General features: G+C 40.1%; 51 protein-coding genes (1 of these 51 cut by a window edge). 9 read left to right on the forward strand and 42 right to left on the reverse strand.

Going from position 1 to position 57041, the window contains the following annotated elements; translation table 11 throughout:
• The 24 genes from F0249_RS12020 to F0249_RS12135 all read right to left on the reverse strand — a co-directional run.
• On the reverse strand, window positions 1-1183 hold the 5' portion of the coding sequence (locus F0249_RS12020) for an asparagine synthase-related protein (protein ID WP_171756825.1). Its footprint begins 641 nt before the window's first position; 1183 of the gene's 1824 nt are visible here — the first part of the coding sequence; its start codon is at window positions 1181-1183; its stop codon lies beyond the left edge, outside the window.
• Window positions 1184-1185: 2 nt separating this feature from the next.
• Window positions 1186-2604 carry an MOP flippase family protein gene (locus F0249_RS12025; protein WP_171756826.1) on the reverse strand — a complete coding sequence of 473 codons (1419 nt, stop codon included), beginning with the start codon at window positions 2602-2604 and terminating at the stop codon, window positions 1186-1188.
• Window positions 2601-3785, reverse strand: coding sequence for a TDP-N-acetylfucosamine:lipid II N-acetylfucosaminyltransferase (locus tag F0249_RS20415; RefSeq protein WP_171756827.1), 1185 nt, complete (start codon window positions 3783-3785; stop codon window positions 2601-2603). Before F0249_RS20415 ends, F0249_RS12025 begins: the two co-directional genes overlap by 4 nt.
• Window positions 3782-4870: a DegT/DnrJ/EryC1/StrS family aminotransferase gene (locus tag F0249_RS12035; RefSeq protein ID WP_171756828.1), complete on the reverse strand. Its 1089-nt coding sequence runs from the start codon at window positions 4868-4870 to the stop codon at window positions 3782-3784. Before F0249_RS12035 ends, F0249_RS20415 begins: the two co-directional genes overlap by 4 nt.
• Before the next feature lie 148 nt (window positions 4871-5018).
• On the reverse strand, window positions 5019-6443 hold the full coding sequence (locus tag F0249_RS12040; protein WP_171756829.1) for a hypothetical protein: 1425 nt from the start codon (window positions 6441-6443) through the stop codon (window positions 5019-5021).
• Window positions 6444-6714: 271 nt separating this feature from the next.
• Complete coding sequence (locus tag F0249_RS12045) at window positions 6715-8754, reverse strand: secretin N-terminal domain-containing protein (protein ID WP_171756830.1); 2040 nt, start codon at window positions 8752-8754, stop codon at window positions 6715-6717.
• A 9-nt stretch (window positions 8755-8763) separates the two neighbouring features.
• The gene (locus F0249_RS12050; RefSeq protein WP_171756831.1) at window positions 8764-9336 is read right to left on the reverse strand and encodes a hypothetical protein; all 573 of its coding nucleotides are present in this window, start codon (window positions 9334-9336) and stop codon (window positions 8764-8766) included.
• 1 nt (window position 9337) lies between these two features.
• Window positions 9338-9892, reverse strand: coding sequence for a hypothetical protein (locus F0249_RS12055; RefSeq protein ID WP_171756832.1), 555 nt, complete (start codon window positions 9890-9892; stop codon window positions 9338-9340).
• A gap of 10 nt (window positions 9893-9902) precedes the next feature.
• The gene (locus F0249_RS12060; protein ID WP_171756833.1) at window positions 9903-11024 is read right to left on the reverse strand and encodes a hypothetical protein; all 1122 of its coding nucleotides are present in this window, start codon (window positions 11022-11024) and stop codon (window positions 9903-9905) included.
• Window positions 11025-11027: 3 nt separating this feature from the next.
• The gene (locus F0249_RS12065; protein WP_171756834.1) at window positions 11028-11921 is read right to left on the reverse strand and encodes a general secretion pathway protein GspK; all 894 of its coding nucleotides are present in this window, start codon (window positions 11919-11921) and stop codon (window positions 11028-11030) included.
• Window positions 11911-12597, reverse strand: coding sequence for a prepilin-type N-terminal cleavage/methylation domain-containing protein (locus tag F0249_RS12070; RefSeq protein WP_171756835.1), 687 nt, complete (start codon window positions 12595-12597; stop codon window positions 11911-11913). The genes F0249_RS12065 and F0249_RS12070 overlap by 11 nt, the downstream gene beginning before the upstream one ends.
• Before the next feature lie 2 nt (window positions 12598-12599).
• Complete coding sequence (locus F0249_RS12075) at window positions 12600-13052, reverse strand: PilW family protein (RefSeq protein WP_171756836.1); 453 nt, start codon at window positions 13050-13052, stop codon at window positions 12600-12602.
• The gene (locus F0249_RS12080) at window positions 13042-13506 is read right to left on the reverse strand and encodes a prepilin-type N-terminal cleavage/methylation domain-containing protein (RefSeq protein WP_171756837.1); all 465 of its coding nucleotides are present in this window, start codon (window positions 13504-13506) and stop codon (window positions 13042-13044) included. Before F0249_RS12080 ends, F0249_RS12075 begins: the two co-directional genes overlap by 11 nt.
• Window positions 13490-14692: a type II secretion system F family protein gene (locus F0249_RS12085; protein ID WP_171756838.1), complete on the reverse strand. Its 1203-nt coding sequence runs from the start codon at window positions 14690-14692 to the stop codon at window positions 13490-13492. The genes F0249_RS12080 and F0249_RS12085 overlap by 17 nt, the downstream gene beginning before the upstream one ends.
• Window positions 14692-16344: a GspE/PulE family protein gene (locus F0249_RS12090; RefSeq protein WP_171756839.1), complete on the reverse strand. Its 1653-nt coding sequence runs from the start codon at window positions 16342-16344 to the stop codon at window positions 14692-14694. The genes F0249_RS12085 and F0249_RS12090 overlap by 1 nt, the downstream gene beginning before the upstream one ends.
• Window positions 16341-16751 (reverse strand): type II secretion system major pseudopilin GspG, encoded by a 411-nt coding sequence (gene gspG / locus F0249_RS12095; protein ID WP_171756840.1) that lies wholly within the window; start codon window positions 16749-16751, stop codon window positions 16341-16343. Before gspG ends, F0249_RS12090 begins: the two co-directional genes overlap by 4 nt.
• A gap of 31 nt (window positions 16752-16782) precedes the next feature.
• Window positions 16783-17541 carry a glycosyltransferase gene (locus F0249_RS12100; protein ID WP_171756841.1) on the reverse strand — a complete coding sequence of 253 codons (759 nt, stop codon included), beginning with the start codon at window positions 17539-17541 and terminating at the stop codon, window positions 16783-16785.
• A gap of 21 nt (window positions 17542-17562) precedes the next feature.
• On the reverse strand, window positions 17563-18327 hold the full coding sequence (locus F0249_RS12105; protein ID WP_171756842.1) for a glycosyltransferase family 2 protein: 765 nt from the start codon (window positions 18325-18327) through the stop codon (window positions 17563-17565).
• A 7-nt stretch (window positions 18328-18334) separates the two neighbouring features.
• Window positions 18335-19204 (reverse strand): glycosyltransferase family 2 protein, encoded by an 870-nt coding sequence (locus F0249_RS12110; RefSeq protein ID WP_171756843.1) that lies wholly within the window; start codon window positions 19202-19204, stop codon window positions 18335-18337.
• Window positions 19201-20094 carry a glycosyltransferase gene (locus tag F0249_RS12115; RefSeq protein WP_171756844.1) on the reverse strand — a complete coding sequence of 298 codons (894 nt, stop codon included), beginning with the start codon at window positions 20092-20094 and terminating at the stop codon, window positions 19201-19203. The genes F0249_RS12110 and F0249_RS12115 overlap by 4 nt, the downstream gene beginning before the upstream one ends.
• Window positions 20091-21158 carry an EpsG family protein gene (locus tag F0249_RS12120; protein ID WP_171756845.1) on the reverse strand — a complete coding sequence of 356 codons (1068 nt, stop codon included), beginning with the start codon at window positions 21156-21158 and terminating at the stop codon, window positions 20091-20093. Before F0249_RS12120 ends, F0249_RS12115 begins: the two co-directional genes overlap by 4 nt.
• Window positions 21159-21160: 2 nt before the next feature.
• Complete coding sequence (locus F0249_RS12125) at window positions 21161-22081, reverse strand: Wzz/FepE/Etk N-terminal domain-containing protein (protein WP_171756846.1); 921 nt, start codon at window positions 22079-22081, stop codon at window positions 21161-21163.
• A 14-nt stretch (window positions 22082-22095) separates the two neighbouring features.
• A complete protein-coding gene (locus tag F0249_RS12130) occupies window positions 22096-24918 on the reverse strand; it encodes an SLBB domain-containing protein (RefSeq protein ID WP_171756847.1) in 2823 nt (940 codons plus the stop codon).
• Between the two features lie 47 nt (window positions 24919-24965).
• Window positions 24966-26270 carry a hypothetical protein gene (locus F0249_RS12135; RefSeq protein ID WP_171756848.1) on the reverse strand — a complete coding sequence of 435 codons (1305 nt, stop codon included), beginning with the start codon at window positions 26268-26270 and terminating at the stop codon, window positions 24966-24968.
• A 317-nt stretch (window positions 26271-26587) separates the two neighbouring features.
• Here F0249_RS12135 and F0249_RS12140 point away from each other — a divergent pair, with 317 nt between their 5' ends.
• From F0249_RS12140 to F0249_RS12180, 9 genes are all read left to right on the forward strand, one after another.
• Window positions 26588-26812, forward strand: coding sequence for a hypothetical protein (locus F0249_RS12140; RefSeq protein ID WP_171756849.1), 225 nt, complete (start codon window positions 26588-26590; stop codon window positions 26810-26812).
• 358 nt (window positions 26813-27170) lie between these two features.
• Window positions 27171-27782: a YjbF family lipoprotein gene (locus F0249_RS12145; protein ID WP_367613438.1), complete on the forward strand. Its 612-nt coding sequence runs from the start codon at window positions 27171-27173 to the stop codon at window positions 27780-27782.
• A gap of 2 nt (window positions 27783-27784) precedes the next feature.
• Complete coding sequence (locus F0249_RS12150) at window positions 27785-28756, forward strand: capsule biosynthesis GfcC family protein (protein ID WP_171756850.1); 972 nt, start codon at window positions 27785-27787, stop codon at window positions 28754-28756.
• Entirely contained in the window at window positions 28756-31125 is a 2370-nt protein-coding gene (locus F0249_RS12155) for a YjbH domain-containing protein (RefSeq protein ID WP_171756851.1), read from the forward strand. The genes F0249_RS12150 and F0249_RS12155 overlap by 1 nt, the downstream gene beginning before the upstream one ends.
• A gap of 263 nt (window positions 31126-31388) precedes the next feature.
• Window positions 31389-32333 (forward strand): ADP-glyceromanno-heptose 6-epimerase, encoded by a 945-nt coding sequence (gene rfaD, locus F0249_RS12160; RefSeq protein ID WP_171756852.1) that lies wholly within the window; start codon window positions 31389-31391, stop codon window positions 32331-32333.
• A 51-nt stretch (window positions 32334-32384) separates the two neighbouring features.
• Window positions 32385-33386 carry a lipid A biosynthesis (KDO)2-(lauroyl)-lipid IVA acyltransferase gene (locus F0249_RS12165; RefSeq protein ID WP_171756853.1) on the forward strand — a complete coding sequence of 334 codons (1002 nt, stop codon included), beginning with the start codon at window positions 32385-32387 and terminating at the stop codon, window positions 33384-33386.
• 12 nt (window positions 33387-33398) lie between these two features.
• On the forward strand, window positions 33399-34487 hold the full coding sequence (gene waaF, locus F0249_RS12170; protein ID WP_171756854.1) for a lipopolysaccharide heptosyltransferase II: 1089 nt from the start codon (window positions 33399-33401) through the stop codon (window positions 34485-34487).
• The gene (locus F0249_RS12175) at window positions 34484-35854 is read left to right on the forward strand and encodes a 3-deoxy-D-manno-octulosonic acid transferase (RefSeq protein ID WP_171756855.1); all 1371 of its coding nucleotides are present in this window, start codon (window positions 34484-34486) and stop codon (window positions 35852-35854) included. Before waaF ends, F0249_RS12175 begins: the two co-directional genes overlap by 4 nt.
• Before the next feature lie 4 nt (window positions 35855-35858).
• A complete protein-coding gene (locus tag F0249_RS12180) occupies window positions 35859-36827 on the forward strand; it encodes a glycosyltransferase 52 family protein (protein WP_171756856.1) in 969 nt (322 codons plus the stop codon).
• A 58-nt stretch (window positions 36828-36885) separates the two neighbouring features.
• Here the strand turns inward: F0249_RS12180 and F0249_RS12185 are convergent, their stop codons facing one another.
• The 18 genes from F0249_RS12185 to rffA all read right to left on the reverse strand — a co-directional run bounded on the left by F0249_RS12185 (window position 36886) and on the right by rffA (window position 56800).
• Window positions 36886-37437: a DapH/DapD/GlmU-related protein gene (locus F0249_RS12185; RefSeq protein WP_171756857.1), complete on the reverse strand. Its 552-nt coding sequence runs from the start codon at window positions 37435-37437 to the stop codon at window positions 36886-36888.
• A complete protein-coding gene (locus F0249_RS12190) occupies window positions 37437-38567 on the reverse strand; it encodes an N-acetyl sugar amidotransferase (RefSeq protein ID WP_171756858.1) in 1131 nt (376 codons plus the stop codon). Before F0249_RS12190 ends, F0249_RS12185 begins: the two co-directional genes overlap by 1 nt.
• Before the next feature lie 3 nt (window positions 38568-38570).
• A complete protein-coding gene (locus F0249_RS12195; RefSeq protein ID WP_171756859.1) occupies window positions 38571-39842 on the reverse strand; it encodes an N-acetyl sugar amidotransferase in 1272 nt (423 codons plus the stop codon).
• Between the two features lie 11 nt (window positions 39843-39853).
• Complete coding sequence (locus tag F0249_RS12200) at window positions 39854-40663, reverse strand: HisA/HisF-related TIM barrel protein (RefSeq protein WP_171756860.1); 810 nt, start codon at window positions 40661-40663, stop codon at window positions 39854-39856.
• Window positions 40656-41300, reverse strand: coding sequence for an imidazole glycerol phosphate synthase subunit HisH (gene hisH / locus F0249_RS12205; protein WP_171756861.1), 645 nt, complete (start codon window positions 41298-41300; stop codon window positions 40656-40658). The genes F0249_RS12200 and hisH overlap by 8 nt, the downstream gene beginning before the upstream one ends.
• A gap of 23 nt (window positions 41301-41323) precedes the next feature.
• Window positions 41324-42094, reverse strand: a complete 771-nt coding sequence (locus tag F0249_RS12210) for an oxidoreductase (RefSeq protein ID WP_171756862.1) — start codon at window positions 42092-42094, stop codon at window positions 41324-41326.
• On the reverse strand, window positions 42091-42783 hold the full coding sequence (locus tag F0249_RS12215; protein WP_171756863.1) for an acylneuraminate cytidylyltransferase family protein: 693 nt from the start codon (window positions 42781-42783) through the stop codon (window positions 42091-42093). Before F0249_RS12215 ends, F0249_RS12210 begins: the two co-directional genes overlap by 4 nt.
• 9 nt (window positions 42784-42792) lie before the next feature.
• Window positions 42793-43776 (reverse strand): Gfo/Idh/MocA family protein, encoded by a 984-nt coding sequence (locus tag F0249_RS12220; protein WP_253825315.1) that lies wholly within the window; start codon window positions 43774-43776, stop codon window positions 42793-42795.
• Between the two features lie 5 nt (window positions 43777-43781).
• Entirely contained in the window at window positions 43782-44840 is a 1059-nt protein-coding gene (locus F0249_RS12225; RefSeq protein WP_171756864.1) for a nucleotidyltransferase family protein, read from the reverse strand.
• Window positions 44841-44901: 61 nt separating this feature from the next.
• Complete coding sequence (locus F0249_RS12230) at window positions 44902-45555, reverse strand: acetyltransferase (protein ID WP_171756865.1); 654 nt, start codon at window positions 45553-45555, stop codon at window positions 44902-44904.
• The gene (gene neuB, locus F0249_RS12235; RefSeq protein WP_171756866.1) at window positions 45548-46621 is read right to left on the reverse strand and encodes an N-acetylneuraminate synthase; all 1074 of its coding nucleotides are present in this window, start codon (window positions 46619-46621) and stop codon (window positions 45548-45550) included. Before neuB ends, F0249_RS12230 begins: the two co-directional genes overlap by 8 nt.
• A 7-nt stretch (window positions 46622-46628) precedes the next feature.
• Window positions 46629-47813 (reverse strand): UDP-N-acetylglucosamine 2-epimerase, encoded by a 1185-nt coding sequence (gene neuC / locus F0249_RS12240; protein ID WP_171756867.1) that lies wholly within the window; start codon window positions 47811-47813, stop codon window positions 46629-46631.
• Window positions 47814-47848: 35 nt separating this feature from the next.
• Window positions 47849-48994, reverse strand: coding sequence for a LegC family aminotransferase (locus F0249_RS12245; RefSeq protein ID WP_171756868.1), 1146 nt, complete (start codon window positions 48992-48994; stop codon window positions 47849-47851).
• Window positions 48995-49055: 61 nt separating this feature from the next.
• The gene (locus tag F0249_RS12250; protein ID WP_171756869.1) at window positions 49056-50246 is read right to left on the reverse strand and encodes a UDP-N-acetylglucosamine 4,6-dehydratase; all 1191 of its coding nucleotides are present in this window, start codon (window positions 50244-50246) and stop codon (window positions 49056-49058) included.
• Window positions 50247-50420: 174 nt separating this feature from the next.
• Window positions 50421-52394, reverse strand: coding sequence for an acyltransferase family protein (locus F0249_RS12255; protein ID WP_171756870.1), 1974 nt, complete (start codon window positions 52392-52394; stop codon window positions 50421-50423).
• 88 nt (window positions 52395-52482) lie between these two features.
• Window positions 52483-54444 carry an acyltransferase family protein gene (locus F0249_RS12260; RefSeq protein ID WP_171756871.1) on the reverse strand — a complete coding sequence of 654 codons (1962 nt, stop codon included), beginning with the start codon at window positions 54442-54444 and terminating at the stop codon, window positions 52483-52485.
• 101 nt (window positions 54445-54545) lie between these two features.
• Entirely contained in the window at window positions 54546-55667 is a 1122-nt protein-coding gene (locus F0249_RS12265; protein ID WP_171756872.1) for a hypothetical protein, read from the reverse strand.
• Entirely contained in the window at window positions 55667-56800 is a 1134-nt protein-coding gene (gene rffA, locus F0249_RS12270) for a dTDP-4-amino-4,6-dideoxygalactose transaminase (protein WP_171756873.1), read from the reverse strand. Before rffA ends, F0249_RS12265 begins: the two co-directional genes overlap by 1 nt.
• Window positions 56801-57041 lie beyond the last annotated feature (241 nt).

Raw genomic sequence — 57041 nt, forward strand, 5'->3', positions numbered from 1 at the left:
CTGTACACTCGCAGTCGTAATATGGGTTGGCTAAATCAATGTATTTTGCAAACTCGCCATATTTTTGTTCAAGGGTTTCCTGAGTCGGTTTTTGATTAAGTGCATTGCCAAGCAAGTAACTTCCACCAATCACCGCATCGCCACAGTATCCATTTAATAGGAAAGATGAGAAATCACTTATTTTCTGAACGGAGGCCAAGGTATGCATATGCACAATGTTAAACATCCCTTCAGATGTCCAAACACCATTATCGCGACCTGCAAACCAGTTATCTTCATCTATCGCTCGAAAATGGTTAGTCACACCAGCAATATTACTGACTTGCTGAGCGATCACACTGTCTTCACATCCTTCAACGCCAAAAGTGAACGTTTCAATGTTCCCAGAAAACTGCTTTACGGCTTCTGCCAGTAACACGCGAGAGTCTAGTCCGCCACTCAAGGTGATCGCCAACGTTGAATTAGGAACCGAACTTAAACAGCGTTCCATTGCCTGTACATAAAGCTCATACAGTTTATCCGTTGCATCATCAAAACTTAGTGCATCGGCTTTATTTGCAGCTACCGAACCCACTTTATTAACTTTTGCCCACGTCCAGTAATGACTAAGTTCATAACTATTATCATCACAATCAACCGTTAATAGGCATGATGGACCTAAACGTTCTGCATTTTCAAACCAAGTTTGGTTCTCTAACATTTGACCCAATCCAGTGAAAGCATCAATGGCACCCTCATCTGGTGTCAAATCAAAACTAGGGTGGATCGCCAATGATTTTAGCTCATTAGCAACCGCGCAGACTCTCTCCGCTTGCTTCCAAAAATAAACTGGCTTCATTCCATATCTATCGGTTGCAAAATAGGCTTTATTTAACACTTTGTCGTAAAGCATCAATGAAAAATAACCGTTAGCTTTTGCTAGCTCTTGCAATAGCGTCCCTTCCTGATGCGATGCAATCAAAGCCATCAACGGATCAGAATGATTAAGACCACTAAAAATATCACCATGGAGGTAAGCACATAACGACTCTGTCTCATAATAGCGATAACCCACACTCTCTCGAATAGCGTTTAACTGCCCAACAACACCATCATGAGAAAAGGAATGTACTTTTTGTCCTTGTAAGTGTTGATTACACGCTTGAGCATGAGGTTGCTTGATATAACAGGAGAAACCCGGCATAACTACCCTTGTTTGATTTGTCTTATGATGGATTTTGCGAATGGCAAAAATAGTAAAATATATACGCTAGCGAGTAACAGGACTTGCGTCCACTCTGACCATTCGCCGAAGATGTACGTTGCTAACCATACCACGCTATAAGCAATGCTAAATATAACCAATGGCAGCATTATCGCAGAGCAGTACCGACGAAATGAGAGCTGACAAGCTGGCTTTAACAAAATAAAGACATGAGCAACCCATAATATCATTTGTTGTATAAAGAGCGCTTTAGCCAAATAGACTAAACCATAATGAAAGCTCAGCAACACCACAACAGGGCGCACCACTGTAACTAATACATTCCACCAAAATGCTCGCTTCACCAACCCAGTAGCACGAAGTAAAGCACCAATAGGATTGACCAGAGAGATAAGTAGCATATACAACGAAAGCCAACGCAACACTTCCCAATGCTCAACCCACGACTCACCAAAGGCTAAGTTCAAGGCCCAACCTGGGTATAACGCAAGCCCTAAATAGAGCGGAACATTCACAATACTCAAAAATTGAATGATACGTTGATACATATCTGCTAGGCCGTGGGTATCTTTGTACTTTGTCATCAAAGGAAACGTGACTCTGTGTACAATAGGGTTGATCAACTGCATTGCCGGACGAAATACTAACGCCTTCACGTAAGAGTAAACACCAAGAACCTCGGCACCCAGCAATTTACCTAATAACAGTTGGTCAAACTGCGAACTCAAATAATTAATTAAGGCTTCACCTGATTGATATAAACCATAAATAAAGGGCTGCTTATTCTCTTTCCAACCAATAGAAAGAGAGCTAGGCAACGGACAATCAATAGCGCGCCTTAGAAGTAGCACTAAAATGCAGGCATTCACTAACTGAGAGGCAACAACTGCATAAAGTTTATACCCAAGTAGCAAACCAGCAATTAATATGATAAACCCAACGACTGCCGATAGTGTCTCTGCTTTCGAGAGCGCCTGAAAATTAAGCTCTTTTTGTAACAACGCATTGGGCTGTTGACTAAAACTACGAATAAAGAAGATCGGGCATAGCATCAACAACAAACTCGTCAAATCTGGCGTATTAAAAAATGAGGCAACTGGATAAGCCGTCGTCCCGACCAAAACCGCAATAAAAGCCCCAAATGAAATATTAACTAAATAAAGCTGCTTTAACCTTTTCCCACTCAGATCCTTATGATAAATAATGGCATTAGAAAGTCCAGCATCTGCAAATATCTGAGCTAACCCCACCACTATATTGACTAATGCCAAAACGCCCAATTCAGCAGGTTGCAAAAAGCGCACAAGAATAACCAACTGAGCAATTTGAAGAGATGCACGAATAACAGTAGCAAGAGCAGTCCAAGAGACCCCTTTGACAACTAACTTTGCAATGGTCATTCTTTGTGCCCACCGCGACTATTAATGGTAACCTGCTTGAAAAAATCGCCCCATTTTGGCCCTAAGGCTTGCTCCGTAAAGCTTTGGTTCAATATTGACTGATTCGCTAACCGAACCTCGTCTTTAAAAGTCGATAAGTTCTGATATGACTGGTTCGCGAGTTGTTCCAAGGTTTCAACTGCAAAACCATAATGAGCAAAATTGTCGTAGGTACTGGTACTGGCTTTTAAAAATAACTTTTTACCATGAAGCATCATATAGTAAGCCACATACAGCCCTTGCTGACGATCATGAGCAAACACGGCCCCATCAACAGAAGCCAACAATTTATCGTATTGATCTTTCGTCAACATCTCAGTTATAGGATGAAAAGCAGAGCCTAACTGTTGTTTTCCATAACTGATGACCTTTGCGGTGTGCTCTTCACTCCCTGCGTAATTAAGCGGCATATAAGCCATCACACGGCTATCTGCTAACCCCGCAACGGCATCGATCAACTCAAAATGATTATTACTTGGTGCTGCTGAATTTCCGAGTAGTAGTGACACGGATTCTCCTCCAAACGGAGAAAGCCAATCTGGCAGTCCAACCCCAACTAATGGGTAAGGCAATACATCAACAGTCTTACGCCCCAACACAGATGTGAGTAATGCTGCATCTCCTGGATTTAAACATTTTACAGACATCATACGACGAGATGCGATGCTCTGAATCCATTTAGCTAGCTTTTGTTTCAATCTATCTTTTTGCTTAACGATCGCTTTTTGTTTAAAGGTCGATTTTTCATTAGTTTTTTGTTGCCCCTGAACAGGGTTCAACACATGCTGATATAGATCGGCCCCCCAACTCACCCAGTGCGAACGAGCCGTCACCGAAGAAAAGAGTAAACTCAGCCACAACCAACGAGAGAGTAAACTATGGAATATAAACTGAGAACCGGCTTTCTCACGACTCAGTAAGGTAAGCAACTCTTTATGACTGGAGTATAATGTGACTTGGCTCACTCCTGTTTTATTTAACTGCTGACTATTTTCACTGTCTTTCGCCGTGTCTCCAGAAGCTTGAATATAGACTTTATGCTGATTAATTGGAGGAAAAGCTCCACCACTACCATGATTGGCATAAAACTGAATAAAGTTATGATAATGGTGGGGAATATTTTCAAAAATATGAACAATCACGATATTAATGCCACTTTGAGAGCGTTAGTAATGTAACGAATATCATCTTCAGTTAACCCATAATAGAGTGGTAAGCAGAGTATGCGTGTGCTGATTTGATTGGCAATTGGAGTATCACCATCCATCCCGTAACATGGCACCTGAGACAAGCTTGGGTAAAAATAGCGGCGGGTTTGAATCCCTTTTTCCAGCAGTCGTCTCATCACCTGTAACACTTGTTGTTCCGACTCTAGCAACACTGGCATATAAGCACCATTGTTATTTGAGTCATCAACCCAAGTTTGAAATTCAACCACTGAGCGCAATTCCGATTGATAGCAAGCAACCGAATTTATCCGTTGTTGCTGAATATCATCGATATTATCCAGTAGAGCTAAACCCATTGCGGCATGAATTTCACTCATTTTACTATTAATACCAACCAGGCTAGGAAACTGGTTATTATCAAAACCAAAATTAATCAACTGCTTAGCGGTTAATAAGTCTTGTTCATTTCGGAAGATAATCGCACCACCTTCCACGGTATGGAAAATCTTTGTTGCATGCAGGCTAAGGGTGCTCGCATCTCCCCAATTCAGTAGAGATTGATCTTTATATCGACAGCCAAAAGCATGAGCCGCATCGTAGATCACTTTGGTATTCGTTTGTATGGCTTTTTTCTCAATATCTTCAACTGCACAGGGGTTACCGAATACATGGGTGGCTACCACACCGTCAGCTTGTTGCCACTGCTGATTGGAAATTAAAGCGGGGTCTATATTGAGAGATGTGGGTTGAACATCCACAAACTGGCATTGATGATTTTGCCAAGCTAAAGAGCTGGCCGTAGCTGCGAAAGAGAACGGGGTGGTCAATACACGCTCACCTAAGCCAAGCGCCTTATAAGCAACCTGTAGTGCTAACGTACCATTGCTGACTAGCATCAAGTTTTTTACTTTGAGGTATTCAGCTAAACGCAACTCTAATTCTTGATGTAATGGACCACCATTGGTTAACCATACACGCTTGAACACAGAATCAATATGATGTTGGTATTGCAGTAATTCGGGTAATACAGGGCGGACAATCGGAAAACGAATACTCATGGGGTTTCATTAATGGGTAGTCAAACAAGGGCAAAGTATACCAGAAAAGAGTTCCGTGGGTGAAAACCGTAATAGCGCAAGCGTAATGAAAAATAGACATAAAAAAAGCAGACCGAAGCCTGCTTTTTATTACAAATAATAACTAAAATTAGTTACGTGTGTGAGTCTCAACTACAGCACGGTCGCCGTTGTTGTAGTATAGAGCTGATACAGCAATTTCATCAGCTGGAGCATTAACGATTACGTCAAATGCTACGTCACCATCAATACCTTGAGCTTGAAGCTCACCAGTAATGTTAGTCATCGCTTCAGCTTTAGCTGGAGTAGTTAGCATGTAAGATACTGGCTCAGCCCACTCTGCATCATTCTTAGCGTAAACTAATACTTCAATGTCACCTTTTTGGCTTGAAGTGTTAGAAACTGTAACTACTGGAGAGTAACCAGCACGGAATGGCATGAATGGTACGTGTACGATTGCACCATTTAGAGTCCACTCACCAGCATCACCAGCAACAAGTACGTTCGCTACTTGATTAGTTTTCTCATCAAGGTAAGAATCGTATTTAACATCGATGTTAGCTGTAAACTCTTGAGTGCTTAGTTGAGAGTCAGCGTAACCAGCGTCAACACCAGAGATATCAACAGTGATAGTGTTTGTAGTAAGAGCATTGTGCTCTACAACAATCTTATCAGCGTAAACCTTTGGAACACCGAACGTTGCTGCTACATTGCTTGTAGGGATAAGACCAGTAGTTTCATTTGCTTCACCAAGGAATGAGAAGTCACCATTAACTGTCATCACTTGAGCAAGAGCCTCTGCAGGTAGAGAGTATTGTGCTGCAATGTTGTTACCGTAAGTGTAAGCAACTTCTTCAGCAGTTAACTCTACGCTATCTACACTTGTGCTGTGAGCCGAACCAGTTTGGTCCAAACTATCAAAACGTAAACGCTGTTCATTTACATCGATTACAGCGTCAAATTTATGGTCAACATCACCAGCGAATTGATCTTTAACATCGAAAATTGTCGTTGCATTTGTCACTTCTTGGTCTAAAACAAAATCATTTGATGTTTTAGCCGAGTAAGTAACCATACCTTTACCAGACACTAGAAGTGAAGCAACTTCAAATTGTAGGCCTTCAAGTTCAATTGTACCATTGAACGTTGTGTTTTCTGGTTTTTCTTGAGTGTAATCAAGAGAAGTTACACGATAAACAAGTTGATTTGCTGTTGATGTTAGTAGACCTAACGTCATCGTACCAAAAGGAAGAGACGTATCAGGGTCATTAGCAAGCGTTACTTTCGTGATTAGGCTTGATGCTGCAAGATCAATATCTACACCGGTGAAATCAAACGTAATTAAATCGTCAATTTTGTATTCTGCGTTTAGAGTTACAATAACATCTTCGATGTTAGCAGTAACAGGAGTTACATCTTGGCCAATAGTTACGTTGTCGTTACCTTGAGCGCCTTGCTTAGATAAAACTGAGTATTGAGTCGTAGTAATGTCTGCAGCCATTGCTGAACCAGCAACTGATGCGATAGCTAACGCAACTAGCGTTTTTTTAAGCATTGTATTTTCCTTAAGTTTCATGAAACAAGAAGATAGAATATCCAACCTTCAAATTAGTGTTCCGATTAAGCCATTAACTTAGGCCGTCGCCTAAAATTATATAGACGACCTAATCAGGGTGAATTTTCAGTGTTCTGTCAGTTTTTGTCAACTAGAAATCAATTTTTAACCAGAACAATTTGGGATACTTATCAAACTTTAGTTGATTTCAACTTATATACCAACAAACAGGCATTCAAGATCACTAATAATGAATAACGCCAATCAAGGACTATTGCTGGCTATGATTTACGTCTAACTGGGTCATCTGTTCAGAAAAAGAGGCCTTGATATCACGCCACTCCTCAGAAGATTCAATAATTCGAGGGGTTACTATCACCACGAGTTCGGTTTTGGTTGATTTATCTACATTTGCTCGGAACAGTCCGCCAATCCATGGTAAATCCCCCAAAAATGGAACCTTTGTTTCCACTTTGTTGGTATTATTACTGATCAAGCCACCTAAAATGACCGCCTGTCCACTTTCGGCCACCACTTCTGTTTTGATGCTGCGCTCAAAAATTGAAGGTGAAATAGCAGATGTTGTGCCAGCATCCGCTTCGTTACTGCTTACCTGACTGATCTCCATGATCACCACCCCTTGGCTGTTCACTGTTGGAGTAACCATTAGCTGCACACCTGTTTTTCGATACTGAATACTGGTGGTTTGACGATCACCATCAGGGTCCGAAGTGGTTTCACCAACAACGGGAATATCGGTACCGACATTCATATCGGCACTTACACCATCTCGTACCACCACACTAGGTCGCGATAAGATATTGGTATGGGTATTTGATTCAAAAAAGTTAGCAATTAACTCCCCATCCACGCCTTTTAACCCAAAGGAGAAACCACCAAACTTGCTAACACCTAATGCGCCTTTTGTGCCAATACTTAATTCGCCACTGTTAAAAGCAAATTCAATCCCCTGTTTGAACTCATCAACAAGGGTAACTTCCGCAATCATCACTTCTAGCATCACCTGTTTTGGCATCACATCCATACGTTTAATTAAAGGCAATAGACGCTGATACTCTTCGCCCGTGGTTTGCACGATTAACGAATTAGAACGGGGGTCAACAACTAACTTGACTTTATCATTTCCCGAAGCACTGCTCTTATTGGGAGAACCAATAGTTTTAGCTGATGTTTTATCTTTTGTGCTGGCCGCCTTGACACCCGCCCCCGAAAGCAGTGGTGATAAGCTCTCTTCAATATCACTTGCGCGTGCATATTTAGGTACATAAGTAAAGTATTGCACCTCTTCCACCATCGATGGTTGATCCAGTTTCTTTAACCAAAAACCTGCACGTTTTAATAGCTGAAAATCATTAGCAAACAGAATCACTGAAGAGATACGTTCTATTGGTAAAATCGTCACCGCATTCTGTTTCGGCTGGTCACCTTTTACCGTAATACCTTCATTATTGAGTATTGCTGTCAAGTTTTCAGCTAATTCATCGGCAGGGATAAAGGTTGATTTATACATCGTCACTTGGCGGTTTTGAAATGCGGGCGCATCCACCAAATGAATAAATTCCAATGCTTTAATGACCTCACTTCGGCGCCCTTTTATAATGAAACTGTTTTGATCATAATCAACCGTCGCTTTTACTTTAGCTAACTGTTGCAACGTTAAATGCATGCCTGATTTCACAGGGAAATTCAGTGGCACAATTTGGTTAATATCTACCGACGTTCGCGGCACATCTTTAATATTTCTACCATAACCTATAACCACGTTACCGGCATTGTCTTCTGATGCTTTGTTAATATAGAAAATGTCATCTTTAAAGGTTAGTTGGTAACCACCTTGAATCAGCACATCTTCCACTAAGGTATAGAGTTTACGCTTTGAGACAGGTTTTTGAATATTTAATGTAATACCACTATTATCATTTTTAGCACTGTTATCCAGAATATAGCTGACCTGAAGCACTTCTCCCATGACATAGTGTAAGAATTGATTCAGTGGCAGTGAATCTGCAGCAATAGTCACTACATCTACAGCGCTAAACTGTTTCGTGAGATCCAACTCATCACCACCCGCATCACGATTAACGCTGAATGTAGGTATTTTAGTATAAGTAATACTTGGTTTTTTCTTCTCAGAAGGTCCAGTTTGTACTTGAAATGGCGGTGTAGCCTTAAGCGGTGCTTCAGACCCTTCTAAATACGAAGGCGCGATTTTTACCGGTTCTGTCGGTAAGGTGCTGCATGCAGTAAGGACTAAAAGTGCCGGTAGAGTCAGAATAAATTGTTTACGCATTACTGCTTCCTAATGATTACGTTGATACATCATCAACTCTATCGTTTTATCTTTACGAGCTAATGTTATGGATGTGTGGTTAAGAGAGACCAGCATAAAACCATCAAATGAGTCACCTTCATTTAGCTTCAATAGCGTTACTTCACCGCTGTTATGATCTCTCTTTTGCAATAAGGCAAATCGACCTTTTTGAGTGATCACCGCTTTTAAATTCAATAATGCACTATCGGTATAGAGCGCTAATAGCTCCCCTTGTTGCTGATCAATATTTGGTAATATTACTGTTTTTTCTTCTTTATTTTTTGGTTGATTTTTTAGTAACTGTTTGTCTTTTTCGACTTGTGCCTTTCTACCAGCCGCATCGTAAGGCTTATATTGTTCAACCAAACGTTTAACCATTACGCTGTCAACCAATGGCAGTTGATTACTGATCTCGTCAACTTGTTCATGATTCACGTTATTCTCCTCAGTATCTGGCAGTAGAATACGTTGGCTATAATCATTTAGGAAAATAACCGCAACGGAACACACAGTTAATAATGTATATTTACTAAAGAGCGAAGAGAGAGGGAGCATTGTCATCTTATTGTCCTCTCAGCATATAAAAATTCAGCGTTAATTGGCCGTTAGATTCACCCAATTTAGTGGCTGTTTGACGACGAAAGGCATAGGTGAAATCAGCAATCTCTATCCATTTTTTCTGATTTTCCACTTCTGCCATTAGGGTTGGAAAACGGATACCATCACCTGCGAACCTGACCTGCAATTGGTATAAATCCATGTTGTATTGTTCAACATTTTTGATCGCCAACCAACCGATATTGGTCACTTTCAAACCAAACCCTGTAATGAGTGTTTCTATGTTTTTTTGCTGTGCTAGTTTAAATTTATTTTCTGCTTGCTGTGGAAATAACCTCTGTTTATTTTTGGTTACTTTTTCATCTAAACTAGCTAGCAGTGGGGAAAGAATATGTTGATTACTGATCGCCTTTTCTGCTCTTTGTACTCGCTTGGATTCCAATAACAGATCTGCTCGTTTTTCATTTTGCCACTCAATGACCGGCATTCCGACAAAGCGAGCTAATACTAGCCCTAATAGTAAAACCACTAAATAAGGTTTTTGTTGAAAGATTTCCATTACTTAAACCTTATTCTAATGAGCTAGAGGGTTGAACTAAAACAAAACTAATAATGAACACTTCTTTTTTCCTACTTTTTCGGACTCCGGTATCAAATTTCGCATCCGTAACAAAAGGCGAATCATTCAGTATATCGAGTAAGTCTGTCGCTCTATTTGTTTCGCCATTAATGACAAATCGGCCATTTCTATAACGTAACGTACGGAATTTGGCTTGCTTAAACAGCGGAGCGACCACTTCCCAAAAAGGCGTTTTTAGTGATTGGGTAGCGATAAACTCACGTTGCTGCTTTAACTCTTTGGTTAAACGGGTAAAGTCATTCTGAACACTGATCGCTTGGTTCACGGATGAACGATTATTTTCAACAGCTTGATCAAATTTTTGTTCTTGCCATAGTAGATAGCCACTACTGACGCCTAAGTATATGGCCGAGGCTACCAAACTGCTCAACAATATTGGCACCACATTTTTTTCTAGGCCGCCACTCTGAGAGCTGTCTTTATAGATGAAATGATGCGCCTCTTTCAAAAGAAAAGGCAGAATTTGAGCCCCTATAACATCAGCATGTTCCTTCGCCGTCACCTCAACCGGTGGCAAGGTATTACTGAGCACGACACCAGAAGCCATCGCAAAACTGTTGATGTCCGCGATTAATCCACCTTGAACCGAGGATACGACACCTGTTGGTGTTTTTGTATAATAGCTTCGACGCTGTCCATGATAAGAGGTGATCGCCTGATAAGACTCACAACCACTAGTCAGCAGGTAGCTTTCAGGAATAATACACATTGCCTTGGGTACAGAGTGATCAAAGACCCACTGGTTGACCGAGGTTTTTCCATTATCTGATGGGTAGATAACAAAGGAAGATATAAGCGCCTGATCCTGCTCGACCTGGTCTAGAAGTACTAAGTTTTTCACTTCCTTCTTGCTTTCAACTGGATATGCTACCTGCTCTTCTTGGTAGTGTTCTCTCGCAACAATGAGGCAACGAGGTACAGTCTCTCCTGATGATTCATGCCAAGATAACTCTCCTGCATTGTTGACTTTTAGTGTATACAATTTCTGATTGAAGTAGCCAACACCAACAGTGGACAGTAGTTTCAATAATACAATATTTAATTTATTCATTATTTACCAAATGGAATCTATATCATCAACAACAGGCTTTGTACTCGAAGCGTATGGATCGAATTTGATTCGGCGCTGCTTTTCTATACGTACATCATTGTACTCTATGGTTATGTTTAATAGGTAGAATTTAGAGTTTGAAAAAATCAACCCTTCCTTTTCATACTCTCCTGTTAATTGTGAGAATTCAGAACGTGTTAACTTGTTCGCCGCTCTCAACTCTAAAATATCGCTAACATCGCGGTTTAGATAAGCTTTTAAGATTGGCTCAGGCGAAACCATCGGGTTGAAATATTTAGTCCTCACGGAACTTAATAATGGAGTCAGTTTATCCCACAGCTCAGAGGTAAATCCCTTAACTAACTTTAACTCACTGTAACTGCTGATTAGACGATTTCTCGGCCCTAGCTCATAATCACCACGCTCTGCCCCATTTAATCGACTTAAGCTGTCGCTATCTTGCCAATCTAATAAACTATCGACAACAATGGCGGCCTGATTACCATCAAAACCTAGATTTTTAATCGTATTACTCAGTAAGGTTTCATCCGGGTAATGAATATCGATCAAACCGGAGACATCTTGTAGGCTCACCTTGGCGTATTTTCCAACTTTGAAAGGGGTATTATAGAAATTATACCCATCAGGTAGTGCGAGCTCTTGATTATCAGTACTCTCTTCTCTTGTTAATAAATTAAAGAGTACTTCTGATTCCGTACTACGCAAATGTAGCTCTGCCGTTGCTTTATCCGCAGCGAGTTGCGCGACACTAATTTGCTGCTGAGCCGTAAGAGTTAGATACAGAGCCAAAACGGTAATAATTGCACTAATCAACAACACTTGAAGTAAGGCAATCCCTTTTGAACTATGGATTCCTCGCTTGTTATCACCCATCATTGAGCCCTATTTCCGAATTTGTGCTCAATACGGCAGATATTTGTAATGTTTGAGCTTTTTTTTGTTTGGTATTAAAAGTAATGGTTAATTTTACTTTTTCTGGAAACAACCCCGCCTTCAGAGCATTAAACGTAGAGTGCCATTTCCTATCAGTGGTGATCTGGTTTGCTTGCCGTTGATTTTTTTGGTTAATATCTTTCCAACCGTAGTATTGAAATTGAATATTTGTCACATCATCAAGCAATACTTTTCTAAATTTGAACGCTATCTCTTGGTCGTAGCTATCAAGCAATACGCTCTCCATGGCTGCTTCTTGATATACAAGTTTGCCTTTGCCATCTTTGCTCTTCTCAATCTTGATTTGATAGGCGACTTCACCATCAAGAAACATGCTACTACGACTCGCAGAGCGTAATGAGCTTGGCTTACCATCCCAATAGAGTGCATGTTTACCTTGTTCATTCGATACAATCAATGGGTAACTACTATTGACAACTTTTCTTAAAATGCCCACATCGCGTGTTAAATTAGTGGTTTGTCGATAGTGACCACGCTCCTTGTTCCAATTGGTCGCAAACAAACTGTAGGCCATACTCGATGAGAGCAACAGCATACTTAATAGAACACTGGCTATTAACAACTCTATGAGAGTAAAACCTTGATTATTCTGTTTCATACTCATCTTGGGTTTATATTCCAACTCAGCTCTACATAGCGGTACTCGCGTTTATACCCTTTGTATTCGGCTTTTATTTCCACTTGCCATAATTTATATCTATTATTTTGCTCTTCCGTCATTCCGGCTTCAGCAATAAGCAGAGGTGGTGCAGAACGGTACTCAAAAACTTTTGCTGTCCATTGGTATGTCAGCTCTCCCATCTCTTGATTCGCATTAAGGCTACTGATATCGCCTTGGCCTTCTTCTCGTATTTGCAACTGGATTTCATCAATAAGTAGTGGAAGCATGCCATTGATGTAAATACTACGTTCGGCTTTATGACTGGATAAGGCAGCCCCTCGATAGATCAAGGTTGTAAATGAGATCACAAGAAATAAAATGACGCTGGCCACAAGCACTTCGATCAGTGTAAAACCTCTTTGTTTCTGAGCAAATGGCGATCTAATTTTCATTTCTTTGATACACAATATCTAAAACATTTAAGGTAATGAGTTCATCATTCAATTGATACGTTAATTTTTCTTGTTGAGGAAAGCCGTTTTTATTAAATTCTATCTGCTGAGGTTGAAAAAATAGTGAATCAAAATCAATTCTGTCAATCACAGTTTTTTCATTCTGCTCATCATCGGCCACATTCACCTGCTTTTTAGGCAACACATACACACTTACACTTTTCCCATCAAAAGACGCGATAGTAGATAAACCTTTGTAATAAGAGCTAAAACTGATTTTATTGATCCAGTTATTTAACTGCGCTATTTCAGTTCGAACTTTAGCTTTATCTACATTTTTAACCGCTAACGGTGCAACAAGACTAAGCATGGTACCTAAAATAACCATTACAACCATGAGCTCTATTAAGGTAAAGCCACGGTGACTGTTGTGTTGATTAGAAACCAACATCATTAACTGCAACCATACTCATTAGCATCACAACAACGACACCACCGACAATACCACCCATTAACAAAATAAGTAGAGGTTCGATTAAGGTCGTCATTTTTTCTGTCCAAGTTTCAAATTCTTGTCGGCTTCGCTTGGCAATTTCATCAAACACTCTGGCTAAGTTACCAGACTCTTCCCCGACTTCTAATAGCGACACGTAAAAACTCGGATACAATGAGGTTTGTTTTAGTGCTGGCGAAATGCTGTTTCCCTGCTTGACTTTATTCTGAACAATCTCTATTTCACGCTGTAGGATCTGATTTTTTAAGTTACCTTTCGCTAAGCTTAGTGCTTTGTCGATTGGCAAGCCCGCTTCTAACATCATAGCTAACGCACTGTTGAATCGAATTCGCTCAGTGGTGATCACGGAGTCGCGCAAGCCTGGAACTTTAAGTAAAAAGGCTTGCCATGATTTAAGGAATTTAGGTTGCTGAAATAGTGTAATAATACCGAAAACCGCGGCAATCATCCCTACCCCTAAAAACAGTTGATACTGTTGCATCCAGTTACTAACACCCAATAATGCTTGAGTATATCCAGGCAAAGTTTCTGGATCGGTAAACAATACGGATAACTTAGGAACGATAAAATTAAAGATAAAGACAACACATAACACGCACACGGCTAAGATAATAAAAGGGTATGTGAGTGACGATATGATTTTACGCTGCAGATCTCGCCTGAACTTTAGATCTTCCGCTAATTTAGAGAAAATTGTCGATAATTGACCTGATGCTTCACCTAACTCTACTAAGTTAATATAAAGGCGGCCGAAAACATCTTCAAACTCGGTCAAGGCTTGCGACAGACTTTGTCCTTTTCCAAGGGATGAACTAATGGCAGTCAATAACCGAGCAAGCGCTGGATTGGCCTTTGATTTTTTTATAATCTCTAGCCCTTTATCAATACGTACACCACTCTCAAGTAACAAGCTTAGCTCTGCAGTTAAAAATTCCAGATCTGCTAATGTCACTTTTTTGTTTGAGTTAAATAATACACCTACCGATTCTTTGTACTCTTTAATCTCTGAAGTGAGTAAGCCCTGCTTTTTAAGATCGAGTAGTGCTGCGGTTTTATCTTTCGCTTCAATTTGTCCATCAAATTTAGCACCCGCTTTATCATAGGCTTTATAGTCAAATAATTTCATTAACCTGCAACTCGCAATACTTCTTCAATGGTTGTTTGCCCTAATAGAGCTTTATAAAATCCATCTTCAAGCAGGTTACGTCGACCACTATCACTGTTGTATTGACGAGCTTTTGAAATGAAATCAGAATCTTTAGGAAGTTTCATTATCTCTTCATCACAACGTAAGTACTCATTAACTGCAATACGTCCTTTATAACCAGTATGACCACACTCATCACAACCAGCCCCTTTCATCAAATTAACATTTGTTAGATGGTATTTTTCAGCAAGTTCTCGTAAATCGTATTGCGGTACGAGATGCTCTGCTTCGGGATCGGGAGCGGCACAATGAGGGCAAGTTCGTCGAGCTAAACGTTGAGCCACAATAGAAACCAATGCAGCATTGAGCAGAAACTCATCCACCCCCAGATCAAGTAAACGCGTATATGCGCTGGCGGCATCATTAGTGTGCACTGTCGAGAATACAAGGTGACCAGTTAATGCAGACTGCATGGCAATACGAGCCGTTTCTTTATCACGAATTTCACCCAGCATGATAATATCTGGGTCTTGACGAACAATACTTCGTAAACCTGCCGAGAAATCAAAACCGATATCACTATTAACTTGAACTTGGTTTATACCCTCTAATTGGTACTCAACGGGATCTTCTAGTGTGATAATTTTTACATCATCAGTGTTTAATTCATTTAAGAAGGTATATAGCGTGGTTGTTTTACCACTACCGGTTGGACCAGTGAGCAGAATTACGCCCGCCGTTTTTTTCAAATCTTGGTCAACGTAATTTTGTATATCTTGAGCTAAGCCGAGTTTATCCATGTCATAACTAATTGACTCTTTACGCAAGAAACGCATAACGACACTTTCGCCTTCATTCAATGGTAAGGCTGATACACGAATATCTAACTCTTGGTTAGCTATTTTCATACCAATCTTTCCATCTTGAGGACGACGGCGCTCAGCGATATCCATACCTGATAGAATTTTTAGCCTTGTGACAATAGGCAACTGCATTCTCGGCGGTAATTGCTCTACCTCATGCAATACACCATCAATACGATAACGAACACGATAGCGACCATTGTATGGCTCAAGGTGCATGTCCGATGCACCTTGACGCAAGCCTCTAGATATTAATGAATTAAGCAAGTTAACTGTTGGTGCTTCTGTTGCTAACTCTCTTAATCTCTCTTCTTCATCGCCCACAAAAATTTCTGTGTCAACGACTTGATTAGTTGCAAAACGAGAGAGTAGAGACTGAACATCCGATTCGCTTGCAACATAAAGTGTCGCTTTAATATTGTTTCTGCGAATAAACTCATTGGCTTGTAAATCTAATGGATAGCTGACAGCAAATGTCCATTCATTGCCATTCACTTGTAATGGAGCCCACAAAGACTTAGTTAACAATGCTAATGATGAGCTATCTAATTCAGGAAGATCATCGTCATTCCACTGATTAATATCCAGCGGTAACAACGAGAAATACTGACAGTAAAGTTCTGGCAGTTTATCTTCAGGAAGGCTTCCTAAATTAACTAAAATTTGCTCTAAATAACCACCATATTTTGATTGGTAACTTTGTGCTTTTTCCAAGTCACGGGGAGTGACTTGAAATTCCATAACAAGTAAATCGGCTAATGAGATCATTTGTGTACAATATCCTCATTATCATCTGTACCGCCTGGTTGGCCATCTTTACCATATGATGCAAGATAGTATTCATTACCGTCTTCACCAGGCTTCTTATACACGTATGGATTATTCCAAGGATCTAGTGGAATAGCTTTTGGCATGTACGGACCATCCCATGTTGGTTTATCACTTTTTCTTAGCTCTTGTAGCGTTTCAGGGTAATCACCATTATCTAAACGATAAGTATCTAGGGAGGTTTCAAACATCTGCATTTGCGCTGCTGCGGTACTGCGTTGTGATGAACTCACTTTAGAAAACATCGCAGGTGCGACCAGTGAAGCCAGCAAGCCAATAATAACGATAACAATAAGCAGTTCGATTAGGGTGAAGCCTTTGTTTTTCTTCTGTTTACTAGTAAACATGTTTTACTCCAAGTGAAATATAGATTTATAACTAACGACGAAAAACAGCACGCCATGCATAAAATCCAAAACAATAGACAGATGTTATAAAAGAAAGTTGCTCAACTTTACGATAAATTTGCCACTGACGACGTGCTTTTTTTACTTTATTTCGGGATATCGAATTCGGCATGATTCTATACTGAGTAAACGGCTTTGCCAATACACTCGCTTTAGCACCTGTCTTCAGAAGTTTGAGCCATAATGCATAATCTTGACCAGTACGCAGTAGCGGCATCGATATATCTTGAAAAGCACAGCGTCTTAACATGACGGTCGAGCACCCTAATGTCGCTTGCTTTTGCAGCATTTGCTGATAAGTGAACTCACCTTCTTGGTTTGCATCCACCAGTTGTCCTGTGGCAACTCCTTCCTCATTGATGATTTCGTAAGCCGTAAAAGAGAAATCAATACTGTCGTTCATGAACTCTATTTGCCTCTCTAACTTTGTAGGGAGCCATAAATCATCACTATCAAGAAAAGCAATGAACTCACCACTTGCTTGTGAAAGTGAATGATTACGAGCAATCGCTGCACCGCCATTGATTTCACTAAAGAATACATGAATCCGGGAGTCGGATTGTTCTAGTTGTGACAATTTTTTTTGTGTTGCTACATCTGAACAATCATCCGTGATCAACCATTCCCAGTGATTATGTGTCTGGCTTAAAATCGAATCAGCGGTGGCTTGAAGTGTATCTGCACAATTATATGATGGTGTGATGATTGAAATTAATGGATTACTTTTCATGACAAGTCAACATTCTCTATTTTAGGTGATATTATTAAATGCTTTTATTATATTCATAACACTCTTTTCCTTATATATTTTAACTATTTTCTTCGTTACAAACAAAAAATAAAGAAGCGTCCCTAAAAAATAGCCACTGGTTACTCTAAACATAAGTAACTTAGCTCTCATTTTTTCTGGTGTAGAATAAAAGTCAAGACCAGAAGTAATTGGTGGGTGGTAAGAAAAAACTGTATTTGTTTTAAATATTTTTTTACCACTCTTTAATAAATCGCATGTAAATATATACTCTTCACCCGATTGTAACTTGGTTCCAAGGCCAAAAGACTCATTAAACACTACACTTTCCATTGCTGCCCTACGAATAAGCATGTCAATAGATGAAATTGAAAAGCTATTATATTTATGTAAAAACCGTTCTTTAAAACCCAACTTCACAGAGTCATAACAAGATGCATGGTTCAATACAAACATATCAACATCAGGATATAAGACTATATATTCTAATAAATTACAATACGCGGAATCGTAAATTTCAACATCATCATCCATGATCCACAAATAATCCCCACTTGCATACGACAATGCTACATTTCGACTTAAAGACAATCCTTTAGATTTTAATTTGACATATTTTACATTATCAGGAAAAGAGTCAACCTTATTGCTATAATCTGAACTACTATTAAAAACTTGATGCACTACTATATAGTCAAACCTATCATCTACTTCCCTGATGTTATATATACCATCATTCAATGTTGATATCAAAATTTCAATTTTCATAATACTTCTACAACTTATTTAAAAGCCAATCGTTAATTTTCATCTTATTGGACATTTTAATATAAGATAAAAACATTAAACATAGCATTTGTGTTTTTTTATTTTCAGATTTAAGTTTTTTAGACAAGTAAAAGAATTTGTAATGTAATATTGACTCATCTGTCATGAATTTTTTCATCTCATTTAGCCAAAACTTAGAATAAGAAGATGACTCACCCAGACTGATTGAACGACCAACTGCATTAATAGATGAAGTATAATTTGTTAGTGCTTTATCTAAAAAAACAAATTTTGCATTAAAACGATCTTGAGCTCTTATCACAAAATCATAATCTTGATGTCGAATAAATCTTTCATCGAACAATATCTCTTTTGCTAAACTTGTTTTTAATAAGATAGTACTCGTTTGAATTAACTCATGACTAACAAATAGATACTCACTAACATGCTCCCCCTCATCGATAGGCCTAGTTGGTCTTTCAATAGGCTGACTTCCATCACATTTTAATACTCGGATTTTAGAATAAAATATGTGATTATCATCCTGAAACTCTGAAGTTAAGCATAAATATTTTTCTAGCTTATCATTTTCCCACTGATCATCCGAATCAAGAAAGGCAATATACTCTCCCAGAGCGCGTTTAATGCCTGTATTTCTAGCAGCGGCTCCATTTTTATTGACATCATGCTTTAATAAAGTTAAATCTAATTGCTTATAGCTCTCTAACAAAGCCTCAAGCTCTAAAACATCTTTTGAACAATCATCAATAATGATTACCTCAAAGTCTTTAAATGTTTGGTTAACAAGTGAATCCAAAGTTTTACCAATTGAACGTGAGCTGTTAAATGCTGGTATTATTATCGATACTTTTCTCATCTTAGACTCTTTATATATTTAAACTTAAATCTAGCCTTTGTTATTTGCGCAATTATGATTCTGTATAATGTACAAACCTTGCCTCTAACACCTGATAAAGATGCATATTTTAATATTAAATACATATCAAACAATGAAAGAAGTGATGTCTTATTCATTATTCTTGGTAGTCTATTTCTCATTGATGATTCTTTATTATTGTTTAATAAAGCATTCAGCATGGATAGTTGCTGTTCATCTGCATATTTTGAAGAAACACTATTTTTATGAACTCTATAAGAGAAAAGTTTTTCGGCAATGTTTGCTACTTTCAGGTTACATTTATAGACTAATCTCACCCATAACTCATAATCTTCAGCATGAGAGTAATTTTCATCATAAAAAAGATGAACACCACAAATTCCTTTATTTATCATGACAGATGGGTGAGCCAATGGACTACCAAATACAATTCCGACATGAAGCATCTCTGGCCTAGTAAATTGTCTTCGATGGCCAATTATAGTTCCATGTTCATCAATTATATTATATGACGATCCAACTACTGCAACATCTCTATTTTTTAATAAATAATGAACTTGTTTTTCAATTCGCTCTTTAGAATAAATATCATCAGCATCAGCTCGTGCTATAAAATCACCAGAGCTTAAACTTAACAATTCATTTAAAGTAACTATCAAACCTTTATTACACCTAGAAACAACTTTAAAATTTTCATGTTTATCTGAAAATGATTTTATTATAGAAAGAGAGTCATCTGTTGAGCCATCATCTAACACTAGAATTTCAATATTCTTATATGTTTGATTTATTAATGACATTAATGTTTCCTCTATAAAATCCTCTGCATTAAATACAGGTAATATTATAGAGACAAGAGGTGTTATCATAAAAACTGTGCCGTTATATATATATTTTTAAGAAACCAAAGACTACCCAAAGATAATAGTATAATTATTTTGAACAGCCCTGATACATCTTTAATTCTTCTTAAACAAAAACAGACTAAAATCGGTTCCAAAATAACAAAAGCATAGCTAAGCCTTAGTGCCAATAGTTTTAAATCATGGAACAATATCATTAATAAGAAAGAAAAACAAAAAATAGACAGTATAACATCAAATTTACCTTCATCCCTTCTTAAATAATCACTGTCTATTATACAATAAAGAATCAATATAAAATCAAATATAAGTGACAAGCTAAATAAATTCAACTCTTCACCTGAATGTTTCAAAAAATAATTACCTACACGCCAAACAATAATGCTATAAGGCTGAAGGAAATCAACAATTGCACCTAACACACTGATATAGTTAAATAGCAAAATCAAAACTGTAAATATAATCGCGTACCATTTCTTCCACTTTACCCTCAATAAAAAAGGGCATAACAAATAAAATAAAGCAATACTGTGGAAAGAGATAGCAAATATAACAGAGGTTAGATATTTAGTTTTCTTTTTATCTAATAGATAACTTATTGCCAATAAGCCAAAAGATGCAGAAACACCTTGGCGAATAATATTAAAATGAAGTGATAAATAAGTAACCGAACAAGTATATAAAAATATACAAATACTAGGGTATATTTTTATTCGATAAAAAGCATAAGAAAAAACACTAATTGATAAAAAAGAAACACCAATCAAGAATATATTAAAGCTTAAACTTAACTCTCTAAATATAGAAGCAAATATAACAAAACCAGTTTCTACTCGTTTTGCTTCAAAACCGAAACCTCCAGTACTAATTGCCTCAGTTAATGGCTTGATATCAGAATATATTTCTGAATAGCGACGAGTATCTGTCCCTGTATCTATTGTTCTCATTCCTGTGAAAATAGATACAACAACAATAAATGGAAGTAATAAATAGAATTTTTCTAATCTAATTGCAGTCATTATAGAACAAGATAAACCTAGAGTAGCTGCAATCAGTATATATTCAACCACTATTAATTTTCTCTACGCTTTCTAATAAAGAATTTCATTAGCGCAGCACTAACACCAATCAAAAAGCTCAAAATAGCACCTAGCACACAAATTAATGCCCGTGTAGGCCTATCTTTATCTTCAGGGACAACTGCTGGATCGATCACTTTAAATACATATTCATCTTGTACTTCTGCTAGCATCCTTTTTTTTATTTGCTCTTCAATAAGCTGATAAAAAATACTTTGCATATCGGCTAATGGTGTTTTCTCTAGCTGTGCTGTTAAATAGTTTATATTACGAGTAATCTCTTCTAGATCATCTTTCTTTATTGTTTTATTAATGTCTTCGATTAACCAAGTAAGCCATTGCTGAGCTAATACTGGTGATTGAGACTCAACCGCTAATGTGATGTAACCACTACCAGGGCTTTTTTCATAACTGATTAATTTAGTTAACGCTTTATGAGCCTCCCATGCTGTTGGGGTTACAGAACGCGTTTCATGTACTTCACGAACCCATTTTTGATCTTTTACATTATATGTTGTTTCATCATAAGTAATATCACCAGTAAGAGCACTCCAACTTTGAAGTGCAAATAAAGGAACTAAAATATCATGCTCTTTAACAAATTGAGATAGAAACTTACGAGATGCCAATGTCTCTAGCGCTAACTGAACCCTCTCTCCTTTGCCTGATGAGAGGTCTACGCCAGCGAAAGCAGCAATCCCCCCTAATTGGCTCGCCATTCCCCCCATCTGAGATTCCTCTCCAGATGGGGCAAGTAGTGCTTCAGCCTTATAAATATTAGGCTGTGAGATGGCAAAATATACAGTAACGGCTGTAAACAATATTGTTACAGCCATTACTGTGATCTTTTCTACCCAAATTGCTTTGATTAGTTCTTGCAGATCTAATTGAAAATCACTGGTTTTATTATTCATTTTGTCATTCATCACTAATTCTGAATTGCATTCCAAGCTACACCCACTTGATACAAGATCTGCGTCGCTGATGTCCATGCACTTAGGGAGTCTAAGTAATCACTATCAATTGGTACTACTATTGTATCTCCTGGTTCCAAATCTTCTGTAGAGCGACTAAACCAGAATGAGTTGTTTGGCAGCATTACTGACCCATTGGCACGAATAACGTACATACGTTCAACATCAGCTTGACGTTTTGCACCACCAGAGCGGTTTAAATAATCTTCTAGTGTTAGGCGATCATCAAACAGATGGCTTGAAGAGTATTGCACTTCACCGATAACAGAGACGACTTTACGCAGTGGCGGTATATAAATTTTATCTTTATTTTCTAATAAAACATCCGCTTGCTTTTCACCATCAAGTATCTCGTTAAGGCTAATTACCATTCTACCTACAGGCTCGGTATTGCCGAGTTGGTCGGCGATCGCCATCGCCTCTGCTGGGCTCGATGTATAACGTGCACTACTCGATTGACGGCGTAATGTAAGGCTAGCAATTTCTTGACGGAGCTGGCGATCAAGAAGTTTCATTCGTTCGCCTTCTTGAATACGTAAACTCTCACGGCTAAAAATTGCCCCTTGAGGGTACGCATACTCTGTGACGCCACCTGCTCGTTGGATAATATCGGCTATAGTTTCGCCTCGTTTAAAGGTGTAAGTTCCAGGGAAAGTAACTTCACCAAGCAACTCTACGGAGTAATCTTCACGCCACTCAGGCTTAGTGAATACATTTAGTCGATCTTTCGATACCAGCTTAAGATTCTCTTTAGTATCACCTTGCAATATCGCATCCACATTGATGCGTTGATGCTGAATGTTAAATAAACCTTTTGCACTCTCAACTCGACTTAACTCCCCAGTGAATTCATACGCAGATTCACGTAATCCACCACCAGCCACCACGAGATCTGACAGTACCGTATTTTCCGCTAATGGATAAATACCTGGAAATTTAACTGCTCCACGAACTTCAACGATTTGTACATTACTACCTAAACTAGCTTGTTGGACTAAACGTTTTATTACCGGCTCAAGTAAGTTTTCACGAGAATCAAAATCAATCTCTTGCTGTTCTTCTTTTTTCTCTAAATCTTTTAGCTTTAAGTTTGAACCATTATCACGTGAACTCGTTTGAGTATTTCCGGCTTCAGCAATCTCATTCCCACCTTGCTGACCAACTACGCCAAACTGATTAGAGTTTTGTTGAACGTTGGAATTGACAGCACTGTTACCACTAACTTGTTGCCCTTTTCCTTGAGAACCTTGCTGTCCTGCTTGGTTCATCGCAAGTTGCTGCATCATTAACTCACGCTGTTGATCAGCTAAGTTTTTCGCTAGTTGCTCGTTTTGCCAATCTTCGCGAGTTTTATTTTGCCCTTCGCCATACCAAAACTCACCATCTAACTCCCCGCTAAAAACTAAGATTTGATCTCGAGCTTGTAAGCTAAGGTTTTCTTTTGAGTTCGGGTTGGTAATCGCTTCACCGAGTTTAAACTGCAACACTTTAATATCACGATGCTGGTTAATTTCACGAACAATAATGGCATAAGTTAAATCTGCATTCGCATTTAGTGAACCATCGATGGTTTTAAAGACATCCGCAATTCGATTACCTTTGCTGTACTCATAGACACCTGGTCTAATAACTGCACCACGAATGGCGATATCGCTGGTAAAATAATTAGCCTTGGTTCGGGCAACAATTTCATCACCATCTTTAACTTTAAATTGTTGTCCTTTCGCAGTATTCATATCTAAGTTGAACACTTTAATTCCATCGGATGTTTTACGACGGATACTGATGCTCTCTTGGTAGGCGTCTGCTGTTAACCCACCCGCATTCATTAAGACAGCATCGAGTGATTCACCTTTCACGGTTTCATAAATTGCAGGACGTACAACTTCGCCTCTGATATAGATACTACTGCTACGCGCAGGGATAAAAATCGCATCACCTGACTCCAATCGAATATCACCAGAAGTATCCCCTGAAACGAGGAAGTTATAGAGATCTAACTTTTGAATGACTTTGTTTTCACGACGGATTTCAATATTACGCAGTGAACCGACAGTATCAATCCCTCCTGCCGCTTTTAACACTTGGGTCGCTGTCGAAAATGCGTTGACGTTATAGCTTCCAGGCTGATAAGCATCACCAAATACCGCGACTTGACTCGTACGCAGTGCGCCCATGCTAACCGACACTTCCACACCTAAAATCTGCTTCTTAACACTGCTTTCTATAAACGTTTTGGCCTGTTCAAACGTTTGACCCGCCACATAAATAGGCCCTAGGCTCGGGAAGCTAATACTACCGTTACGGCTAATAGTTAAACTTTGCTGTTGATTCAGTTTTCCATATGTTTGGATATGGATCTGGTCACCGACACCCAATAGATAATTATTTGGAACAGGAAGATCATCTACCGGAGTAAATGTCGTTGGCTTACCTGCAAATACGTTATAACCAAAGGGCTTTAGTTCACCATCATTACTGTATCTTGGATCGTTCAAGTCACGTTGAGATGCTTGGGTATAATCTATTTTTCGAGCTTGAATAGTCGACGACTGTGGGTTATTAGCATTTAGCTCCCCACTTTGCATGGGATTCATCATTTGCTCAAGCTGAGTAATGTCTACACCATACTGCTTTGCTAAAGCTTCTTGCTGTGATTTTGGTAGTTTTTTAAACTGTTCTATTTGTTCAGCACTAGGTGTCACTGCGAACAAGGAGCCTGTATAAATAGTAAAAATCACAATTAGTAAGTGCTTCACCGTCTTTCGAAGGGACATAGCGATACCATTTCCATTTTTGCAAGGTTTAAAGGAGCTTTGGTTAGTTAGAAACGAAACATCCAACTAACATTAAAACTGAATTCTGACTGTGTGCTACTTTCATAAGCGACTCCAATTTCTGTTAACCCAGAAAATGCAGCTAATGAATAAGAGGCATACGTTGATTTTTTACTTAAATCTTCTTTATAGTGAGAAAAATCACGATAACTAAGCTGTATTGCATGATCGTTAGGTAAGGTTGCAACCACACCTAACGATACGTTATTTGGTTCTGCCGCATTGACAGAGTTACTGTACTCAACATTGGCTGCTTGTTGCCAATCAAGCTTTTCCACATACCAACGCAACGACGTATCTAACATTGACCACTGTGCATCAACACCATATAGGAAAACGTCGCTGTTATTATGCGCTTTAGATTTATGATGAGAGAACGAGCCATATACCGATGAATATATACCTAAAATCGTTGGTAGTGAGAGTTTTAAATCAATCGTATTTCGGATATCTTTATCGAAAAAAATACCGTCGGTGCTATGACTTCCTTGAAAGTGCTCATCTCCATCAAAGGCGTATTGGGAGCTCAACCCTATCTCAACAAACTGTACCTTTGTTGCCATCCGTGAAGACCAAAGGTAATCCGCTCCATATGGTTGTTCTAGTTCACTTATATTTGTTTCAACCCATATATCATTCAATGGCTCTATATCTACGATATATGCAGCATTAAGTGTTTTTAGTGGAGTGCCGCCTTGCGACCATGACACACTGTTCGCCCAGCCATTTCCCCACCACTTATCTAACTGCGATAGTGATAATTGCCAAACACCATCACCAAGAACAAAAAATGAATTCTCCATGTGAAATTTACTTTCACCTTCAGACCAAGCTTCACCGTACCCAGCGTTGATTCGGTAAGCGGAATATTTACCATTTGACGCTGTTTGAAACTCTGTGTTCCATTTAAATCGAGAGCTTCTGTCGCCAAAACCTACATGACTGCGTTCTTTCGAATTCCAAGATAAGTGCCCACCATAGAGACCCCGCCCCACTCGTTGAACATCGTAACTGTGTTTTAAGTAGCGAAAACTCAATCGTTGAATTGCAGAAAGTTCATTTACATCCACATTACCGAGCTCTTCACTCAGTAGAGTCCAACGAATTGGATACGTATTGGTCGATGTAGTAAGAACACCACTATCAACTAAAACTTGGAGGTGACCTTTTAAGACGGGATCATTCGCTTCAAGCCATGGGCTAGCAGAAGAGGTATGTGCGATGAGTAAGCTTAATGTACCTACCCACTTTATCAAACAACCATTAACCTTATGAATATATGAAATTTTCATTTTAATCCACACTACCGTCCTTAGGTTCAACGTACCCTAAAAACGCTATTATCTAGTTGATATTTAAATTTTCGATTGGGAGTATAAAGGAATACAACTTAAGATAATAGGCATCGCAACTCATGTCATTTTCTTCTGCGCTATCACGTTAACTTCCATCGCATCACGTCAATAAAATCTTAGAAACATCACCCTAATTCAATGACCACTTATTTAAAGAGGGTTACATTTTGTTCTTTGTCATCTAAAATAGCCGTTGAAGTAATACGAACTTCAAACATCGATGTTTAAAATTGTAAAATTAACAAGGAAAAGATATGAAAAATATCGCTCTTGCAATGCTAGTTGCACTAGGTGCTTCAACTGCAGCTTTCGCAGAAACTGGTACAGCGGCTGGTGCTGAAGCATCTGCTGCTGCTGCTGGCACAGCTTCAACTACAGCCGTTGCTGTAGGTGCTGCTGTTGCCGTAACTGTTGTCGCTGTAGCTTCTGGCAATAACGACGGTACTACTGGTACTTCTGGTACTACTGGTACTAAGTAATATTGTTCAATTGTTCAATTGAACTTTAGAAATAATACATTAAATAAAAACCAACGTGAAAGCGTTGGTTTTTTATTTAATGTGATAATCAATCAACACCATGAACCACAAGATACCTAGCTATCAAGATGTCACCTTGCTACTCTATCCAATAAATTTAATATCTAGACCTAAGAATCCAAACCTTGGGCTATTCACACCGTAGAGATTAACTAATTACAAGGCTGTTTGACCAATGAAACTCAACCCGTTTTGCTATTTATCGATACAAACATTCACGCCAAAGAAAACGATACTAAGGACTAGTTGCTTATTATTGACGCTATTACTCACTGCCTGCGTACAAAAATTTTCGCATGTGAATGACACCATCAAAGAGGCTGTCTATGGCTTTGATGATATCACCATGACAGCTGACGATATTAACAATCTGCCTTATGCCAGCAGCTATATGCGCTTTAATGATGGCGCTCGCGTGTTTATGGTGTTGGCGTTTGCTGAGAAAAACCCAACGACGGGAAGTACTCAGCTTAAGTGGGTGTCATCAGACAATGCGATGGTGGTAACAGAGAATGGTAGAGTCATCAAAACGCTAAAACTGCCAACTGAAAATCTTACTCGTCGTTCTAACGTTATAAACCAACCCCTTACGAACTCAGATTCCCAAACCCACAACGAGTGGATAGAGGGCAAGGTTCAGCATGCGACCTATGACTGGCCTCAAGGTAATCACTACGGCTATCAGGCGGATATCACTCTAAAAAAGCAGGGCAAACAGAAACTTGACTCTGCAATATGGTCGAAAAACACCACTCAGTGGCAAGAGCAGGTTCATTTCCCTCTATTGGATCAGAGTTTCACTAACCAATATTGGATTACCGATAGCGGAAACGTAGTCAAAAGCATTCAATATGTCGGTCCTGATATGACCCGTATCGAAATCGATATTCTTAAGCCTTTTGCGGAGTAGCTATGTCCAGAATAACTATGTCCAAAGTAACTAAGATGAATTTATCAATCAATTTGCCACTTAAATGGCTTAAGGTCGGTTTGCTGGCGCTGGCTTTGCCGTTAGGGGTTATCAGCTCTGCGAATGCCACCGACAACCGAGAAAATGCTGACAACCAAGCGAATACGACAATAACCCTAACTCAGCAAGGCATTGGCTTGGAGTATGATCAAAGTGTTCGACTTGATCGTGTACTAAGTGATGCTCTTAATCAGCTATATGTCGCTCAAGAATATGCAGCTCAAACCACTTCTGCTAACACCTCTTCTTACTCTCCATACCCAGAAGGCTATAAGCTGTTTAATTTAGATAAACAGAGTCAAGCAGACGCGCTATTCAACAACGTGATTCAGCAGCTTGAAGTATTAAGTTTAGACATTGATTACCAACAAAATGCAGCGATGCTACTCCAGCAACTCAAGCAGCTGTCGTTCGCATACCGTGAAGATATCAACCTTGATTTAGATACGATTCGCTTAGACCCATCTCTTAACCCCTCGCTTCCTGGGTCTTATGCTTTAGAGTTAAATTCACGCCCTGATACTGTTCTTTTTTTTGGTCTTGTTGAACAAACGCAGCAACCTTTTAGTGCGAGCAAACAACTTGGTGACTACATTCAACAGGCCGCTCTACTCGCTCAATCAAACAATAGCGATGCTTGGGTCATATCCCCCGATGGTCACTCTCAAAAAATAGGCTTTGCTTATTGGAATAACCAGCATATGAACCTAATGCCCGGTAGCACTATTTTTATCGGTTTTAACTCTTCAGGTTTAAGCGTGTTTGATAATGATCTTGAAAAGCTAGAACAAGATATCGTCACTCTGCTCGGCTTTATAACAGGTGGCTTTATAACAAATAGTCATATACAGAACGAATTTATAACAAACAGCTTTATACAGAACACCCCAATGCAACATGAGGTTAAAGGTTAATGAATACTCACTCTATTGATAAATCAACCTCACGTTCGGCGCGTCTCAACGCCAAAGCTCTGGTTTCTAGAGCCCTGATTTCTAGAACTCTGGTTTCTACTTCACTGTTATTAGTATTAAATCCAGCATTCGCAAGTGAGGCTATCACCACCAGCGAACAAACCGTTAGCAAGTTGCATCCCGTCCAGTTACGTCCTTCTCAAACTGATTTTGGCGGTGTCGGCTTAATGCAGATGCCAAGCGGACGAATGGCAAAAGAGGGCGAGTTTAATTTTGGGGTCAACATTAATGAAGACTACCAACACTACTACACCTCGATTCAGTTGTTCCCTTGGTTCGAAACCACCATTCGCTATACTCGCGTGCCAGACATGCTGTTTAATCCAGACCCTAATTACAGTGGCGATAACTTATATACCGATAAAGGGATCGATTTTAAATTCCGCTTGCTAGAAGAGAGCTACTGGTTGCCTGAAACATCTATCGGTATCCGTGATTTTGGTGGCACAGGCCTGTTTGATGGGGAGTTTATTGCTGGTACTAAGAACTTTGGACCACTTGATATCACATTAGGTATGGGCTGGGGTTATATTGGCCAAAGCGGCAACTTCACTAATCCATTTTGTAAAGTCAGTGATAAATACTGTGACCGTGCTAGTGAATTTAAAGGCGCAGGCGGCAGTGTTGATTTTGAACGCTGGTTTAAAGGCCCTGCGGCACTATATGGTGGCATTGAGTATCAAACCCCTTATCAACCACTGCGTTTAAAACTCGAATATGACGCAAATGATTACAGCGAAGAGTATCAAACGAAGCCAATGCCTCAACATACGCCATGGAATATTGGTGTGCTGTATCAATTCGGTAATTGGGGCGATGCGAAACTCAGCTACCAACGTGGCGATACTGTTACGTTCGGGTTCAATCTGTATACCAACTTTGATGAAATGAAAGCGGTATGGCGTGATGAACCAAAACTAGCGGTGTCAGCTCGACCTTCGGAGTTCGCCAACGGTGAAGGAACGAATGCAGATCAAACACAATCTACAGATTGGCAGCAGGTCGCACAGCAATTAGAAACCAATGCAGGTTATGAGCAGAGCACCATTGAACAAGATGGCGACACCTTAATTATAACGGGTAATCAGGTTAAGTACCGTAACCGTGATGAAGCAGTTGATCGCGCGGCCGCCATTCTTGCAAACAACACTCCGCAAACCATTTCAACTTATCGTATCGTTGAAAATAACCACGGCATTGACCTGACTGAAACTCAAGTCAATGCAGATCAATACCGTCAAGCTGCGACTTATCAATATATTGGAGCTAAAGCGAGTGATGCAACGCAGCAAGTTGAACCATATAGCGGAAACCAACAGAAAAGTGCATCAGGCGGCTCAACAAGCTCAATGCTTGCGACTAATAAAGAGCGCTGGAATGTTGGTTTGTCACCTGTACTTTCACAATCTTTAGGTGGACCAGAGGCTTTCTACCTGTACAACATCGGTTTCAATACTGACGCTAATGTGTGGCTAACGGATAACCTAGAAGCAAGTGGTTCCATCTATTTTAATTTGGCGGATAACTACGATAAGTTTAACTACATTGAGCAAAACCCACATATCAACAACTTTGCGGTTCCTCGTGTTCGTACTATGTTCCGATCTTATGTGCATGATAACCCTGTGCGCTTGAGTAATTTACAGCTCACTTGGTTTGAGCAACCGACTGACGAAATCTATACCCAAGCTTACGGTGGCTACCTAGAAACCATGTTTGCTGGTGTGGGTGGTGAAGTGCTGTATCGACCAATGAACAAGAACTGGGCGATTGGTTTAGATGCAAACCTTGTTTCTCAACGTGATCCTGATAGTTGGTTCGGTACTTATGATTCAGCCTATGTGTACTACGATGGCTACGATGCAAGCAACTGTTCACCAGGCCAAGTCAACTGCCAAGCGTATGTGTTAGATAAAGGCACAACAGGGCAGTTAACCGGTTACTACATGCCTGAATGGTCTCTATTGCAGAACACACTATTTAAGGTGAGTGTGGGTAAATTCTTAGGCGGCGATATGGGTACCCGTATTGATTTCTCTAAGCAGTTTAAGTCAGGCATGATTGTCGGTGCGTTTGCAACGGTAACGGACTTAACCACCGAAGAGTATGGCGAAGGCAGCTATAACAAAGGTTTCTATATCTCGATTCCATTTGATATTTTAACCGTTAAGCCAAGCACCAGCCGCGGCAATATTGCGTGGCAGCCCATTACTCGTGATGGCGGACAAACTCTAGGCCGTAAATATCATCTGTTTGATGAGACAGATGCAAGAAGCCAGTGGTATCAGCGCCCTAACAGCGTTGAATAGAGCATGAAGCTACGACGTACGAATCTAACAGACTCATAAGCAGAGTCAGTAAATACATAGCTCATGAATAAAGAGCTCGTAAATGAAGAGCTCGTAAGTACATAGCTTGTAAATAAAAAACCGAAGGCTGGCATTTTTGTCAGCCTTTTTGTTTGAACCGGTATCCACACAAGCACTTAAAACTCAACCCACATGACATACTCGTAACCATTTCTCTTCTCTGCTAAAATTCTTAGGTATTTTTTATCTTTGGTGGAATATTTATGATTATCGTAACTGGTGGCGCTGGCATGATTGGCAGCAACATTGTTAAAGCATTGAACGAATCTGGCATTAACGACATTCTGGTTGTCGATAATCTAAAAAATGGTAAGAAATTTGAAAACCTCGTCGATCTCGATATCACCGATTATATGGATCGTGATGACTTCCTAGTTCAGCTAATGTCTGGTGAAGAGTTTGGCCCAATTGAAGCGGTTTTCCACCAAGGAGCTTGCTCTTCGACAACTGAGTCGGATGGCAAATTCATGATGCTCAACAACTATGAGTATTCAAAAGAGCTACTTCACTACTGTTTAGAGCGTCAAATCCCATTACTTTACGCTTCATCAGCGGCAATTTATGGTGACCGCAGCGACAACTTCATTGAAGAGAAGCAATTTGAAAGTGCACTAAACGTTTACGGTTATTCTAAACAGCAGTTTGACAACTATGTTCGCCGCTTATGGGAAGATGCAGAAGCGCACGGTGAAACGCTTTCTCAAATTACCGCTCTGCGTTATTTCAGTGTTTACGGCCCACGCGAACAACATAAAGGTGAGCTGGCTTCGCTCCCATTCCAACTGAACCAACAACTTAGTGCAGGAAAAGTACCGACTATTGTAGCTGGCAGTGAACACTTTAAACGTGACTTCGTACACGTGAGCGATGTTGTCGCGGTAAATCTTTGGTTTTTACAAAATGGTATCTCTGGTATTTACAATGTCGGAACAGGCCAAGCTGAGTCTTTAGGTGATATGACTAAAGCTGTTGTTCAGTCTCATGGGAAAAGTGAGATTGAGGCAATTGACGATCCAGCGTTGTTGAAAGAGACTTACCCTGAATTCGCTCAGGCTGACTTAACCAAATTACGAGCGGCAGGGTGTCAGCATCAATTTAAATCCGTAGCGGAAGGTATCGCTGAATACATGCCAATGATTAATAAGTAATGGGGTAGAAAGACACTCTGGTATTTAGCGAAGTATCACTCTAGAAAAATTATGAATAAAAACCAAAACGATTTTGATCCTAAAGCCTATAACCCCACTTTTGAGTGGCGATTTCTTGCGCCTAAATACTGGGGAACCTGGTTAGCCGTTGTACTCGCCGTGCCATTTGCCCTATTGCCACTCAAAGTACATAAATGGTTAGCACATTTGATTGCGTCACATATGATCAAGTCCAATCGCAATGCCGTTAATAATATCAGAGCTAACCTCTTACACTGTTTTCCTCAGCTCGATAATACCGCTCGAGAGACATTAGTGTATAAGAGCTTGTACTCTGCTGGTATCGTGATGATGCGGTTCAGTTTGCTTTCATCACGTTCAGCAAAGTGGCTACAAGCTAATACTGACATGATCAACAGACACCATATGGATCAATGCATAGAACGAGAGGAAAAGTTTGTTCTTTTCGTTCCACACTCTTGGGCAATTGATGTGCCAGCCGTGGTATTGGCTTCGCAAGGTATCCCTTTAGTTGCCATGATCAAGCAGCAGAAAAATCTGATATCCGATTGGCTAATGCACCGACAACGAGTGCAATATGGTGGCAGAGTTTATGAGCGTTCGGCCGGCATAAAACCTTATGTCAAAGCAATTAAAGGTAACTACTTTGGCTATTACTCACCCGATCAAGACCATGGTGAAGAGGTAAGTGAGTTCGTTGATTTTTTTGCCACCACCAAAGCCACATTTCCTGGTTTAGCAAAGGTTGCAAAGCTATCTAAAGCGACCGTCATTCCTACTTTCGCTTCCATAGATCCAGAGACTGGCCGTTACGTGATAGAGTTCCTTCCTCCGATAGCGCAGAATGGCAGTGATGCAGAAAACGCGCGAGAGATGAATCAAGCGATTGAGAGTTTTGTCGGAAAGCAACCTGAACACTATATGTGGACGCTACGATTTTTACGCACACAGACCGATGGACGTCATTTCTACCGAGAAATGCGAACACGCTATGCGGAGCAAGTAAATGCGTCACAAAAAGATAATGAATAGAGAGACGAAGTGATGTCTGCAAAAAAAATTCTCATTATTGGTCCATCTTGGATCGGTGATATGGTGATGTCGCAATCACTTTACATGACTCTCAAACAGCAAGAACCAGACGCTTTGATTGATGTCTTGGCTCCGGCGTGGTGCAAACCAATCCTAGAACGTATGCCGGAGGTCAATCAAGCCATTGAAATGCCCCTTGGTCATGGTGAGTTTAATTTCTTTGGTCGTCGTGGCTTAGGAAAACAGCTGAAAAATGAGCATTACACACACGCTTATATCCTGCCAAATTCAGCCAAGTCAGCACTGATCCCTTGGTTTGCAGGCATTCCAACTCGTATTGGGTGGACAGGTGAAATGCGTTACGGTTTGTTGAACGATATTCGCCCGAACAAAAAATCGTTCCAATATATGGTTGAACGATACATTGCTCTTGGCTATCCAAAAGTGAACATGATCGATTCGAGTTCGCTTGGCGGATTAGACAAACAACCCTACCCTAGCCTACATATTGATAAAATCGCACAAAGTGTCGCTTTAGAAAAGCATCAGCTTAATCGTAGCCAAAAGGCCATCGGTTTAAGCCCTGGCGCGGCGTTTGGTACTGCAAAAATGTGGTCACAAGAGCACTATGCTACCGTCGCTGAAACAATGTGTGAGAAGGGATACCAAGTATGGATATTTGGATCTCAAAACGACTTACCCGTTTGTGAAAACATTGTCAGTCGCATTCCACCAGAGCTTCACTCCAACATTCATATTTTGGCGGGAAAAACGTCGTTAATTGAAGCGGTTGATCTACTGGCTGCATGTGAAAGCGTGGTGAGTAATGACTCCGGGTTGATGCACGTGGCATCGGCAGTCGGTTGCTATGTGGTCGGCGTTTACGGTCCAACCTCTCCAGATTATGCGCCGCCATTAACCCATACGGGCGATATTCTTTACACTGGTATTGAGTGCTCTCCGTGTAAAAAACGTGAATGCCCACTTGGTCATTCTAAATGCATGAAAGAGTTGTACCCTACGCAAGTTTTAGAGTGCTTAGAGCGTCAATCGCTCAAAGTTTTAGCTGAAGATCAATCAAACCAAGCGAGTGACGCATGATTGTTCGCTTGCTCTATACACTACTGCTTAGCTTGGCTTCCCCCCTATTATTGTTTGGGCTATATAAGTCGAAACCCAATAAGCCTAAGTTTGGTTCTCGTTGGAAAGAGCATTTTGGCATCACGCCTCCGCTTATCAATGCAGCCGAAAACCGTAATATCAAACCTGTTTGGGTTCATGCTGTGTCGGTAGGGGAAAGCATTGCCGCCACGCCACTGATCAAAAAAATGCTAGAGCAAAACCCGCAGCAACCGATTATTGTGACAACAACAACAAGCACGGGTGCTGAGCAAATAGCCAAGTTAGCAAGTGCTCACACAATGATTGAACACCGATACATGCCACTGGATTTTACTTTTGCTGTAAAAGGATTCTTGAAAGCGATTCAGCCAAGTAAAATGCTTATCATTGAAACCGAATTGTGGCCAAATACGGTTAATGTTGTAAACCAAGCGAGCATTCCTATCTATGTGGTGAATGCGCGTCTATCTGAAAAATCTTTCCTGAACTACGCCAAGGTTCAACCGCTATTTAATCAAATTGAAAAATGTTTGACGAAAGTGCTATGCCAATTTGATTCCGATAGGGAACGCTTTGCTCAGCTTGGTGTTAGTAAAAAGAAGCTAGTAACCACAGGTTCGATAAAATTCGATATCACTATCTCTGATCAAACCATTGAACAAAGTAAAGCTCTACGAGAACAGTTAGGCGTTGACCGTCCGATATGGATTGCGGCTAGTACGCATAAAGGGGAAGACGAGCAAGTACTTGCTGCTCATGCAGAAGTATTAAAGCAGCATCCTAATGCGTTGCTGATCCTTGTCCCACGTCACCCTGAACGTTTTGATGAAGTTTTTGAGCTATGTAAGAGTTTGAAGTTTACAAGCACGAGGCGCACCTCGGATAAAGCCATCACCTTTGGAACCTCAGCCGCTGGAACCTCATCAACCGAAGCTTCGGCAATTAAAGACCTAGCAACTAAAACCCTATCAACAGAAACCCAAGTCTATCTGGGTGATACTATGGGTGAAATGCTGGTACTGATGGGCGCAGCAGATGTCTGTTTTATGGGCGGTAGTTTACTCGGCGATAAAGTCGGCGGACATAATGTGTTAGAGCCTGCGGCTTTGGGTATCCCTATCATTACTGGACCGAGTTATTTTAATTTTAAAGAGATTGTTGAAGCATTGCATGACACACATGGTATTGTGATTTGTTCAAAGTCATCAATTCAAGCTCGACTACTCGAAATATTCAATGAGCCAGCGACTGGTAAGTCTATGCGCAATCAGGCTTTAAAGGTTGTTAAACACAATCAAGGCTCCATATCTAACTCAATACAATTATCTGATAATCAAGGTTCGTAAGCATATGAATGTTTTCGTCATTACCTCTCCCTTCCAGTACATTTGTGCCAATGAAGCAAGAGTACACTTTGGCACCACCAATAATCTATTAGTTCTCGTTGAGCAGGTTGCTGAACGAGGAAAGAAAAACATGGAAGAGATTCTCGATGAGAGTGTTTGGGATAAAATTATTCGCATTCCTCGTAGCAATCGAACTTTTCATGTCCCGAAAGTGATTAATAAGATCAAAAAGCACCACTCGCATATTGATCACCTTTTCTTAAGCGAATATCACGGTTGGAGAAGTAATGTATTTATACAAAATGTCTTGGCCGACAAAATTATTTATCTGGATGATGGACTCGCAACCTTAGTTGAATACGAAGAAGAGATCCGCCCCCAAAAATCTTACACACGAAAACGTCTTCTGAATGATTTCCTACTACGAATTCAAGGCATAGCACCGCCGAGTTCAGTCGGTAGGCTCCCTAACTTTGAAATGTTTACCGTTTTTAAGTTGCCAGAAGATAATATCAAGTTACACAAAAATACAATGTCTGACTTGAGATCAACACTAGACAGTAAAGCATGTTTTGACCCTAACGGTCCGATTGGTTTTATTGGAGAGGCGAATGTTGGTGTGTATAAAGAAGGGATTCAGCCTGAAGGATATTTAAGTACCATAAAATCAGTTATCCAAGAGTCCGGAAAAAGAATGATTTATTTTCCGCATAGAATGGAGCAAGATGATATTTTCAAAGCAGTTTCAGAGCTTGAAGGTGTCACCATACATAACTCTTCATCTCCAATCGAAAGAGAAATTGGTAAAGAAAAGATTAAATTATCCAAACTCTACGGCTACTCATCTACGGCTCTCTATACTTTATCGATTATATACAGTGAAATCCCTCTCCAAGTACTTAAAAATGAAGACTTAGCCGGTACATTATCTGATTCATTTAATCAGTATTTAATGAAACAATTTGAATCTTAATTAAAAGTAAAAAGCCTACATTATGTAGGCTTTTTAATACTATCTTATCGTGGGTACGCTAGCTCTCATCTAGGTGTTTAATCACCCTAGCGGGGTTACCTACTGCAACACAATAATCTGGTACTGATTTAGTTACGACAGATCCCGCACCAATCACACTATTTTGACCAATGGTAACACCAGGTAAAATCACCACATTTGCACCGATCCAACAACCCGCTTTTAACTTAACGGATTTGGCAGGATAAAAACCTTGAGCAAAAATAGGTTTACTGATGTCATCATAGGCATGAGTATCAAGATAAATATGTACTGAAGATCCAATAAGCACATCATCTTCAATAATAATCTCTGCACCGTCGGGCTCAGGATCTGCATGTAACATACTGCCAGGCCTAATTGTAACGTTATTACCTAGCGTAATTTTATCTGTGGCAACCGCATAAACACCAGCACGAACAGAAGCCCCTTCTCCCATTGCTTTAAATTTCCGACGGCACAAGAAATTTCCTAAACGCTTAGAGTGGAGCATCCAATGCGTCAGAGGGATATCAGGTCCAATTCTTGGAGCTTCTAGCCAGAATTTAAATTTGCTGTAGAGCTTTTGCATCACTCCTTTCCTTTCAGCGGAATTTTATCTAATTGGTATTTAAGCTTCCACTCACCATCCACTTTTTCCCAAAGATCATGGTTGCGGAACTTCTCTACAGTTTCCCAGAATTGCTCTTCTGTTATATCGTGAAAGCGTAGGAAATGATTTAGATCGTTACCAGGGAACTCACCTTGCAAACGATTGACGATATCAACAGCTTCATCTCTTGTCATTCTATCGTTCCAGATATCATAACAAGTTTGGTCTGTCGCACGCCAAAAACCAAACTTTAGGTACTTGAACCAAATATTAATTTCACACAACTTTTCATCAATATTATCGTAATCTAGGAAGTTTCCTGGGAGTGGGCCAGCCCTACGCCCAACAAAACCACGCTCTTTGACAAACTCATAGTTTTGTCTACCGTACCAACGTAAGAAGTGACCAAGGTAAATGCTCTTCACGCCAGCATCTTGCAACTTCTGATAATCAGGGTATTTGTAGAAGAAGATATCTCTTTCAGAAATATCATCATCAAGCCAGTCATGGATAGTCTTCTCTTTGATGAGGTCACTTTTGTTGATCGCTAGAGCAGAAGGCTTACTCTCTGCACGCTGCAAACCACCAAACTCAAAGGCGATATCTTCACCCCAAACCACCAACGGTACGTCATAAATTAGAGCGGTATTCACAACACTTGAAAACATAGCACAGTGCTCTGCCCAGTTAGGCTCACCTTGACGAAGGAAACATTTCTGTCTGATCTTACGAAAAACACTTGGTTTAATGGTAATTTTCATATGATCGACATTTAAGTCTTTAATCATTTCGTTAAGGTTATCAATACCTTCTGTAGTTGGTACGTGAGCCGCTAATGTCACACAAAGCACTTTCAGGCCATACTCTTCAGCCAATACCGCTGCTTGATACCAACTATCTTTCCCCCCACTCACTGCAACAATACAGTCATAAAATGGGTTGTTTTGAGCCTTGATATCATCCACGATGGAATCAAGCTCTTTTCGACGCGCAGTCCAATCGATAGTTTCTTTGATCTCTTTCGTACGACAAGCATTACAAAAACCACGATCATCGAGAACAATACCAGGCTTCGTATCAGGCATTACACAATTTGAACAAAATTTCATAATTTACCCTTCTTTCGCCTTAAAGTTTTCTTCATCAATGTAAGTACGGCCTAGTAAAATATACTCATCATCGAAAGATTGAGATTCCAGTAGATCTGTCTGCTTGTACTCGCGAGGATCTTCAACGGCAAGCTCTTGCTCGTTTTCTGAAAGTTGAAGATCTAAGACAGACTCTTTTAGTACCCACTCACCTGCGTCGTCTTTTTCCCACACTTTAGAATCGCGGAATTTATCAATGTACTGATAAAATTCATCTTCTGTTAGCTCCGCCCACTCTAAGAAGCGGCCCAGTGCCTTTGGTTTTATTGGTAAGTATTGGCGAATTAATGCTAAACCTTGTTCACGAGAAATACGCTTTAAGCGAATATCTCTGGCTACATGGTCGTTCACTTTGGCATAACCAAATTTCAAATATTTAATGTAGTCATGAACACTGGCATTATTGGCACAAGCGATAGATTCATAACGGTTGTACGTGCGTTCTTGTTCATGCGTTTCATAACCGTAACGCTCAATCATATTTTCAATTTGTTGCTGCGAATCCCATTGAACATAGTTACCTACATATAATCCACGCACTCTCGATTTTTCTAACTGCTCATCTGAAGGATATGTAAATGCTTGTAGATCTTTTACCGAAACCTTTTGGCTGCCGCCAATAAGGTGCTCTGCATCCACTCCACGTAGAGCATGTTCTTTGCGAACCTTTTTGGTCATTTCCACTCTGTCGTGATGGCTGAACATTCCCACTTGATCTAGCCAACCATTAACACCCCAAATAATCAGTGGGATATCCAGTTTTGTCGCGACTTGAACTGGGAATGTCTGACTGCCTGCCAGTACATGCCAATACATGTCACCCATATTTTCTAACGTTAAACGGGTAATCTCTTTGACTGTATCCGGGCCCACTGTTGATGTCATATGATCACAATCAAGTTCAGTAATAAGACGAGCGAGGTTTCTAATACCGACTTTGGTTGAGAAGTGAGTGTTATAGGTAACAAGCAACGGGTTTAGGCCGTATTTATTCTTAATCAAATCAACAATGAAGAAATCATCTCCCACTCCAGTCACAGGGATCACACAATCGTAGTGAGAACCAGTTCTGACCTTATAGTGAGCCAATAATTGCTCTAGCTCTTGCTCTTTCTTCTGCCAATCAATTTGGTATTTTTCTTCGTGCACACGGCAACCACTACATACTCCATCATTATCGAGTATTAAATTAAGCGCGTGGTTTTCTGGATACAAACAACGTTTACAATATTTCATAATTTATACACTTAGTAGGGGCGACCAAGGAAATCCAACTCAAAGTTTTCATATTTCACTTCTGAGCTTAATCTCACGTTCAAATTTGCACTTCTCATCTGGGCTTTAGCCGCAATAGTACTGTGTTCCATATGTTGGAAGATGTTTGCTGCAGCCAACGCTTGACATCCACCTTCAATAGCACCGTCGGCAAGCTGATCAAAACGACCAATACCACCAAGAGCTATCACTGGAATAGAAACATTATCGCTAACACTGCGAAGTAACTGGGTGTCATATCCTTCTCGGCTACCATCTCTGTCGACAGAGTTCAGTAAAATTTCGCCTGCGCCAAGAGATTCCACTTTTTTAGCCCACTCAACAACATCTAAATCTAATGCTATACCTTGTTGATAATCATAAACTTTATAACCATCATCTTGTTCAATTGCATCAATAGAGACGGTAATGCATTGGCTACCAAAAAGAGACGATGATTCAGTAATAAAGCTTGGCGTTTCAATCGCTAATGAGTTGATAGCAATTTTGTCCGCACCGGCTTTTAAAAGCTGACGGATATGATCGATGCTCTTAATACCACCACCGACAGTTAAAGGAACAAAACACTCTCTTGCCGCCCAGCTCACCAACTCTAGGTTTGGCTCTCGTCCATCTTTTGTTGCATCAATATCATTAACGACAATTTCATCAACATCCCAGTTTACAAAAAAATCAATCGCCGTTTTTACATTACCAATCGGCAAGTATTTTTTAAAACCGAAGCTCTGAACAACAAGCTCACCTTTTGTAATTATGCATGGAATTAATCGAGTTTTAAGCATCACTGCCACCTGTTGATTGAATTTGAGCCCAATCTAAAAAGCTCTTCATTGCTGCCAAGCCATTCTTCTGACTTTTCTCTGGATGGAACTGCATCCCAACCACATTCTCTTTCTGCACTGACGCTGTCATTTCGATGCCATAGTCAAAAGTTGCTAGCTTATATTCTGCCGAGCAATTAACCCACAGACTATGTACAAAATAAAAGTCTTTATCATCATGAAGGTAGTCAAATACACTCTGATCTTTTTGTAAAATCAATGAGTTCCAACCCACATGAGGTACACGCAGTCCTTGGCCCGGTTTCATGTATTCCACTTTACCAGGGATCCAACCAAGTCCTGTTGTTATTTGAATCTCTTCCGATGATTCAAATAACAACTGCATACCAAGACATATACCGAGAACTGGTTTTTTCTTAGTCATCACTTCATGGGTTAGTACATCCACCAGTTGTTTTTCATGCAGCTTTTTCATAGCATCAGGAAAAGCGCCAACACCGGGTAAAATAATACAATTTGACGCTTCAATGATAACGGGATCATTGGTGACTTGAATCTCGTAGTTTCCGACATGGTTGATCGCATTTTCAATAGAGCGAACATTGCCCATATCATAGTCAATTATTGCTATTTTCATTTTATTCACTTTGAATGTTTTCGTTACAGGCTAAAGCCATCATCGACGATTATGTTCTGTCCAGTGACGAACTTAGATTGCTCTGAAAGTAAAAAGAGTACTGAACCAATGATTTCTTCGACGTCCAGCATACCTGCACCGTGAGTATTACTCTTGTATGCTTCTAAAAAAGCATCAGGCTGATGATCAAAAATACCACCAGGGCTCACACAGTTAATTCTGAATCGGCTGTCGTTAACATAGGCCGATGCGTATTTGTTTAGGTGCAAAATAGCGGACTTAATTGCCGCATATTCAACAGGCATAGTCATTGGTGTATTGTCGTAAATATCAAACTTAGGTGCAACCACCCCATAAATTGAAGAAATGTTAACCAGTGAGAATGGTGTTTGATTATTCTTAAAATAAGCGGCACATTGCTGAGTAAATAGAAACGCGCTGCCTAAATGCAATGATAAATTTTCGTTAAAGCTATCTAATGACACATCAAAAAAGTGTGCACCATAAGTTTTGTTGCGCGGGTAAGTACTATTAACGGCACCAGTAATATCATTCCGGCAAGCAAAGAACGCTTTCATATCAGATTCACTGGTTACATCCAGCTTCACAAGTTCTAGCTCCGAACTTCCAATATTTACATCTTGGGCAATGAGTTTTTCACTCATCAATTCAAGGTTAATATCTGCCGCAATGACGTTCGCACCCTGCTCTAAAGCGTGCTTTACCACTTTTGCACCCAGTAAACCGCCTGCACCAGCAATCAGTACTTTGTGATTATTTAATAAACTCTTCATTCTCGGTATTCCTGTACAATCGCTTCAGCTAGTTTAAAGTCATAAATATCATCAATATCAACCGCACGCTCTTTTGGTACTTCAATACTAGTCACCTTCCCAGAAAACAACCCATAATGATTTGATACAAACTCTGGTGTCGTTGCATACACAACCGTGGTGATATCAAAAACTTCAGGTGCATCTTGACGACGAGTGACATCTGAGTCTGGTTTATTCACCAACTCCACAAGGCCATCTTGCGTCTCTTTTACCATATTAAAGAAAGGGCTACGGCTTGCTGGGGTCACTGAAATACAGATATCGGCATCGACGTCGCAACGCTTTTCAATTGCAGCTTCTACATCCACAACGCCACGAAGTGGACTTGTCGCAGGTAAGCTAACAAAGCCCTCAAATTTACCGTAATGTTCATTAGCCCACTCAATGGCATGACGCCATGATAGCCACTCAGGGCTTGTATCTGTGGCGAGCTCCTCTGGTCTTTCAATCAATATCGCACCTGATTCAATCGCCACCTTTGCAATATCGGTGTCATCAGTCGAAACAAACACTCTGTCGATAGATGGCGATGCAAGTGCTGTATCAATGGAGTATTGCAACAGCGGCTTTCCAGCTAACGGCTTAATATTTTTTCCAGGGAGACCTTTAGAGCCTCCTCGAGCAAAAATGAACGCAAAATTTTTCATTCTATTTCTCTATAGCTTACAAGCTTTGTGCTTAATATCGTTAATTAGGTGGACGGTCGTTACTGCTTCTGCCAACTCTGTACACGTATGCCCATTTTGCCCAATCATCTGTACAAAATCTTTTATCATAGCAACGTACATCTTATTCTTATCCCACTCAGGTTCACTATAAAGAACGCGAGTTTCTGTTGCAGTCGTCAAAGTAAGCTGGTTCTGAATCAAGTCCCAATCTATTCGCCCGTTGCTCCCCACAAAGCTGCATTTTCTATGCGCTTTGCGCTGTAAAAAATCCAAATGAATGGTCGCGACAGCACCAGTATCGGTTAATGCGGTGATATCCGCCATGTCCTCGACCTCTAAATTAAGCTCTTCAGAGGAACGTAATAAAGCATGCTGTAAATGAAGAGGCCCTAGCAGCCACTGAGCATAATCTAACTCATGACTGAGTTCAAAGAGAGCCCCACCACCTAAATGTCTATTGGCCGACACACAATCTCGGTAATCTTTACTTGGACGCCAGTCTGGTAGGTATTGACCAATTTCAATATGCGCATTGTACAAGGTACCAATCACCTTGTTATCGAGCAATCTCTTCAGCTCCTTGGCTGAAGGAAGATAACGTAAGCAATAGCCTACCGCGACAGGCGTACCATGCTCATCTATCGCTTTTTGAATTGAATCGGCATCTTCACTCGTGGTTGTTACTGGCTTCTCTATTAACGTAGGAATATCAGCTTCAATCAATGGGATTGCATGCAGAGCATGAAAAGGGGCCGGCGACGCAACAATAACCAACTCAACTTTCGCTTCGATTAAAGCTTCAACACTCGCCACAATTCCGTCGCTATCACTGATGGCTTCTTCCGGTATGCGTCCACTTGCCGACATAACCAGCAATTCAGCCCCTGGAAATACAGCCTTCAAATTACGACGATGACGAGTGGCTATATTACCCAACCCAATTACAGCAACTTTATTAATGATGCTATTCATAATCATTAATCCAACCCTAGCGTATGAATATCCGCTTGCGCACGATTAAAGTCATCCATACGACCTATATCTAACCAATATTCATGAATAGGGAACATGAGAATATTTTCACGCTCAACCATATGCTCTTCAAGCAGTGTTGGCATGTCGATATGGTGGTTCTCGGGAACGGATTGAATTACTCTCGGCGACACAACATAAATACCCGCATTAACAAAGAATCGTTGAATTGGCTTTTCAACCATGCTGGTAATTTTATTGCCTTCGCCATTGATAACCCCATAAGGGATCTGATAATCATATTCACGAACGCACATGGTTGCATCTGCTTGATTTTCTGTATGGAACTCAAGCAACCGTTGAAAATCAACCTTCGTCAAAACATCACCATTCATCATGATGAGTGGCAGGTCTTGCGGTAAATCTTTTGGTAAAAGGCCTAATGCTCCACCCGTTCCTAGCGGCGAATCTTCGTAAACATAAGTGATGTTAACGCCCAAATCGGAGCCATCGCCAAAATGTTGTTCGATCTGCTCTGGCATATAGTGAGTTGAAATATAAAAGTTTACAAAACCAGCCTTAATAAAACTGCGGATCACCGTTTCTAAAATAGGTTTGTTACCAATTTTTAGCATCGGCTTAGGGCAAGTATCGGTCAATGGTCGTAAACGAGTACCAAAACCACCAGCCATTAAGAATACCGGATTTTGATAAACAGGACGGCTTAATGCGCCGTGTAATGTTTCAAGGCCAACGACTTTACCCTTATTAAGCAATGGAATAGACAGAATTCCTTTGCTCTCCATTTCCGCAATAAGCTCATCTTTAGGGGTATTTATATCAGCGGTTGTCGGTGAGATGTTCATGACGAGCTGAACTTCAGCATTTAACGGTAAATTATCAAGCAAACCACGTCTGATATCACCATCAGTCACAACCCCTTTTAAGCTGTCCTGTTCATCAACAACAAGCACAACCCTAAGTGATTCATTATTAATAATTTCCAATGCATCACGCAGTGTACTGGTTGGCTTTATTAATACATTTTTCCAGCTATGACTCATGACTTACCTTCATGTTTTTTTATATTAACTTTTAAATGACAACACACTTTACACAAACCGATCACTTTGACGCCTTTATTATCGATCGACTTGGATAACAAATCTGCTGAGAGGCGATATTTTTTGTCACTATAGCACCAGCACCAGCAATTGAACCTTGCTCTAGCTTAATGTTCTGAATAACGGTAGAACCAGCTCCAACGTATACATCATCTTGAGTTGTCACTTGTCCACATAACGTCGCCCTTGGCGCAATGTGATTATAACGACCAATATGACAATCATGCTCAATAATGACACCACTATTAATCACGCTATGAGCACCAACAAATGCGCCGACTTGGACGATGGCCCCCGCAAATACTTGCACACCAGGTTCAATGACGGCAAATGACGAAACTTGTGCACTCTTTGCAATCACCGTCTCGAACTGGTAGCCATGGGAGAGGTAATACTCATTAAGTTTACGCTTTAAGTGTGACTTTGGCAGCATACCAATGCCATTAACTAACATGACGTCATCAGGTAAAAACTGCAATACGTCATCATCTTGCTTCAAGTGCTGAATACCGTTAAACACACTGCGTTGGCTGATATCATCGGGGCAAACAATAGCTAATATTTTCCGCTTTTGAGAGCGTAAAATATCCACTAACACACTAGCATGGCCGCCGCCGCCAATGACGACAATAGGCTTAAGAGTCGAGTTACTCAAAGATTAAATCCCCAGCCTGATAATCTTGGCTTGCAGGTTTATTTAATAAGTTCCAATAATGATATGGTGACATGCCTGAGCCTGGACGCTTAATCGTGAGGTTGTCTTCTGTAATAAGCTCACCTTGTTGAATGGCTTTCGCTGCCACTAAACTTTTACGCGCCACCACTTTATTTTTCACTTCGGAGACCGTTGGGCTTTTTACGCCAACACCTAATGCCACTTCGACTTGACGAATGGCTGTCACCATAGCCGTAAGCTCAGCAGGTTCTAGTGAGGCTTTATGATCGGGCCCTTCCATGTTTTTATCTAGCGTAAAGTGCTTCTCAATTAATACCGCACCACGAGCCACTGCCGCTATTGGGATGGTAATCCCTTCGCTATGATCGGAATAACCTGCTGGCAATTCAAATGCACGGCCTAATGTATCCATCGCTTTAAGGTTAATTTCAGCCATAGGCGCTGGATATTCTGTCGTACAGTGCAATATCGTCACTTTTTTCTTCAGAGCTTTTTGACCTTGCTCAGATGCATAAGCTTGTTGAAATGCTAATTCCGTTGGCTCCACGTTTTTATCAGCGGTATAACCGAAGGCGATCACCCCTAAAACGGCTTCAACTTCCGATAGCGTCGCCATTCCGGTCGACACAATCAAATCACAACCTGTACGTGCATGTTCTAGTACCAATGGAGCATTTGTGATCTCACCTGAAGGAATTTTAAGGCGTGTTAACCCTAAATCATTCACTAAAAAATCTAGGCTTTCTGAATCAAATGCGGTTGAGAGAAACTCAATACCTAACGATTCACAATGCTTAACTAACTGATGGTGTACATCATAAGAAAGCTCTAATCGGCTTAACATCGCTAATTGTGATTCTTGCTTTTGAGTATTCGTCACTTGGTATTCTGCTTGAACCGCTTCTTCTGTTACTAAATTTTTTGCTTTAAAGGTTTGGAATTTAACAATGTCAGCGCCTGCGTGATAAGCCGCATCGACAAGTTGAAAGGCGAGATTTTCATCACCATTATGGTTAACGCCTGCTTCTGCAATAATTAAGGTCATGACTCTCTCACTCTACATCGTTAAAAGTTATATCGTAAAACGCTTTACTTGGGGTGAATTGCAACGATTTGATCATTTCAATGACTTGACCGCTGGTATCACCCTGACCATATGGATTATGAATATGTTCATCACCATCCTTGTAAGCACGAGAAATCGCGTTCTGAATGGCTTCTGATATTGATGACTGCTCTGCTTCCACATTCAAAACACTCTTAGCGGCTAAGCGTCCTTTTTGTCTCGAACCTATATTGACCGTTGGAACATCAAACGCTGGAACTTCAATAATGCCACTTGATGAATTACCAATAACAGCAGTAGCGTGCATAACGGAACTCAGGTAACGAACCTGCCCTAAAGAAGGGATAGCGAACACTCGTTCTGGGTTATTTCGTGCGTATTCTTCAAGAATTGGAATGATACGTCGCCCACCATCATCCGCATTGGGGTAGGTTAAAATAACTTGATGATCGGGGTACTCATCTAACGCATTGAGTAAAGCTTGGAAACTCTCTTCTGGCGCTTCATTACCTAGTGTTACGGGATGGTAAGTGACCAAAAAGAAAGGCTTATCGAGAGTAAAATCCAATGACTTGGATAGCTCAGGGACCGACATAAATGTTGCACGCTTAAGGTGATCTAACCCAATCGCTCCAACATTTTGTACTCGATTCGGATCTTCACCAAGCTGTATCACACGTTGGCGATACTCTTCCGTTGATGTGCCATGCAGGTAGCTAAGCTTAGTGATGGCATGACGAATCGAATCATCATATGCGCCTTCGGTGATCTCGCCACCATGCAAATGAACGATGGGTATACGCATGATCATGGCTGTTTGCGCGGCGGCTAACGCTTCAAAGCGGTCGCCCAAAATAACCAATACATCCGGTTTCAAACGTGCTAAAGCATCTGAGAAGCCTAATACCCCAAGCCCCATACTTTTAGCCGTACCTACCGCAGAGTCTGATGAAAGAAGGATCTCAATCTTTTCATCAATCACAAAACCATCCGCTTCTATTTGCTGATACGTTTCGCCAAATTCTGGAGATAAATGCATGCCTGAAACCAAAAGTTGCAACTGAAGGTCTGGATCATTCTGAATATCTTTTAAAAGCCAAAAGAGCAGACCGTACTCTGCTCTTGTGCCTGTAAAAACGGCTATTTTCTTATTCATGACTTGCTTGCTCATAATAAACCGACTATCTCTTGTTATCTTTTTTACAACTACAGAGCTATAGGTGTGCTCGGCAAATTAATCAAATGCGCTTCAATCTGCTCTGACTGGGTTAAATCACCACGAGGCGCATCTTTAAACATAGGCAAACGATGCATCAACTGCCAAATAGGCCGAGTCATAACACCTGATTCGTTTGTTTGCTTTAACATGTCATCACGAGCTTGTACTGATGGACAAATCACCGCATTTAACCAGTAGTTAGATTGAGCATATTCAGGTTCAACCACAAATTGGAAATCACTCTCAGCAAAAAACGCTTGATAACGACCCGCCAACACTCGCTTCTGTGCTAGATATGGCTCTAGCACTTCCATTTGAGCGCAACCCAAAGCTGCGTTTAAGTTTGGCATGCGATAGTTAAATCCCGCTTCATCATGATAAAACTCATAAGGATGCGGCACTTTTGCCGTTGTCGTGACGTGCTTGGTTCGAGCGCCAAGCTCTACTGTTTTGCATAGCACCATGCCGCCTCCACCAGTGGTAATAATTTTATTACCATTAAAACTGACCGCTCCAAAATCGCCCAAAGTACCTGTATGCTTACCTTTATAAAAAGAACCTAAACTTTCAGCAGCGTCTTCAACTAAAACAATATTCCACTTCTGACAAACGGCAATCAATTCATCTAACTCAACAGGGTGGCCGAAAGTATGCATGGGTACAACCGCACGGATTGGGCGCTTAGTTTGTTTATGAATACAGCCAGTGTCTGTAACTTGTGCATGTTGCGTTAAGTATTCATCCATGGCTTTAGGACAAAGCCCTAAACTCACTGGTGACACATCAACAAAGATCGGTTCAGCACCCATATGGTGTAAGGCATTACACGTCGCGACAAACGTCAGAGCTTGAGTAATAACGAAATCACCAGTTTGAATACCTGCCATGTAAAGCGCGGCATGAAGTGCAGCTGTCCCATTAACTGTCGCCACCGCTTTTTTTGTACCCGTATAAGCTTCTATTTTCTGCTCAAACTCATCGACAAATTTGCCGACACTCGATACAAAAGTGCTTTGGATGGTTTCTAAAACATACTTCTGCTCATTGCCGTCAAACGTTGGGGCATGCAGTGGAATGAAGTCATTGGTTTGATAAATATCTCGTACAAACTCAACTAGTGGTGTCTTGTTCATTACTCAACTCTCTACGTTATTTGAAGCTTATCGATTAACACACTAAATTCGGCACTCTAGATTACATCTTACTATCAAGGTATTTGCCTGTCTCTTTGTGCCCGAAATCAGGGATCATGGTAAAGAATAATTTCACAATCTCTTCTTTGGTCCACTGACGTTCTGACTTCATTTGACCAATTTTTTGTTCAAATAATTCAAGAAGTTCTTGCTGATAAAGCGGATCATTTTTGATGATACCTAGATTATCAAAGCGACCCATATCTAGTGTTTCTTTATCAGTAAAAAACTCTTCAAAGTCTTTCTCACCCGTTGTATCACTAGAAGTAAACAAACATGGCCACTTCCCTTGTGCAGGTAATGTTTTAGCGAGTTCACGCGCCTCATCTTCACTCTCACACAAGTGTGGTTCATAACCAATTTGTTTCAAGTACTTAACGGCAATGTCTGCAAATGAAATTAGGTGTAGCGCTTCACTCAGTTTAGGGAAGAAGATGTCGCGGTTTTCGCCAAAGATACAAGACATCAAACAAAGCTCACCGGATTCTTGAGGGGTAACGAAATAGCGTTTGATATCGTTTGGCGCCACAATCGGCTGATTCTTTTGAATGCGTTGATTAAAGCCATGCAGAAGAGAGCCATCAGAAAAGGCGACATTCGCAAAGCGGGCGGTTGAGATAGCCATCTGCTCACTCTTCCGCATTAGGAACATTTCCATAATACGTTTAGACGCGCCCATCATGTTGACAGGGTTAGCCGCTTTATCTGTCGACACACAGAAGTATTTCTTAGCTCCCGCATCAATCGATTGTTGAATAGTTTTATCGGTATTAAACACATTCACATCAATCATACGCATTAAAGTAAACGGATCTTTTTCACTGCGAACATGTTTAAGAGCAGATAAGTTCAATACGTAGTCGTACTGCCCATCGGCTTTGATGAATGCGTCATACTCGATAGAACCAATATCTAATGCAAAGGTTTGAAAATCACCATTAATGTAGCCAAATGAGCTGCGAATATCACGAACCAACTCCACCATATTGTTTTCACTGATATCAACAACATGAAGCTTCTGAGGATGACGTTTGAAGATCTCTTTGGTCACAGCCTGACCTATAGATCCCGCGCCACCTAGAACTAGAAAGCGAGATTCAGACACAATTCGCGACAGCTCAGCTTCATGGCTAGAGATATCTTGAGTAAAAAGGGCATCGGTGCGGCCGATAAGAGAGAGAGTTGAATTCATATGATGGCTACTTTTGTTAGTAATAGTAGGATTTTAAACCAAGGTTACGAATGGCGAAAGCGAAGTCCCAGCTAAAAGTGATTTCAGCTGGGACTAAATTACTCTATGTTCGAAGCGTTTCGCCACTTCACCGCTATTAACCCAGTAATATAGGTTAACCCTTGTGATAAATGCTTAATTTAATGGATTACTGTCACGCTGTAGATACTTTTGTCCAAGAGCTTTTGAACCGACATAATTTAAGTGTCCATTATCTTTGTAGTACGTTAACCCTTCTTTTGCGACGTAACATTGTTGTGAGTCACAAAGCAATTCTCGTGTATTGATAAAAAGGACTTGTGGATAGAGTGGCTTCACTTTCGCAAAGAATTCCGTTTCAAACTGCTGAAAGTCTTCAATAACCGCTCGGTCTTCACTACTTGAACAAAGCGTTGAGCCTTCAAAGCGTGATTTCAAAATTTCACATTTTGACTTATCGACAGGAAAATACGGCACATCCTCAACAATGATTAACCTCTTGTCCTGACTTAAAATATAGTCAATAGTGCTAATCATGCTAGATTTAAAGTTTTCTAAGGATTGCTCATAAGAAGGCGTATCCCCCTCTCTCATAAACCACGAATCATAAAATTCATCCACATATTTTGAATAACGAGCAGTCAGGACAACGGTGTCACCTTTGAAGTTCTCTATCATCTCTTGCGTTTGTTTGTTTTTTGCGGAGTACGATGTGAAACCTTCTCGCTTCGTTTCATAACGTTCGACATCCACTAAGAAAGGTGTCCCGCCGTTATATACAAGCGTCCCTTGCTTTTCTGCATCATTGGCTAATGAATTAAAAAAGCCTTCCATAGATTGCGCGTGTGAGTCTCCCACCAATAAAAAATCTGATTCTATATAATCGGTCGAAAATTTGTTCTTATATTCAGGCCCACAGTATGCCGCAGTACAATCATTGTAATTAGTTGAAATAAAAACAGATAAGCGATCGTTGCCTTCACCTGAGAACCGCTCAGGAAAGCCATCATGCTCTTTAGTTATTAAAACGGTTGAGAGCAATAAGGCAAACGGAACCCCAAGAAATAAGGCAAAGGTTTTACGTGGTGAAAATACATACTTGAATCTAAAAGCTTGCTCAACAAAATGATAACTCAGAACCGACATGACAAAGGTAAGCGTCAATATCGCAGCTTTAATTGGTAGAGTTTTCTCAATTGAAAGGTAGTTACAAAAAACATTGATCGGCCAATGCCACAGATACAATGAATAGGAAATCAAGCCGATATAAGCGATAACCTTATTAGACATCAATTTATTGATAATCCCTTGATTGTCTTTATCTTTACCCGTAATTAACAAAATCACAGTCGCAAGGCATACAACCGCAGCGTTGATCCCAGGAAAGATACTCCCCTCTCTTAAAACAAAAGCCATCGCGACAATGCTAACCAATGCAATTATTGATAATAAATGATTCAACTTAGCGTTAATAACGGGGATGCGATGAAGAGTTAATGCTAGCCAAGCACCCATAAGCAGTTCGTATGAACGAGCAGGTAATAGGTAGTAAGCACTGTTTGGGCTATAACGAGCAAGGTATTCTGACAGTCCTAGAAATACAACGACCAGCAGTAGCACAAAAGATGAAAGGCGCTGTTTTTTAAACACTTTAAACAGCAACAGAAGAAGAGTTGGCCAAATGATGTAAAACTGCTCTTCAACCGATAGCGACCAAGTATGGATGAGAGGAACAAGCTGACTTCTTGCCCCCCAATACCCTGACGTTATATTGCTGAAATAAAAGTTACTTACAGAAAGGAAAGCCGTCCCGGCTCCATTTACTGTACGATAAAAATCTTCAGGTAAAAGAAAGAACCAACAAGTCGTGAGGGTAAAAGCAAGCACGACTAGCAGTACCGGAATTAGCCGTCTAACACGACGAAGGTAGAACTTCTTGTAGGAGAACTCTCCTGCGACAAGGTCTTTGTACAGTATCGAAGTAATTAAGAATCCAGACAGGACAAAGAATACATCGACACCGACATACCCACCAGAAACCGACGTAAACCCTGTATGAAAAAGAATGACGATAACAACAGCTAAGGCCCTTAAGCCACTGATATCATCTCTGTATCCACTTGCAATCATTAATCACTCATAAAATAAAAAATAAAGAGTGACGATTATACAGACAAAAAAACACTTCAAAAGTACTAACCCAAGTTTATAAGGTTAATTATAGATGTGGCTTCAACTGATTTCGCATGTCAGGGATTAACATTGAAGCTCCAAATTCACTCAAATGGTCATCATCAAAATAAACTGGCCGGCCATCGATATCTCCATAACAATAGTTATCATCACAAAAGTGCTTAGCTACCGAAATATAATTCACATGACACTGTTCTCGCAGGTTTGTGACTACGCTTTCTAATATCAAGTTTCGATCTTGGTATTCTTTTAATGAAATTTTAACTCGAAAGTTATCATTCCCTTTCATAATTTCTCTGGCCATCACCTTAGGCACATGTAGCTTGAGCTCTGGCGTTTGCTCCAGTAAAAATACTGGATTATTTTCAGAAAACTTACAGACAGTTTGAGTGAATGCTTCATTCATAGCGGAAATATACGCCTCATTTCGAACGGTGTAATTTTCTGTACTTGGAATGAATTCAGTAACAATATCTCTTTCATGTTGTAATTCTGATTCATTTGGGCCTAAGATAACGGGCAGATAACGATTATCAATAATGACGGGTACATCAGGATATTTTGTCATCTCACTAATCGCGTAAGAAATAAACTCACCACAAGATTTATCCACCAAACCATGATTTAAGGTATTAAATATATTTTCAATGGTTCTGCAGCCGCTCATTGTCCAATCTAACACACTCATGCCATTTGGTAGTGATGCTTCGACACTACGAACAATACTTTGTGCATGGCTATCGCCAATCACGATAGCACCTAATTCACCATTCCCATAAACACACTCAGGAACCTTGCCTGTACCAACGTGGCACTCTTTTCGTCGTGGGTTTTTATTGTTCCTTTCTCCAACAACATCAATAACACGTTGTGAATAATGCCACTCAGCACCATTTGTTTTGTATATTACTCGCCCACCTGTACCTACAATTAATAAGAGTAGAAGAGGAGCCATGTGCCAAACTTTATTTTTCCTACACTCACTTACATTAAACCTGTTTCTATTAAATTTAATACTTTCAATATATGCATAACTACCCCAACCAATTAAGATTGAGAGTATAATCCCCAAATAATTATAAAGGCTGCTTAGAGCGTAGTAATTAATAACTACAACAATAGGCCAATGCCAAAGATAAATAGAGTATGACCAAGCCCCTATCTTTTGAAAAAAGTAATTACCTGTAATGGTACTTTTCCCTCGATGCGATACTATGATAATTACCGTTCCTAATACAGGTACAAGAGCCCAATAACCTGGCCAAGGCTGTTTCTCTGAGAGGAAAAAATAAGATCCTAAGATCATGAAGACGCCGAGACCTTCGAGGTATCTTTTATTATTATCCTTCAGTGTAATTGGATATAAGAAAACCACACCTCCAATCAACATTTGCCACATTCTTGTTGGAAGCAAGTAATAAGCTGATTCAGTCCATCTGTAAGTCACTATCACACTCACAATAAACCCAATAGCAGTACAAACTAAAACAGCTTTCTTCATTACTTTAACTGATAAGACACGCTTCAAAGCAACCAATATTAATGGATAAATTAAATAGAACTGCCACTCAACGGACAGTGACCAAGTATGCAGTAGCCATTTATCATGTGATGCGGCGTCAAAATATCCAGATTCCCTCAAATACGTAACATTAGAGAAAAATAATATACTGCTGGTTACATGCTTCCCTAATACCTTATAGTCTGATGGTATTAATATAAACCAACCCAAAAACATGATCGCAATACATAGAAATGCTAATGCTGGAACTATTCGATTAAGCCTTGAACGATAAAATTTAAGTATTGAAAACTTACTTAATTCGAAGCCGTTGAATATAATCCCCGTCATTAAAAAACCTGAAATAACAAAGAAGATATCAACACCAGCAAACCCTCCTGAGAGGTGCTTTGGCATAAAGTGGAAAAGCACCACCCCCATAACAGCAATAGCCCTCAAGCCATTTATATCTTCCCTAAATTTCAAAGTCACACCCTATTTATAAAAACGAAAGTCGCGCCTGCACGACAAATTATTGGTAATGTATCCCGTTAACTACATTCACCTTTACGAAAAATATTCAACTATTAAAGATATATTTGTTTTAATATTTTGATTGATCGATTTTCTTCCGCTATAGTTTTTTCAGCATTCAAGCGAATATTAATTTTCGAATTAAGTATTCCTGAAACTAACTCATCAGACGAATGAAAACTGATGACATCTAAACCTAATGCGTCTTCGAATCCAAATTCATTTTCGGAACCTGCAGGGACACAAAGAACACCTTTACCTAACTTAAGGTAAGAACGGACGGTACTTGCTCCACCTCGACGCTGCAAGACAATATGTGAACATGAAGAGATCAATGCTGTATATGCCACTGGAGATAACGCTGTGACATATGAAATATCAATTGTTTGCCGCTTCACATGACGTAGCCATGTAATGTATAGGTCGAGGAGTATTCTCTGCTTTCTATGCTTCTTATGCCACATAAGAAGTATTTTATAGCTTTCTCCTGCCTTATATCGGCAAAGTGAAAGCAAAATTGATTTAATTTCGCTTAAATCAAATGATTTTTGTTTTGTTCCAATAAGTATTTTTTGCTCTTTTCCTACCGACTTATCACCTTTCAATATCGCTTCATTAAGAGGGGCTATGATATTACAGGCTAAAGTATCGAAGATCACACCAGCATCAATGAACTTCACATCATCTCGCTTCAAAATCTCTCTTACTTTAGTAATAAACGTCCCAGAATGACCGATAAACAAACGCAATTTATTAATTGCATCTACTTCCTGCTGAGTGATATTTGGTGAAACACTAACCTTAAGTTCACCGTATTTCTGATAGCTTTGGTTCCAACGTTCTACTTCATCATCGGTAACAAAAATATGCACTTTATCAACCATATTGCTATCTAGCTCAAGTACATTATTAATATATTGGCTATTTTGAGCATTGACCGACATAAAAGTTATTGTTTTAGCCTCAATGAGTGCGGCTATATTTTGCTCGTTGACGGTGTCGTATGTAACACCATCAACCTTAATCATCATGTCTACATCAGTTTTACTTGCGCCAAAAACGAGTACCGCCATTTTATTTGGATCGACACCAGCTTTGTTGATGAGAGCGTCAGCATTTAAGTAAAAAAAGTTATCTTTGGCTGAAATAACAAAGACATGTTTAAGTTGAAACATTAAGACTCCAAGCTTTTATAGATAGCTGCAACAATTTCATCTCTTTCTATTGAGCCTAAACCGTAATACATTGGTAACCGAACCAATTTTTCACTTTCTTTTGTTGTAAATATATCCTTCCCAAGAAAGACACCAAAGTCTTGCCCTGCTGGAGATGAATGCAAAGGAATGTAATGAAACGGCGTCAAAATATTTTGATTTTTCATCTCCTTTATAAACGCAGTTCGAGATTTAAAGTCTTTAAGCTTGAGATAGAACATATGTGCGTTGTGCGTCAGACCCTCAGGAATAATGGGCAACGCTACTTTACCGCTATCGGCCAATGGTTTCAGAGCCTTGTAATAAAAATGCCAGTCGTCCAATCTCTTGTCGTTAATTTTCTCAGCCTCAAGCAATTGCCCCCAAAGGTAAGCTGATTGAATCTCACTTGGTAACAAGCTACTTCCTATATCAACCCAAGTGTATTTGTCTACCATACCTCTGAAAAATTGACTTCTGTTCGTACCTTTTTCTCGCATAATTTCGGCGCGTGAGATAAGAGATTTATCATTAATAAGTAACAAACCACCTTCACCACCACTGGTGTAGTTTTTTGTTTCATGAAAACTAAACGCCGCCATATGACCAATAGATCCTAAAGCTTTGCCTTTATACTTTGACATCACACCTTGTGCTGCATCTTCTATTACATAAAGAGAATACTTACTAGCAATCGCCATTATCGTATCCATCTCACATGCAACACCCGCATAATGAACTGGCACAATGGCTTTTGTTTGGGAGGTGATCGCGTCCTCTATCAAATTCTCATCAATATTCATCGTGTCAGGGCGAATATCAACAAAAACAATCTTAGCACCTCTTAGCACAAAAGCATTTGCCGTACTAACAAAGGTATAGCTTGGCATGATGATTTCATCGCCAGGCTGCGTATCGATAAGAAGTGCTGCTAACTCTAAAGCATGCGTACATGAAGGTGTCAGCAGTGTCTTTAAACTGCCTGTTGTATCCTCAAACCATTTTTCACATCGCCTAGAAAAATCGCCATTTCCAGCTAACTTACCACTGTTTACAGCTTCTTTAATAAAATTAATTTCCAGCCCAGTAACCGGCGCTTTATTGAAAGGAATCATTACTTTACTCATATACAGGTAGATTTAACAGACTAAAATTAAGTTAAACTAGCTCTCAACTAAATGTCGAATGATAACATTATCAATCTAGTAATAGTTACTTATATCATACCCATAAATTATAATTCCGAAATGATCGCCAAACGTATGCAAATTGAAGAGGCATTCCGTGATTTGAAAAGTACCGCATATGGGATCGCACTTCGTCACAATAGAACTCGTTGCACTAAGCGGTTAGATA

The organism is Vibrio sp. 03-59-1, assembly GCF_013114135.1.
GTDB classification, from domain to species: Bacteria; Pseudomonadota; Gammaproteobacteria; order Enterobacterales; family Vibrionaceae; genus Vibrio; species Vibrio cortegadensis.

Bases quoted from the DNA above. Each gene is read 5' to 3' on its own strand.
- F0249_RS12025 (WP_171756826.1), bottom strand. From the start codon at position 2,604: ATGACCATTGCAAAGTTAGTTGTCAAAGGGGTCTCTTGGACTGCTCTT.
- F0249_RS12035 (WP_171756828.1), bottom strand. From the start codon at position 4,870: ATGAGTATTCGTTTTCCGATTGTCCGCCCTGTATTACCCGAATTACTG.
- F0249_RS12040 (WP_171756829.1), bottom strand. From the start codon at position 6,443: ATGCTTAAAAAAACGCTAGTTGCGTTAGCTATCGCATCAGTTGCTGGT.
- F0249_RS12045 (WP_171756830.1), bottom strand. From the start codon at position 8,754: ATGCGTAAACAATTTATTCTGACTCTACCGGCACTTTTAGTCCTTACT.
- F0249_RS12050 (WP_171756831.1), bottom strand. From the start codon at position 9,336: ATGACAATGCTCCCTCTCTCTTCGCTCTTTAGTAAATATACATTATTA.
- F0249_RS12055 (WP_171756832.1), bottom strand. From the start codon at position 9,892: ATGGAAATCTTTCAACAAAAACCTTATTTAGTGGTTTTACTATTAGGG.
- F0249_RS12060 (WP_171756833.1), bottom strand. From the start codon at position 11,024: ATGAATAAATTAAATATTGTATTATTGAAACTACTGTCCACTGTTGGT.
- F0249_RS12065 (WP_171756834.1), bottom strand. From the start codon at position 11,921: ATGATGGGTGATAACAAGCGAGGAATCCATAGTTCAAAAGGGATTGCC.
- F0249_RS12070 (WP_171756835.1), bottom strand. From the start codon at position 12,597: ATGAAACAGAATAATCAAGGTTTTACTCTCATAGAGTTGTTAATAGCC.
- F0249_RS12075 (WP_171756836.1), bottom strand. From the start codon at position 13,052: ATGAAAATTAGATCGCCATTTGCTCAGAAACAAAGAGGTTTTACACTG.
- F0249_RS12080 (WP_171756837.1), bottom strand. From the start codon at position 13,506: ATGATGTTGGTTTCTAATCAACACAACAGTCACCGTGGCTTTACCTTA.
- F0249_RS12085 (WP_171756838.1), bottom strand. From the start codon at position 14,692: ATGAAATTATTTGACTATAAAGCCTATGATAAAGCGGGTGCTAAATTT.
- F0249_RS12090 (WP_171756839.1), bottom strand. From the start codon at position 16,344: ATGATCTCATTAGCCGATTTACTTGTTATGGAATTTCAAGTCACTCCC.
- gspG (WP_171756840.1), bottom strand. From the start codon at position 16,751: ATGTTTACTAGTAAACAGAAGAAAAACAAAGGCTTCACCCTAATCGAA.
- F0249_RS12100 (WP_171756841.1), bottom strand. From the start codon at position 17,541: ATGAAAAGTAATCCATTAATTTCAATCATCACACCATCATATAATTGT.
- F0249_RS12105 (WP_171756842.1), bottom strand. From the start codon at position 18,327: ATGAAAATTGAAATTTTGATATCAACATTGAATGATGGTATATATAAC.
- F0249_RS12110 (WP_171756843.1), bottom strand. From the start codon at position 19,204: ATGAGAAAAGTATCGATAATAATACCAGCATTTAACAGCTCACGTTCA.
- F0249_RS12115 (WP_171756844.1), bottom strand. From the start codon at position 20,094: ATGATAACACCTCTTGTCTCTATAATATTACCTGTATTTAATGCAGAG.
- F0249_RS12125 (WP_171756846.1), bottom strand. From the start codon at position 22,081: ATGAATAATAAAACCAGTGATTTTCAATTAGATCTGCAAGAACTAATC.
- F0249_RS12130 (WP_171756847.1), bottom strand. From the start codon at position 24,918: ATGTCCCTTCGAAAGACGGTGAAGCACTTACTAATTGTGATTTTTACT.
- F0249_RS12135 (WP_171756848.1), bottom strand. From the start codon at position 26,270: ATGAAAATTTCATATATTCATAAGGTTAATGGTTGTTTGATAAAGTGG.
- F0249_RS12140 (WP_171756849.1), top strand. From the start codon at position 26,588: ATGAAAAATATCGCTCTTGCAATGCTAGTTGCACTAGGTGCTTCAACT.
- F0249_RS12150 (WP_171756850.1), top strand. From the start codon at position 27,785: ATGTCCAGAATAACTATGTCCAAAGTAACTAAGATGAATTTATCAATC.
- F0249_RS12155 (WP_171756851.1), top strand. From the start codon at position 28,756: ATGAATACTCACTCTATTGATAAATCAACCTCACGTTCGGCGCGTCTC.
- rfaD (WP_171756852.1), top strand. From the start codon at position 31,389: ATGATTATCGTAACTGGTGGCGCTGGCATGATTGGCAGCAACATTGTT.
- F0249_RS12165 (WP_171756853.1), top strand. From the start codon at position 32,385: ATGAATAAAAACCAAAACGATTTTGATCCTAAAGCCTATAACCCCACT.
- waaF (WP_171756854.1), top strand. From the start codon at position 33,399: ATGTCTGCAAAAAAAATTCTCATTATTGGTCCATCTTGGATCGGTGAT.
- F0249_RS12175 (WP_171756855.1), top strand. From the start codon at position 34,484: ATGATTGTTCGCTTGCTCTATACACTACTGCTTAGCTTGGCTTCCCCC.
- F0249_RS12180 (WP_171756856.1), top strand. From the start codon at position 35,859: ATGAATGTTTTCGTCATTACCTCTCCCTTCCAGTACATTTGTGCCAAT.
- F0249_RS12185 (WP_171756857.1), bottom strand. From the start codon at position 37,437: ATGCAAAAGCTCTACAGCAAATTTAAATTCTGGCTAGAAGCTCCAAGA.
- F0249_RS12190 (WP_171756858.1), bottom strand. From the start codon at position 38,567: ATGAAATTTTGTTCAAATTGTGTAATGCCTGATACGAAGCCTGGTATT.
- F0249_RS12195 (WP_171756859.1), bottom strand. From the start codon at position 39,842: ATGAAATATTGTAAACGTTGTTTGTATCCAGAAAACCACGCGCTTAAT.
- F0249_RS12200 (WP_171756860.1), bottom strand. From the start codon at position 40,663: ATGCTTAAAACTCGATTAATTCCATGCATAATTACAAAAGGTGAGCTT.
- hisH (WP_171756861.1), bottom strand. From the start codon at position 41,300: ATGAAAATAGCAATAATTGACTATGATATGGGCAATGTTCGCTCTATT.
- F0249_RS12210 (WP_171756862.1), bottom strand. From the start codon at position 42,094: ATGAAGAGTTTATTAAATAATCACAAAGTACTGATTGCTGGTGCAGGC.
- F0249_RS12215 (WP_171756863.1), bottom strand. From the start codon at position 42,783: ATGAAAAATTTTGCGTTCATTTTTGCTCGAGGAGGCTCTAAAGGTCTC.
- F0249_RS12220 (WP_253825315.1), bottom strand. From the start codon at position 43,776: ATGAATAGCATCATTAATAAAGTTGCTGTAATTGGGTTGGGTAATATA.
- F0249_RS12225 (WP_171756864.1), bottom strand. From the start codon at position 44,840: ATGAGTCATAGCTGGAAAAATGTATTAATAAAGCCAACCAGTACACTG.
- neuB (WP_171756866.1), bottom strand. From the start codon at position 46,621: ATGACCTTAATTATTGCAGAAGCAGGCGTTAACCATAATGGTGATGAA.
- neuC (WP_171756867.1), bottom strand. From the start codon at position 47,813: ATGAGCAAGCAAGTCATGAATAAGAAAATAGCCGTTTTTACAGGCACA.
- F0249_RS12245 (WP_171756868.1), bottom strand. From the start codon at position 48,994: ATGAACAAGACACCACTAGTTGAGTTTGTACGAGATATTTATCAAACC.
- F0249_RS12250 (WP_171756869.1), bottom strand. From the start codon at position 50,246: ATGAATTCAACTCTCTCTCTTATCGGCCGCACCGATGCCCTTTTTACT.
- F0249_RS12255 (WP_171756870.1), bottom strand. From the start codon at position 52,394: ATGATTGCAAGTGGATACAGAGATGATATCAGTGGCTTAAGGGCCTTA.
- F0249_RS12265 (WP_171756872.1), bottom strand. From the start codon at position 55,667: ATGTTTCAACTTAAACATGTCTTTGTTATTTCAGCCAAAGATAACTTT.
- rffA (WP_171756873.1), bottom strand. From the start codon at position 56,800: ATGATTCCTTTCAATAAAGCGCCGGTTACTGGGCTGGAAATTAATTTT.